Here is a 57,671-nt window from a genome sequence, read left to right as displayed (position 1 = left end):
AAGAATACTTCAACATGATTAAACCAGAAGACAAATTGCATAAACAAATGCAAGAATATGCAGAAACTCCGGCTTATTTTGTATGTTTTAACGAGGAATATGCACTTTTGGGGGTAAGTAAAGCCTCCATTTCTTACTGATATAGCTTTGGTTTCTCACCGATGAACCTTCTGTTTCTCACCGACAAACCTTTGGTTTCTCGGTGAGAAAGCTGCGAAGGCATAAAAAGGGACTTTTTTTGAGCTGGTTGGTCTTCGCCGGGTGATAAAAGGAAAATGGCAAAAAGACCGTATACCGATGATTTGTCTTTCTAAAAGAGTCATATAGTGATAAATTACTTTTGTGTTGAAAGAAAAACGTTCTAAAATGTAAAATATAGGATTCCGCTGAAGGAAAATGCTACGCATTTAGTTAATCTTCCGCACGGTGATCCAATCTATTGCATTCTCGTGTGTTTTAATATTCCTTTTTTAAGGAAGTATGCACAGTGGTCATTCTTGCATTTTGCCCAGACTTTTCACTGTATTGGCGAACTCATCTTTTGGTACAATGGCTTTGTTGCGTGTCTTCAGTCGGTTGTTGTAGACCGTCTGCGGAGAGCAATGTAAGAATTCGGCTATCTTCACGCTATCGTTAATTCCCAGACGTACCAGCGCATATATGCGTAGTTCGGTATTCAGTAATTCTCCATCTTTTAGTAAAATCTGCTCGTCGGGATGCAGCAGGGCGTTGAAGTCTTCGACAAAATTGGGATAGACATGTAGAAAGATGGCGTCGAAGTTATGGTAAAGCTCTTTCAACTCATTCTGTGCCATAATCGGAGAGTCTGTCAATTCTTTTATGTCATCAAATTGTTTGGCTTTCATTTTCCTGTTAATACTTTTACGGAATTCGTCCAACTTGCTGATATAGTTGGAACAGATGGAAAATACGTAACCTATATATTCTTCCTTTACATAATTGGATTCGCGAAGTTGGGCGTTTGTTTCTTTCAACTGTTCATTTAACGACTGTAACTGGCCGTTTGCTTTTTCCAACAGTTGATGGGTTTCCGACAGTTCGTCCACATGTTTGTTCAGCAACTGATTGCTTTCATTCAGTTGGGAGCGTGAATATGCCAGTCGCTTCATTTGCATATAGATATAGAGAATGGCAATCAATAAAATGATTGAAAGAATACTGACCAGAAACAAGAATGTATGCAAACGGGCTTCCTGTCGGATATTTCTTTCCTGATAGGCCCGATGAATGGCGTCTTGTGTTTCCGAAATGCCGATAACACGTACCCGGTTGCGATAAAGTTGGGCGTTTTGGAGGCAGTAATTAATATAGGTATAGGCACGGTCTATATCATTCAGTTCATACAATGTTTTTGACAGCTCTTCCAGCGAAGCAATGTCCTTGTTTGCTGTTTTCACATCCGCCATTGCCGAATAAATCATATATTTCAAATACTCGTTTTGTTGATTGCTATCCTGATAAAGGCAGGCTAGGATATAGGCATTCATTGCATCACGTCGAGTTTCCAGGGATGACCTCTCTACTTCATTCAAGAGTTCTTTCTTTATGGACTCCGTTTCAGTGGTTCCCAGAAATTTCCACCCTTTGTACCATAAATAGAAAGGGTCTTGAGGAGTGATGTAGGCATAGATAGAGTCTTTATACGCTTTTTCTTTCTCATAATATCCTTCACGGATATTTGTATTGTTATCTCCTGAATACTGTCTGAAATGAGAGTACAGATACATCAACTGTCCGTAATATTCCACTTTCAGTTCAGGGGTGAGTAATTGGCTCGAAACATTGCGTAATTCATCTAATGCCTCCTTCAACAAACCGGTAGCAGCCAGAAGAAAAGACTTCTTGATTTTCCATTCCGCTTTCCATTCTTTTTTATTTAGCTTGTCGGCGATGTCCAGATTCTGGTCTACATAAATCATGGCGGAATCGGAATTGTAAACGGAATATTCATCGTAATACATCTTGTTCAGCCAATAGCGTTCTTCTGATGTACGGATATTCCGTCCCTGGTTATGGAGTTGGTTTATTTTGGCCTCTTTAGCAGCGACGAAATCATCCTTTCGCGCGATTAAAGAATCTAATTTTGATAGAAGAGACTCAATTTCCATACTATGGGAGTCAGCAGACAAAAAGGTAGAAGTAAATAAAAGTAATAAGGTAAGCAGATGTTTCATTGTACTATATTTGGTTAGACGTACAAATATAAGTCAATCCTTTTAAATATGGCGGATGTTCTTTAGGAAAAAGTTAGGTTATATAATCGTTTGATGATGAATACCTCTTCCCGTTTTATTTATTAAAGTTTACTTTTTGCTCTCTTCTTTTTATAGTAATATGTTAATAATTAGATTTTTATCAAAAACGGTGGTTTACTTTTGCGCTTTACCTGCTCATACAGGCTATATGCACTTGTTTTATCTTTGCGTTGACAAAAGTCATAAGAAATTTGAGTGTTAACTTTAATATTTTGTGTTATGAGAAATGATTTAAAAAAGACGCAAGCGTTCAGATATATGTTATCTGTCGGATGCTTGCTGTTTTTCTTTTCTATCGGTATGTTTGCCCAGCAGCAGACTGTGAAAGGAGTAGTAAAAGATGTAACCGGTGAGCCCATTATCGGTGCGAGTGTATTGGTAAAAGGTACTAATAACGGTACTATTACTAATCTTGATGGTGCTTTTTCTCTCTCCAATGTAGAAGAGGGGGTAGAGATTGAAATAACCTACGTAGGTTATCTTCCGCAAATTGTGAAAGCTACTATCGCTCCGCTCAACATTATTTTACGGGAAGATACGAAAACTTTGGATGAAATAGTAGTGATTGGTTATGGTACTCAGAAGAAGAGTGTGGTAACGGCCTCTATTGCCAAGGTCTCTTCCGAAGATTTGAGCAGAACATCTCCCACACGTGTGGACAATGCGTTGAAAGGTCTGGCAGCCGGTGTTCAGGTTACTACCCTCAATGGTCAGCCGGGAGCGAGCTCAAGAGTACGTGTGCGTGGTATTGGTACTATCAACAACTCCGACCCGCTTTACATTATTGATGGTATGCCGGTAGACGGTGGTATTGATAATATCAATCCCGCTGATATTGCCAGTATCGAAGTATTGAAAGATGCAGCTTCCGGAGCCGTTTATGGGGCTCGTGCGGCAAATGGTGTTGTTCTCGTTACTACAAAGAAAGGTAGTATCGGCAAAACTAAAGTGAGTTATGACTTCTCTTATGGATGGCAAAGTGCATGGAAGAAGCGGGATATGCTGAATGCTACCCAATATGCTACATTGATGAATGAGGCTGCCGATTATGCAGGCGAGGCTCCCCGTTACGAACAGGTTGCTTCTTTAGGTTCGGGTACCAATTGGCAGGACGCCTTGTTCTATGATAATGCTCCGGTCCAGAATCACCAGTTAAGTATCAGCGGTGCTTCTGAGAAGGTAAATTACTATTTTTCATTAGGATATTATGATCAGGACGGTATCATTGGGGGAAACTACGATGCTTCCAACTACCAACGTCTGTCACTGCGTAGCAACACAATGTATACGCTGTTTGACGAATCGGAACAACGTAATTGGCTGAAAAAGATGACATTCTCTATGAACATAGCTTATTCTCGTGTGAATAGTGTGGGTGTCACTGCCGGCAGTCTGACCGGATCTCCGCTCGGCGACGCTTTGTTCATGGATCCTACCATGTCCGTTTACGCTAAAGATGAAAGCGAACTTCAGAATTATGACCGGAATACTTATGGTGACCCTATCTACGACAAACGTAGCGGACAGTTGCTTTCCATGCCGAGCAGTGATTTCAATGAACTTGCTAATCCGCTTGCAAGACTTTCCTTACCCTATGAAAAGAATAATTCTGATAAGATTATCGCTACTTTGGCTGCCGAACTAAGTGTTTGGGATCATTTGAAATATAAATTCTCTTGGGGTTCCGACCTCGCATTCTGGGGAAAAGACGGATGGAATCATCCTCACTATCTGAATAAAAATGCTACGAATGACAAATCGAAAGTGTGGTCTGAAATGAATCGTGGCTATACGTGGCAGATTGAGAATGTGTTGACGTATGACAAAACGTTTGGTGTTCATTCGTTTGCGGTTGTGTTGGGGCAGTCGGCCAAGAAGTATACAGGACGCGGATTAAAGGGCGATGCAATGGATATGATTGAATATATTGGGGACAAGGCAAACTTGGATTTCACAACCGGTTTGCAGTCTGCAGGTAAACGTAATGCCACCGGTGGGGCATTTGACCCGACAACGTTGGCTTCCTACTTCGGTCGTTTGAGCTATAACTATGATGAACGCTATATGTTACAGGTTACTGTGCGTCGTGACGGTTCGTCTAACTTCGGTCCTAATAACAAATGGGCTACCTTCCCTTCCGTATCTTTAGGATGGAACATAACAAATGAAAAGTGGATGGATCAACGTCCATCTTGGTTGACTAATACAAAACTGCGCCTCTCTTGGGGTAAGAACGGTAACGAAAATATCGGAGCTTTCCGTTATATGGCCAATGTAGCTATCGGCAACAACTATGTGTTCGGCACTCCGGGATACCAGAGCATCGTCATGGGTAGTAAGCCGTCCGGTACTCCCAATAAGGACTTGAAATGGGAAGAATCGGAACAATATGATGCCGGTCTGGATTTCGGCTTCTTCAACAATGCTTTGACTTTCACGGTGGATTATTTCTACAAGAAGACGAATGGCATGCTGAAGGAAATGAGTATTCCTTCTTACTTGGGTGAGTCCAAGCCTTGGGGTAACGTTGGTTCGATGAAGAATGAGGGAGTTGAATTGGAGCTGGGGTATAAGTTCAATAAAGGTGACTGGAACTTCGGAATATCCGCTAATGCCAGCTATCTGAAAAATGAATTGATTAATCTGGGGAATGCCGATGGCTTTGAGATGTATGACAATGTGCACCAGATTGGTAACGTATCCCGTGCGGAAAACGGAATGCCATATCCTTATTTCTATGGTTATAAAACAAACGGTATCTTCCAGAACAAGGAGCAGATTGATGCTTATGTGAATGATAAAGGGCAGAAGCTGCAGCCCAACGCAGTGCCGGGTGACGTAATCTTTGTAGACTTTGACAAGAACGGAGAGATCAATGATAAGGATAAGACAATGATTGGTAAGGGAACTCCTGATTGGACATTCGGTTTGAACCTCAATGCTTCCTGGAAAAATATCGACTTCAGCATGTTGCTGTCAGGTGCTATGGGGCAGGAAATCATGGACGTAACCCGTCGTCTGGACTGCCGCTATGTGAATCTTCCCGCAGAGTTTATGAATCGTTGGCATGGTGAAGGAACTTCCAATACAATGCCTCGTTTTTCTTGGGCAAACAACAATGATAACTGGCGTGTTTCTGATCTTTATGTCCATAATGGTTCTTACGCACGTATCAAGAACATTCAGTTGGGTTATACATTGCCGTCCTACCTGACTCAGAAGATCTTTATTCAGAAGCTTCGTTTCTATGTGGCTGCCGAGAACCTGCTGACAATGACTTCTTATAAAGGTCTTGATCCGGAACTCAATGGTGACGAACGTTCCAATGGTATCGACCGTGGTTACTATCCTCAGGCGCGTACCTTTACCGTAGGTGTTAATCTTAATTTTTAATGAATATAAAGCATACAGATATGAAAAAGTTTACATTATATAGCTTCGCCGCTCTGGCTTTGATGCTGGGTACAGCATCTTGCGGCGACGACTTCCTGTCAGTTGAGCCTTCAAGCAGCTTGCCCATTGACGGATATTATACTACAGAATCCCGAATGATGGAGTCAGCAGTGGCTGCTTACGATCCGATGCAATGGTATGACTACTTTGGTGGATGGGCACCCTTGAGCTTGGTATGGGACGCTATGGCTGATGATATGTATGTCGGTGGCGGCAACACATCCGACCAGTCACAGATTCACCTGATTTCCCAGTACAAGTCCGATCCCCGTAATAATATCGATGGAGCGTGGACAACAAGTTATTCAGGTATCAATCGGTCTATCCGGTTGATTGATAATGCGAAGGATTCAGATCTATCCGATGATAAAAAGGCTCTTTTTATAGCCGAAGGCCGTGCGATGCGTGCCTGGTATTATCTTGTTCTCTGGAAAACATGGGGCAATATTCCTTTTTATGAAGAGAACTTGACCAGCCTTCCTTATCTGGCAGATCAATTAACTGTAGATCAGGTTTATGAAAAGGTGGTTGTCGATTTGGAAAGCGTGCTGGACAGTGAAGTACTTCCGATGAAACAACCCGACGAATGGGCCGGACGTATGACGCAAGCTGCTGCTTCCATGATTTACGCTGATTATGTGATGTACCAGAAAGACCAGTCCCGTTACGGAAAGGCTTTGGGATATATGAAAGCAATCATCAATTCGCACAAGTATGACTTGGTTAAAAATTATAATGATCTTTATGCGCTTGATAAGGAATGGAACGAGGAAATCATATTCGATGTAAATTATATAGCTAAAGGAGGTAAACGTACTTGGGGGGATGCCAATTTTACAGGTGGTACTGTATATCCTGAAATGATTGGTATTGATGGCTTGACTATCAAATGTGCAGAGGGGCATACTCCTGAATTTACAAGCGGATGGGGGTTCGGCTCTGTTTCTAAAGAAGTGTATGATGCCTTTGAAGACAATGACCGTCGTCGCGATGTTGCCATTCTTAATCTGGATAAATATGCAAGGGCGAAATTCGTTGAAGGGGATACTGTCACTTATGGTGGCCGTTATCAGAACACCGGTTACTTCCTGCGCAAATATCTGCCCCGTCCGGGTGATACGGAAGGTAGTGTAGGTGATGCCGGTTTGAACCATGATGAAAATCTTCATCTTTACCGTTATGCCGAGACATTGCTCAATGCGGCTGAACTGGCTTTGGCTACGGGTGACGGTCTTGCGCAAGATTATTTCGATCTTGTCCGTGAGCGTGCCGGTGTAGCTTCTATCCCTGTTACCATGGATAATATCATTAATGAACGTCGACTTGAATTTGTGGGTGAGGGAAAACGTTATTTCGACCTTGTCCGCTCCGGGAAGGCTGCTACCGTACTCAAAGCCGGAGCCGGTGTGCTTCTACGGACTAAGCGTACCTATAATTTTGACAAGAATCAGTGGGAAGGTGAAAATACTTGGGGTGGACAGGCTATCCCGGAACGTGTTGACTGGACAGAAAACAAGAAATACATTCCTATTCCTCAGAGTGAAATAGAAGCTGCACAAGGCTCGATTACGCAGAATCCATACTAATTTAATAAGTATATTTCCTTAGAATGCCTTGCTTGTGCCACGCCTTTGACGCGATATGAGCAAGGCATAATCAAATTAGAAGAATAACATATGATGAAACATTTCAAACTGTCTTCTACCTGTTTGCTTATGCTTTCTTTCTTTGCCTGCACACCGCAAGCAGGTAGTGAGAAGGATAGGGACATAGATAATAAGGTCGAGGAACTGCTGGGTAAGATGACTTTGCAGGAAAAAATAGGGCAGATGAATCAGTTGAGTCCGAATGGAAGCATTGATCAGATAGCCGGGGTGATAAAAGAAGGGAAAGTGGGTTCTCTGTTGAATCTGACTGACCCTGAATTGGTGAATAAAGTGCAGGAAATAGCTGTGAAGGAATCCCGGTTGGGGATTCCTGTCCTGATGTCGCGTGATGTGATTCATGGATACAAAACTATATTTCCTATTCCATTGGGACAAGCGGCAACCTTTAATCCCCGAATTGCAGAGGATGGAGCCCGCATAGCCGCTGTTGAGGCATCTGCCGATGGTATTCGCTGGACTTTTGCTCCGATGATTGATATTTCCCGTGATCCGCGATGGGGACGTATGGCGGAAAGTTGTGGCGAAGATCCTTATCTGTCTGCTGTGATGGGAGCGGCGATGGTTAAGGGGTTTCAGGGGGATTCTTTGGACGATCCGACAGCCATAGCGGCATGTGCCAAGCATTTTGTGGGTTATGGTGCCGCTGAAGGTGGCAAGGATTATAATTCGACATTCATACCGGAACGTGAATTGCGCAATGTCTATTTCCCTCCTTTCGAGGCGGCTGCCAAGGCAGGGTGTGCCACGTTCATGACTTCTTTTAATGATAATGACGGAGTGCCTTCTACCGGTAATTCCTTTATATTAAAAGAGGTGCTGCGTGGAGAATGGAATTATGACGGCGTAGTTGTGACGGATTGGGCGTCGGCTACCGAGATGATTGCGCACGGTTTCTGCAAAGATGCGAAGGAAGCGGCTGAAAAGTCGGTCAATGCAGGTATAGATATGGAGATGGTAAGCGGTTCCTTTATGGAAAATCTGGAGACTTTGGTAAAAGAAAAAAAGGTTTCGGTAGCTACTATTGATAATGCAGTTCGTAATATCTTACGTTTAAAGTTCCGCTTAGGGTTGTTCGATAATCCTTATGTGGTATCAGATCAAACAGTAAAATATGCGGAAAGTCATTTGGCGAAAGCGAAAGAAGCAGTAGAGCAGTCGGTCATCTTATTGAAGAATGATAACGAGGTTCTTCCTTTGGGAGAGATGGTGCGTACGGTTGCTGTAGTCGGTCCGATGGCGGATGCCCCTCATGATCAGATGGGTACGTGGGTGTTTGATGGTGAAAAGGAACATACACAGACTCCGCTGAAGGCATTGCGGGAAATGTATGGAGACAAGGTTCAGATTATTTATGAACCGGGATTGGCCTATAGCCGCGACAAACAGACTTCGGGTATAGCAAAGGCGGTGGCAGCAGCCCGGCGGGCGGATGTGGTACTGGCTTTTGTCGGTGAAGAATCTATTCTGTCGGGCGAAGCTCACTCCTTGGCTGATTTGAACTTGCGTGGAGCGCAATCGGAATTGATTGAAGCGTTGGCAAAAGCCGGTAAACCGTTAGTGACGGTGGTTATGGCAGGTCGTCCGCTCACTATTGGTAAAGAAGTGGATGAATCGGCTGCCGTGCTTTATTCCTTTCATCCGGGAACGATGGGTGGTCCGGCTATTGCAGATTTACTGTTCGGCAAGGTTGTTCCGAGTGGGAAGACTCCGGTTACTTTTCCGAAGATGGTGGGACAGGTCCCTGTTTATTATGCGCATCATCACACGGGACGTGCTCCCAGCGGCAAGGAAACATTGATTGATGATATTCCATTGGAAGCCGGGCAGACCTCGTTGGGTTGCACTTCTTTTTATATGGATGCAGGTTTTGGTCCTTTGTTCCCCTTTGGTTACGGATTGTCGTATACTACTTTTGCCTATTATGTGTTGGAATTATCGGCTGATAAGTTGGCGGCAAATGCTACATTGACGGCGAGAGTGAATGTGACGAATACCGGAAAGTATGCCGGAACAGAAGTTGTCCAGCTCTATGTGCAGGATAAGGTGGCTTCTGTAGCCCGTCCGGTGAAGGAGTTAAAAGGTTTCCAGCGTGTCACTTTACAGCCGGGAGAGACCAAGACTGTAACTTTCTCATTGCCCGTCAGTGAATTGGCTTTCTGGAACATTGATATGAAGAAGGTGGTGGAGCCCGGAGAATTTAAGTTGTGGTTGGGTACAAACAGTGAGGAAGGACTTTCCGCTGATTTTGAAGTAATAAATTAATCGTTAGAAATAGGTATGAAATATATAATTTATGTATTATTGTTTGTGGGGGGATTTGCTTCATGTCAGCAAAAACAGGCGCAGCAACAGGAAATTGCGCCTGCTCCTGAAGCATTCGTGCGTGTGTCCGGACAGGACTTGATTCAGCCGGACGGCAGCAAACTATTTATTAAAGGTACGAATCTGGGTAACTGGTTGAATCCCGAAGGATATATGTTCGGCTTCAATAAAACTAATTCCGGACGTTTCATCAATGAGATGTTTTGTCAGATGGTAGGTCCGGACTTTGTGGCAGAATTTTGGAAACAGTTTAAAGACAACTATATCACCCGCAAGGATGTGGAATTTATCGCTTCTACGGGGGCAAATACCATTCGTCTTCCTTTCCATTATAAACTCTTCACTGATGAGGACTATATGGGGCTGACAGGGGGGCAGGACGGATTTGCCCGTGTGGACAGTGTCGTGAACTGGTGTCGTGATAATAATCTTTACCTGATTCTGGATATGCACGATGCTCCGGGCGGACAGACAGGTGATAATATTGATGACAGTTACGGTTATCCCTGGCTGTTTGAAAGCGAGGTAAGTCAACAGTTGTTCTGTGATATTTGGAAGGAGATTGCCGATTATTATAAGAATGAGCCTGTAATATTGGGATATGAGTTAATCAACGAGCCTATCGCTCCCTATTTTGAAAATATGGAAGAACTGAACGCAAAGCTGGAACCTCTGCACAAGCGTGCGTTGAAAGCTATTCGTGAGGTGGATAACAATCATATTGTCCTGATCGGAGGAGCACAGTGGAATGGTAACTTCAAGCCGTTCAAGGATGCTGCTTATGACGATAAACTGATGTACACTTGCCATCGTTACGGAGGTGATCCTACAAAGGAAGCTATCCGGACTCTTATCAATTTCCGTGACAGTGTGAACCTGCCGATGTATATGGGTGAAATCGGTCACAATACTGATGAATGGCAGGCGGCTTTTTGTAAGGTGATGGAAGAAAACAACATCGGGTACACTTTCTGGCCGTATAAAAAGATAGATGGCTCTTCGTTTATGGGTATCAAGGTGCCGGAAGGTTGGGAGCAAGTAGTTGCTTTCTCGGAAGCACCTCGCGCTACTTACAAAGAGATACGGGATGCACGCCCTGATCAGGAGGTGGCAAAGAAAGCGATGTCGGCGTTTATAGAGAATAGTAAATGTGAAAATTGTATGCCGCAAACGGGTTATATCCGTTCGCTGGGCTTGTGGGTTAATAAATAAAAAATGGATGACCATGAAAAGTATGATTATTTCGGGCATGTTGGCCCTATTGTTGGGTAGTGCGGTTCAGGCACAAACGATTCCCGTTTATTTGGATAATACAAAACCTGTAGAGGAAAGAATAGAAGATGCGCTCAACCGTATGACTTTGGAAGAGAAAGTGGCGATGACACATGCCCAGTCCAAGTTTTGCTCACCGGGTGTGGCACGTTTGGGAATTCCCGAATTCTGGATGACAGACGGTCCTCATGGTATTCGTCCCGAAGTGCTTTGGGATGAGTGGGAACAGGCCGGATGGTCTAATGATTCTTGTGTGGCTTTTCCTGCACTGACTTGTCTGGCGGCAACATGGAACCCCGAAATGTCTATGCTTTATGGAAAGAGTATCGGTGAAGAGGCGCGTTATCGTAATAAGTCCGTGTTGTTAGGTCCCGGAGTGAATATTTACCGTACTCCGCTGAACGGGCGTAATTTCGAATATATGGGTGAAGACCCTTATCTGGCCGGACAAATGGTAGTTCCTTATATACAGGGTGTACAACAGAATGGCGTTGCCGCTTGCGTAAAACACTATGCGCTGAATAATCAGGAAGTGAACCGCCATACCACCAATGTTATTGTGGATGACCGTGCTTTGTATGAAATTTATCTGCCTGCTTTCAAGGCTGCTGTCCGGCAGGGGAAGGCTTGGGCCATCATGGGATCTTACAACTTGTATAAAGGTCAGCACGGTTGTCATAACCAATATTTGCTGAATGATATCCTGAAAGGTGAATGGGGATTTGACGGAGTAGTTGTTTCCGACTGGGGAGGTACCCACGACACGGAAGAAGCTATTCATAATGGCTTGGATATGGAGTTCGGTAGTTGGACAAACGGACTTTCCAATGGGGCAAGCAATGCTTATGATAACTACTATCTGGCACATCCGTATCTTACATTGATAAAGGAAGGCAAAGTAGGAACAAAAGAGTTGGATGATAAAGTGAGGCGCATTCTTCGTCTGGCTTATCGTACAACAATGGATAGGGAACGTCCTTGGGGTGCTTTGTGCTCGGAAGCTCATTTTGCTGCCGCCCGTCATATCGGTGAGGAGGGTATTGTGTTGCTGCAGAACAATAACAATGTATTGCCTATTGATTTGGATAAGGTGAAAAAGATTGCTGTGATTGGTGAGAATGCTGTGAAGATGATGACAGTGGGCGGTGGTAGTTCTTCACTGAAAGTGAAACATGAGCTTTCTCCGTTGGATGGGATCAGAACTAGATTCGGAAATAGGGCGGAAGTTGTTTATGCCCGTGGATATGTGGGTGATCCTACAGGTGAGTATAACGGTGTGAAGTCTGGTCAGGACTTGAAAGACGACCGTTTGCCGGAAGAACTTATTGCTGAAGCTGTGGAAGTTGCCAAAGAGGCTGATTATGTGATCTTTGTCGGTGGGTTGAACAAGAGTGCGCATCAGGATTGCGAGGATGCAGACCGCAAGGAACTCGGTTTGCCTTATGGACAAGACGAGGTGATAAAAGCTTTGGCACAGGCTAACAAAAATCTGGTTGTCGTCAATATCTCGGGTAATGCAGTATCTATGCCGTGGATCAAGGATGTTCCGGCTGTGCTTCAGGCATGGTATTTAGGTTCGGAAGCCGGCAGTGCGATAGCGGCAATTTTGGCAGGTGATGTGAACCCGTCGGGGAAATTGCCGTTTACTTTCCCTGCTGCTCTGGAGGATGTAGGTGCTCATAAATTAGGCGATTATCCGGGTGTTCTTAGAGCGGATGGCAGTAATATTGTGGATGAGAAATATAATGAAGGAATTTTCGTAGGCTATCGTTGGGCGGATAAACAGAAAACAAAACCTTTGTTTCCTTTCGGACATGGTTTGAGTTATACTACTTTTAAATATGGAAAGGCTGTAGCTGATAAGAAGGTAATGGGAGCGGATGAAACGCTTACTATTACTGTACCGGTAACAAATACAGGTAGTCGTGAGGGTAGCGAAGTAGTACAATTGTATATCAGTGACTTGAAATCATCTTTGCCTCGTCCTGTAAAGGAGCTGAAAGGATTCAGTAAAGTGAGGCTGGCTCCGGGTGAGACAAAGGAGATTACTTTTACTGTCAATGAAGATGCTTTGAAATTCTTTGATGACACCCGTCATCAGTGGGTGTCAGAGGCGGGTAAGTTCGAGGCAGTCATAGCATCTTCCGCTACAGATGTCAAGTCCAGAGTTCCTTTTGAGCTAAAATAGAGTTGTAATTCTTGTTTCTTTATGGTTCTTCGTCAAGTTTCGTGTTGGCAAATCTCATTGAAAGACCGATGTGTAAGGGTCTTTAGCCTAAATTAAGTAACACGGAATTTGACTAAGAACCTTATTTCTCCTTTGCCAACGTAAATACAAATTCCAATCCGCCACCCTGATTGTTTTTGGCGGAGATGTTGCCGCCGTGGATGATGACGGCGTTCTTCACGATAGCCAGTCCCAACCCTGTTCCGCCCAGTTTGCGTGAGCGGCCTTTGTCTACCCGGTAGAAGCGTTCGAAGAGGCGGTTCAGATGTTCGGGAGATACTCCTATACCTGTGTCGGCAAAGCTGAAATAGTAGAATTTCTCATCTTCGCGGAAACAGTTGATATTTATTTGAATATTGGTTCCGGCGTATGCAATGGCATTGTCCATCAGGTTGCGGAAGATGGAATAGAGCAGTGAGTAATTACCTTTGATTTGTATGCTCTTTTTCAGGGAGTTGATTACTGTTATATGCTTTTCGTCCAGTTCCAGTGACACTTCATTGATAATGTTTCCTACCAGTACACTGATGTCCACCCGTTCCATATCGATCATGTTGGCGGCTTCATCCATGCGGGTGAGTACGGAGATGTCGCGTAATAGTCGGCTTAACCGGTTGCTTTGTGCATAACAACGTTCGAGGAATACGTTGATCTTCTCACGTGGAATATTTTCATTGCTGACAATGGTTTCCAAATACCCCTGAATACTGCTGACGGGAGTTTTCAACTCGTGGGCGATATTTTGGGTCAGTTGGCGTTTGAGTCTTACTTGCTCTTCTTCCTGGGTGACGTCATTGATGGAGATTTCAAAGCTGGCATCCTGGAAGATGATACATTCTACGATAAATGTCCGTCCGTTCTTGTTGATGGTGACTGACATTCGTTTCTCACCTTTTCCTCTTGAACGTTCTTGCTGGTTCTTGTTGATAAAATGAATAATTTCTTTCAGTTCATTGATGGCAAAGACTTCTTCTGTTGTTTCCAGGTTTGAATCCGAGATCAGGTTACTGTATTGGGTAAAGAGGTTGTTGACTAGAATTTCTTTCTTGTCTTTTGTGAATATACCCAGTCCTTCGTGTGAAATCTGAAGATGGGTAATCAGTTTTTCGCGCTCAATGTAGAGAGCCTCTTTGGTTTCGTGCAGTCGTTTGTAGATTTGAATGATATGTTGGGAGATTTCTCCCAGTTCATTGTGCGGGAAAGCCGATTGCATAGCCATTTCGATAGGCTCGTTCCGGTCGGCGCGCATGGCAAATTCACGGAGCTGGTTGATGGAAGTCCCCAGTTTATTGGTGAATTTGTAGAAGATAACCATTAATAATAAGGTTACGATTACGGTAAACCATAAATAGTGCGGGTCTGCTTGCAGGTTGTTGATGAGGCTGACATTATAAGGCAAAGCCGAGCGCACGATATAATCTTTATAGCGGGTGGCTGAATAGAAATAGGGAAGTCCGGTTGTTTCGGAAGTACGGCGTACGTCATACCCGTTGCCATGCTTTATTGCCTTTTGTACTTCCGGACGGTTCTGATGGTTCTCTATCTGGCTGTTATGGCTCGGATAACTGTCGTAAACCACATTTCCTTCCATATCGATAAGGGTTACGCGTAAATCCTCCAGAATATGGTTGTTGACATATCCATTGATTATTTCACTGTCAATGGCTTGTTCGTCCAACTGTTCGTAGAGTCTGCTGTTGTAATCTTGCAATTTTGTATTCAGCAGTTCTATTTTGTATTCCCGTTCTCGTTGATACTGGTAAGCAATGAAACAAATGGCAAATACCAGAAACAGTGAGATAACCGAAAGGAAAAGCTTCCGGCTGAAAGAAAGAAAATGCTTTTGAGTTACAGGCAGGTTCATAATAACTATTTAATTCGGCATAATTATTTATTCAGCTTCAAAACAGTATCCGTATCCGAGACGGGTGACAATGCATTTGCCGTATACACCAATCTTTTTACGCAGACGGGTGATGTTTACGTCGATGGTACGGTCGAGCACGTACACTTCGTCACTCCAGATGCGGGCCAGGATGTCTTCACGCGAAAATACACGTCCCTTATTCTGTACCAGCAGAAGCAATATCTCAAATTCTTTTTTGGTCAATGGCACTTCTTCATCGTCGATACTTACTTTCTTCTTGGTGATGTCAATGACGAGCGATTGATAAGTAAGACGTTCGGGAGCTCTTTCCGTTTCCGTTGTTGCCGTGCGTCTTAGTACAGCCTTCACACGGGCAATGACCTCACGCAGAGAGAAAGGTTTCGAAATATAATCGTCCGCTCCCAGATTGAATCCGGTCACGGTATCGTTTTCAGTATCTTTTGCCGTGATAAAGATGATAGGCACTTTCGCTGTTTTCTTGTCTTTCTTCAAGATATTCGCCATTTTGAATCCGGAGATTTCTCCCATCATTACATCGAGGAGAATTAAATGATAGCTGCTGATGTCCATCTTCATTGCTTCTTCGGCAGAGTTTGCAGTGTCAACCTCATAGCCTTCGTTTTCAAGATTGAATTTCAGTATCTCACAGAGGTCTTCTTCATCGTCGACAACTAGAATACGGTAATCGTTCATAAGATATATGTATTAATGTGATATGACAAAGTTACGTTTTTATTTTATCCTTTGCAAAGATGGGGAGACTTTGTTACGGGCAGATGAAACAGACGTTACAATCATGTTACATTCCGGGAATCGAGAGGGCTGATATAAAATATAAAAGTTTTTGCTGATTGTAAGAGGAAAAAACGAACGCTATTTGTTATCTTTGTTAGCGAGATACAATAGAAATGTTTGACCATAGAAACTACAAATAATGATAAAAATTGACCTGAAAAGACATCGGCGGGAAATAATAGGCTCTGTTGTGGTGCTGTTAATTCTCCTTGGCGGTATGTCTGTGTTTAAATATACTTCATTCAATTCCGGTTTTGAGATTGTAGACGACTTGGGAGGGAATATATTCCCTTCGGCGATTCTGTCTGTTGCCACCACTGATGCGCAGGTGATTGTTCCGTCAGATTCAACGTATTTGGGGAATCCGAAATCGTGTATTGCTATTCGGGTGAAGTCGAAGGCAGCCTATAGCCGGGTACGGATTGAAGTGGCCGAAACACCTTTTTTCTCCCGTTCGGTGTCGGAATTTGTACTAAACAAGCCCAGAACGGAATATACGATTTATCCTGATATCATCTGGAACTATGAAGCCTTGAAAAATGAGGCGCAGGCAGAACCGGTAAGTGTGGCTATTACTGTTGAGATGAATGGAAAGGATCTGGGGCAACGGGTGCGCACATTCTCTGTGCGTAGTATCAATGAATGTCTGTTGGGGTATGTATCGAATGGAACCAAATTCCATGATACAAGTATTTTCTTTGCTGCCTATGTCAATGAAGAGAATCCGATGATCGACCAGTTGCTTCGCGAGGCATTGAATACCCGTATTGTGAATCGTTTCCTTGGCTATCAGAGCAAAGCTAAAGGGGCGGTGGACAAGCAAGTGTACGCCCTTTGGAACATATTGCAGAAACGCAAATTCCGTTACAGTTCTGTTTCCAACACCAGCCTTTCGAGCAATGTTGTTTTCTCGCAGCGTGTCCGTACGTTTGATGATGCGCTGGAATCTTCACAGATTAATTGTGTGGACGGTAGTGTACTGTTCGCTTCATTGCTCCGTGCCATCAATATCGATCCGATCTTGGTACGTACACCGGGGCATATGTTTGTGGGGTATTATACGGATAATTCACATACGGACAAGAACTTTCTGGAAACAACCATGATTGGTGACGTCGATCTGGATGATTTCTTTCCGGATGAACAGCTGGACTCTACGATGGTAGGCAAATCGCAGAATGAAATGTCATTGCTGACTTTCGAGAAATCAAAGCAATATGCTAATAAAAAGTATAAGGAGAATGAGGAAGGAATCCACTCCGGAAAGTTGAACTATATGTTTCTGGAGATTTCAAAAGATGTGCGTAGGAAAATACAGCCTATAGGGAAATGATGTTTTTCAGGCACGGATTACACGGATTACGCTGTTGCTTTATGTTATCATCTTTCCGAAAACTGTGAAAACCGTGTAATCCGTGCCTGAAATTCGTATTTAATTCGTACTTTTGCCAAGTAATCATTTTAAAGTAAAAGGATGCAAGGCAAGAAATTTATCTCTCCCGGAGCATGGTTTTCTATGAGCTATCCGTCAGACTGGAACGAGTTTGAAGATGGCGAAGGCTCTTTTCTTTTCTATAATCCCGATGTATGGACGGGAAATTTTCGTATATCCGCATTTAAAGGAAAAGCCGGTTATGGTAAAGATGCTATCCGGCAGGAACTGAAAGAGAACGATTCGGCTTCGTTGGTGCAAGTCGGAGCGTGGGAATGTGCGTATAGCAAAGAAATGTTTCAGGAGGAGGGAACTTATTATACTTCCCATTTGTGGATTACAGGTGTTGATGATATAGCTTTCGAATGTTCCTTTACCGTACCTAAAGGCGGAGTTGTGAAGGAGGCGGAAGAAGTGATCGCTACTTTGGAGATACGCAAAGAAGGACAGAAGTATCCTGCTGAACTGATTCCTGTCCGTCTTTCTGAAATCTATTTGATTAATGAAGGGTACGAATGGGTGGTATCTACCGTGAAGCAGGAACTGAAGAAAGATTTTCAGGGAATAGAAGAGGACTTGGAGAAACTTCAGCAAGTGATTGACAGCGGTAAGATAGGTGCGAAGAAAAAAGAGGAATGGCTGGCTATCGGTATTACTGTCTGTGCGATTCTGACGAATGAAGTGGAAGGTATGGAATGGAAGACGTTGATTGACGGTAACCGGGAAGCTCCTGTTGTTCAATATAATGACCGGATCATTGACCCGATGAAAATTGCATGGAGTAAAGTAAAGGCAGGTGAACCTTGCAATGTCATTGAAGAGTATAAATCGGTGATTATTAATCACTAACCAACTAATCATTATTTACGTGGCAGTACCTTATTTACAGATAGATAACCTGACCAAGTCTTTCGGTGACTTGGTTCTTTTTGAAAATATATCTTTGGGCATTGCCGAAGGTCAGCGTGTAGGATTGATCGCAAAGAACGGTAGCGGAAAAACGACCTTACTGAATATCATTGCCGGAAAGGAAGGTTATGATAGCGGTAATATTGTCTTCCGTCGTGACCTTCGGGTGGATTATCTGGAACAAGACCCGCAATATCCCGAAGAACTGACAGTGCTGGAAGCTTGTTTTCATCATGGCAACAGCACAGTGGAGTTGATAAAGGAGTACGAACGTTGTATGGAAACCGAAGGGCATCCGGGACTGGCAGACCTTTTGGTACGTATGGATCAGGAGAAAGCCTGGGAATATGAACAGAAAGCCAAACAAATTCTTTCGCAACTCAAAATCCGTAACTTCGACCAGAAAGTGAAACAACTGTCCGGCGGACAGTTGAAGCGCGTCGCTTTGGCAAACGCCTTGATTACCGAACCGGATTTATTGATTCTCGATGAGCCTACCAATCATCTTGACTTGGACATGACTGAATGGCTGGAAGATTATCTGCGTCGTACCAACCTTAGCCTGCTGATGGTGACGCACGACCGTTATTTCCTAGACCGTGTTTGTTCGGAGATTATCGAAATAGACAATCAGCAAGTTTATCAATATAAGGGAAATTACAGTTATTACCTCGAAAAACGTCAGGAACGTATCGAAGCTAAAAGTGTAGAAATTGAACGGGCTAATAATCTTTATCGTACGGAACTCGACTGGATGCGCCGGATGCCGCAGGCACGCGGACATAAAGCCCGTTATCGGGAAGATGCTTTCTATGAATTGGAAAAGGTGGCGAAGCAACGTTTTAATAACGATAACGTCAAACTGGAAGTAAAAGCATCCTATATCGGCAGCAAGATATTCGAAGCCGACCATTTGTACAAGAGCTTCGGTGACCTGAAGATTCTGGAAGACTTTTCTTATATCTTTGCCCGTTATGAGAAGATGGGAATTGTAGGAAACAACGGAACCGGAAAATCTACTTTCATCAAGATATTAATGGGGCAAGTACAGCCCGATAGCGGTATGGTAGATATTGGCGAAACGGTGCGTTTCGGCTATTACTCGCAGGATGGTCTTCAGTTTGATGAACAAATGAAGGTCATTGATGTAGTGCAGGATATTGCCGAAGTAATTGAATTGGGTAATGGAAAGAAACTGACAGCTTCACAATTCTTGCAGCATTTCTTGTTTACTCCCGAAACGCAGCATAGTTATGTCTATAAGTTGAGTGGGGGAGAGCGCCGTCGTCTTTACTTGTGCACTATCCTGATGCGTAACCCTAACTTCCTCGTGCTGGATGAGCCTACCAACGACCTCGATATTATCACATTGAATGTGCTTGAGGAATATCTTCAGAATTTCAAAGGTTGTGTGATTGTCGTTTCCCACGACCGTTACTTTATGGATAAGGTAGTAGATCACCTGATGGTATTCAACGGACAGGGTGACATCCGAGACTTCCCCGGCAATTATAGTGATTATCGCGACTGGAAGGAGGCGAAAGCGCAAAAGGAGAAAGAAGCAGAGAAGCCGCAGGAAGAAAAGACTGCCCGCGTCCGCCTGAACGACAAGCGGAAAATGAGTTTCAAGGAAAAGCGTGAATTCGAACAACTGGAAAAGGAAATTGCCGACCTGGAAACCGAAAAGGCACAGATTGAAGAACTTCTTTGCAGCGGTACACTCTCCGTTGACGAACTGACCGAGAAATCGAAACGCTTGCCTGAAGTCAATGACTTGATTGATGAAAAGACGATGCGCTGGTTGGAACTCAGCGAAATAGAAGGTTGAACTGTGCCGCTGTATTGGCACACCTGTGCCAATGCGGTGGCATTGCAGTGCCAACATAGTGGCACAGTTGTGCCACTATGTTGGCACAAGTATAGTTCAGCCTATTGCTGTGATGACCTGATGATGATAATAACCCTGATAACGTAACCTTGTATGACAAACCTTACCAATTATCATAGCCACTGCCTTTATTGTGACGGGCGTGCCAATATGGAAGATTTTATCCGTTTTGCTATTAGTGAAGGCTTTACTTCCTATGGCATCTCTTCTCATGCCCCGTTGCCGTTTTCTACCGCATGGACTATGGAATGGGACAGAATGGAAGATTACCTTTCCGAATTTGCCCGTCTCAAAGAAAAGTTTGCAGATAAAATAGAACTTGCTGTCGGTCTTGAGATTGATTACCTGAACGAAGATAGCAATCCCGCTTTCTTCCGATTTCAAGAATTGCCGCTTGATTATCGGATAGGTTCTGTGCATATGCTCTATTCTCCGGAAGGGAAAATCGTGGATATTGATACTCCGGCAGATACTTTCCGTCAATTAGTGGACAAGCATTTTGGCGGTGATTTGGATTATGTAGTCCACCTTTATTATAAGAATCTGCTTCGCATGGTAGAACTGGGAGGATTTGATATTGTCGGTCATGCGGACAAGATGCATTATAATGCTTCTTGCTACCGTCCGGGATTGCTAGATGAACCGTGGTATGATACATTCGTTCGCAGCTATTTCACGGCAATTGCCGAACGTGGATACATTGTTGAAGTCAATACCAAATCTTATTATGAATTAGGAACATTCTATCCCAATGAACGGTATTTTTCTTTCTTGAAAGAGCTGGGTGTCCGGGTACAGGTGAACAGTGATGCACATTATCCGGAGCGGATCAATAATGGGCGTGCCGAAGCATTGGCAGCCTTGAAGAAAGCAGGCTTTGAGACAGTCGTGGAGTGGCATCATGGAAGGTGGGAAGATATGAGAATCGGTTCTGTTTCATTTGTATGAGAAAACGTGCTTTCCGTTGAGCGTCATTAGCTTACTGGGAAAACACGTTCTGGAATCTGTGAGATACTTGAAATTCTCTGTATATATATGTTATTTCAGGTTAGCTCCTTTTCCGGCAAGTTCAGGGATTGGTGTGAAGTTTCCACTATCAAATCCTCCGGGAATTGCAAACGGGTTCTTTGAATAACGGGTGATAATACCATTTGTTTCCCCTTCTTGGTTTACTTTGGTTGAGGCATTCGTTTTCCATCCATAGGTATTCCATTTCCATTTATTGGTCAGGTCGGGATTCAGTCCGTAAACAATGTTGTCAGCTATTGATATGGATGGCATGGGGTCGATGTTTGCGATGATATAGAAGCTTGAACCACTATTGCTGAATCCATCCGTCACATTATCGTCAGAATAACCAATGTTGTTTTTTATACTTACATTTTCTACATTAGTCATAACCAAATAGGCGGCAGCAAGGGAATTACTGCTGTTACCGGCATAATTGATAATCGTATTGTTGGAGAAAGAAATGTTTTTGGTAGTTCCTTTGGCATTGGAAGTATAGATACTTCCTTGCAGCAGAGTTCCTTTCTTGTACCAGATATTGTTTTCTATAGAGACATTAGTGACATCTGTGGTTATCAATGAACCAATGTTGAATATTGAACTTTTATCCGGAAATTTACTCATGTCGATATAGTTGTTTTTAAAGTATAGGCTGTTGATACCACCCAATGGTGCGTTAGTACCTGTCAGTGCGAGAATTGATTTGGCCGGTGCGTTGATGTTGCAGTCTCCGATCCAGACATTATGGGCGTTGCCTGTACTGCTGTAGTTGCCCATAGACAAGTTTTCTATAGTGACATTCTTGAATACGATGGAACTGTTTTGTTGTAAACGTATGCCACCGGTACCGCTAAAATTAAGATTCGGTTTTTCTGTTGCCGACTTACTGATGAATACCACCTTTTTACCATTCATAGCTTGATCTCCATCCATGGTAATATTAAGAATGTGCTCTCCCGATAAGAAATAAATCGTTGGTTGAGACGGGGCGAGTATTGTTTTTTCCAGTGTCTGGTCCGTTTCGCTCAAATCTATTTCTTGTGATACAGGGAAATTCGTACTGTTAATTTCAATAGCACCGGCTCCGTCTCCGATAGTGAAGAGAGTTTCTCCTTTCTGATAGATACTTAGATAGTCAATAGCCGGTTCAACCGGTTCTTCGGCAATAACTTCCACCTGCAACTTCAGGATTGTGCTGAATTTACCGGAATTAGCCAGAATTGAAATATCCGTGCTGTTAGATGCCGTGGCACGTGTCAATGTTGTCAAAGCTTCGGGTGCGGTTACGGTTAAGATAGCTTCATTGTCAAGAGGTTCGGATAATGTTGCATTCCAGCCGGCAGGACACGCCATTAATGCAATGTCATCTACACCGTTCAGCAATATTTTAAAGTTCTTACTTTCTTTAGAAGTGAATTTTTGAATTCCTGTCACTGACTCCTCAAATGTACATGAGAATGAACCAACGATGGGTACCGTTATTTCCGTATCATCTTTCAAGATCAGGTGGAACGATTTCCCGTCATCACTGATATTGACTGATTTAAAGAAACCCGTGTCTGTTGTTCCCTCTGCTTTTACCGGATGACCGTTGGAGTCTTCAACCGGCTTAAATTGTTCGCTGGTTTTATAACGTATTTCCCAATACCCTGTTTCTTCGTTGATACGGAATTCCGGAGTAAGTCCGTCTTCGCCTGTTGCTTTTACCGGACTGTTGCCAACGAGTATGCGTTCAGGTGTTTCATTTCCATAACGTACGGTCCAATAACCTTCGCTGTCAATTCCCACCATGGGATAGATTGTTTCCTCCATCTTCTGAACAACTCTCAATATTTTACCATTGCTAAGAGTGATGGTATAGGCACCGTTTTCTTCATTCACCGTGGTAATGGTAGCCCCATTTCTATAAAGCTCTTGGAGAGCCGTAATATTTCCGTTCAGATTATTGGCCTGAATTTCCAATTTGGTCAGACGTTTTTGTAAATCGTGTACTTCATCCCAAAGATCATCAGTCTTGTTGCATCCTGCGAACACTACGGTCAGCATGATTAGAAGATTCCATAATTTCTTCATAATAATTCTATTTAAAGTTGTTTTTATTTTAATGAGTTAATCCAAGCGGGTACATATCCCAAACGTTTACGAAGCTGTGCCTCATAGAGTGAATAAGGTTCTACGGCAGTGTTGTAAGATTCGTTTAATTTGACTTCGTTATCTGAGAAAGTTAACTGACTGGCAGCGGGACCGTGGAATCCTACGATTGTAGGAGGTAGGAAACAAGTCCAGTTTCCGTCCCACCATGTGAAAGAACCTTGAGACACACTGTTTGTATTAGTTGCGTTGAAATTCCATAAGGTAAGATCGTCCAGATGATTGGGTAGCTCACTTTTGGCACCGCCCTGATGTAATTTGATAAATGCTCCATTGCAGCAATCGAATAAAGTAGCCCGTGGTTGTGTGGCATGCGCTTCGAAGCACGCGTCTTCCCCCCAAGTGACATTCCAGATAACGGTACCCATACTTTGCTTGGATACCCCGCAACCATGAAACTGTCCGGCATTATCAAGATAAGTACCGGTTGTGTTCTCATCAATGGCGATGTATCCGTTGCTATGGTCGTGAACTTTTCCGATGAATATTCTGGATGATCCTCCCGAGCGAATGGCAGAGTGACCACGATGGCCGTTTATCTCAATGTCATATGCTGAAATATTAGCAGATGATGATATGCTAAGTGCTTCACTTATATTAGTGAAGTCGACACGGCGTATCCAGGAGTTTACCAGACGCATCATGCCAATCGGCTTATAGTCATTGTCATCTCCTCCATTATTACCATGGTGAAGAAATCCGGGTTGTGTGTTTCCTGCAAACGTAAGGTCTTCTATGCCTATATTCTCGTAATAATTGAATTTGCATAGCTCCCATTTCCATTGAGGGTCTACCTCATGCATCAATGGTTCTGCAAATGTAATTTCATTTCCTTTTTTATTGACTATCTGATGATAGTCATATACCTGTACACCGGAATTAGTAAGGTTAGTCCATTGTGAGTTGGCTGTTTTGTTCCACACATTCCCGTCGGCTGTAATAGACGTCAGTTCCTTGTTGATAAGAGATGGGCTGGTATCAATCAATCTTAAGCATACCCATTGTCCTGCACTAAAAGAACTGGCATCTGCCACATTGATGACAAATGTTCCTTTGGGAGCAACATCACCGGTCAGTCTGACCGGATTCTGAAGATCTACCGTATGTTTGATATTAATCATGGCAGGAGGAGTGGAATTAGCTACGTTTACATTGCGGTCAGCCATTCTGATAATGGTTTTATCACGTCCGGCTCCTTTGAGTACAAATCCTCCGAAATTTATCTCAATTGGCTTTGAAACTCCGTTTTCATCATCGGCAGCGGTGTGCAGCACATAATCTCCTTCCGGGAAGTAAATGATGGCTTTTGCATTGGCCTGATACTTGAATAATTGGGTGATACTTAACAACGCTTCCCGGTCTGACGTTTTGCCGTCGCCTTTGGCACCATAGTCCTTTACGTTATAAACGGTGTAGTCATTACTTTTTAAATGAACGGCGGGAGGAGCTTCTGTACCGTGTTTGTAACCTGCATATGAAAAATCGAGCAGAATATTTTCCGGAGAGTTGGTGGCAAAACGATTCCATGCCAAGGTGGCGTTCGCATCAAAACCGGTGGTCAGCAATTTTACGGAAATAGTCGTCATACGAAGATAACCTTGTATGGAAGTATATATAATTTTAATATTCTCTTCTTTCTCGACTGATGTGTTTGACGGAGCAATAATTGTAAGTTGCTGTTCTTCGAGATCTGCCTGCCAGTCATCCGGTGCAAGGATAGTGACGGCGGACACCTCGTTTTGTTCTACTTCATATACGCGTTTTTCACCCAATGGGAATACTTGTTGTTTACTTGTCCCCGGTATTCTTAGATAGAAACTTTCCGTACAAGGTATTTTATATACTTGACCGTCTGTCAGGGTGACGGTTAGTATTTCCTTTTCAGAGTCGTAAACAACTTCTTTGAATACTCCGTCTTCACTTACACCGTTTTTTCCTATGGCTGTACATTCCTTACCACCCAAGAGGCTATATGTGGCGCCCCCATTCGTGCTGATTTCCCAGAATCCATCTAAGTTGACTCTTAATAGTGGAGTAACAGCGGTTTTGTCTGCGCTTTCTGCCGTAGCCGGAATTTTGTTTCCCTTTTCGTCAGTCAAAGAATTGAATGTAACTCCGTTGTCTGTACTGAAAACCCAGAATCCTTCTTTACTGATAGAGAGTAGGGGAATGGATAGATTTACTTTAGAAGCTTGTACCACTTCAATAGTAGAACCATCATTTAGTTCAATCCGGTACTTGTCGCCTACATAAGTGACTCCTACGATTATATCAGCTTTCAGTAAAGCCTGTAGGCTTTCGAGAGAAGTGTTAAGACTCTTTGTCGCAGTCTCCAAAGCGACTGCACGGTCTTTTAGCAGGTTGATTTCTTTGCTCAATTCGTCAGTGTCTTGACACGAGAACAGGAAGAACAAGCAGAAGAAACCTCCCCAAAGGTACTTAATGCTTTTGTTGTTTTTCATACGTTTTTATTTTTGTGGGTAATTTTGCTGGGGGCAAATGTATTTGATCTGGGTAAAAAACAGGTGCGTGCAGCGTACTTAAGAACATACGTTAGAGTACAAAATAAGATCAATGTACGTTGACCGCATAAAAACGGAACATTGGGAACTCGTTATGAACGGAATGGAAACCGGATAAAAAAAGCGACATAGAGTTTTTATCTACATCGCAAATTTACTGCATGGCTTCAAGTGCTAAGTTACATCTCTTTTCAGATCTGTTGACTGTATCGAAAGGGGGGAGTCTTTATTTTATCGGGATAACCATGTTCCATGATTGGGTTGCATTGTCAAATCCGCCGGCACCATTCATTGTTGCAAAGAAAGCATGAGTCGCTTTCCCATTTTCGAATAACAGGAACGGGCGTTCCAGTTGTCCTTGCATTTCCACTTTTCCATCTTCCCATTCTACAGTACGTGAGTAGGCTTTGGGATCTTTGTCTATCGTCCACTGAATACCATTTGGGGAGTGAGCCATTACACCTCCGCCTTTTTCTCCGGTAAATTTAGCAACATGGTCTTTAAAGATTGCATGGTATCCTCTGCTGTCTTTCCAAAGGAACGGGTCTTCCGCTTCTCCTTGTCCGTCCACTTGAAAGATGGGCTGGCCATTGTTGAGTACTGTGTAAGGTCCTTCGATGGACGGAGCATATGCCATGCCAAGCGCCATGTCCGAGAACTTATCGTCTCCGACATACGTTCTTCCTTTGAAGATCATCATTACCGAACCGTCTTCCTGTATGATAGGAGAAGGGTTGGATACAAGAAAACTATAGAAAGTATTGGGTTTTGTTTTTAATATAGGTTCGTCGAAACGTTTCCAAGGACCATATGGGCTGTCGGCAATAGCCAGTCCGATGCGTTTATTGGAGCGTCCGACAGTACACCATGGGCTGTCCAGTGTCAACTGGTCATAGGTAGGATTGGCGAAAGGATGTGTAGATCCCATATATATCAGGTAATATTTATTCTGGTATTCCAGAATACGCGGATTATGTGTCGAGCGTCCGTCCCAATACTGTGCTCCACGGGCGGGTAGTGCGATGTCACTGAATTTGTAAGGTCCTTCGGGGGTATCGGATATTGCGTGAACTATTTCTGAAGCTACCATCCAGCCGGGATGAAAAGGAAGAGATTTCGGAAAACGGGAAACAAACATATGGTATTTTCCGTCATTTCCTTTTATAACAGAACTTCCCCATACCCAATATCCTTCGGATTCAAACGCCGGTGTGCGTGGAGCCTGTCCCAGATGATGGAATAGCTCATTCTCCGATTGCCGTTTCAACTTTGTCAGGTTTTCTATTTTCTGCGCAAATACAGTGCTTCCCAATACAGTGAAGCATAATAAGACATATAAATGTTGCTTTCTCATGTTTTTTTACTTAAATTATAGACTATCTTTATTATTGCAAATAAAGTCTGTTTTAATGAGAATCAAGTGTGTCATCTGTACATGAATAGTGTTGTCTGCGTACAGGCTATCCGTTTTCGCTTTCCTGTTCTTCTTTATTATCCCCTTTCCGGTATGCTTGAGGTATCATGTGATATTTTTCCTTAAAACATTTGCTGAATTGTCTGGGAGAAGAGAATCCTAAACGGTCGGAGATTTCGGAGATGTTGAATTCAGGGTTTTCCTTGAGCATGATGGCCGCCCGCTTTAGCCGTACGGTCAGGATAAAATCGTATGGGGTCTGTCCTGTAATAGCTTTTAGCTTGGTAAACAATTTGGTACGCGCTATACCTGTCTCACGGGCTAGGATATCTACATTAAACTCAACATCATCTATATGTTTCTCAATGACTTGCATGGCCTGATCAACCAATTCCTTATCTAATGGGTTGGTTGCCAATATTTGTGGAACCGTTTGCGGGTGTTTGCTGAATTTTTCTTGCAGCATAAGGCGGTTATTCACGAGATTGTTGCATCGTGAAAGCAGGATATTAATGTTGAATGGTTTAGTAATATAATCATCTGCTCCCAAACGTAACCCTTCCAGATTGTGCTCGATGGCTGTACGTGCCGTGAGCAATACTACTGGAATGTGACATGTGTCTATGTTATTCTTTACTAGTTTACAAAGCTCCGTACCGGACATTTCAGGCATAACAATGTCACTAAGTATGATATTGGGCTGTCCTGCCTGCACCTTTTCCCAGCCTTCCTGTCCATTAGCCGCTGTATCGACCGTATAGAATACCTCGAATATTTTAACAAGCATTTCTCGCAGCGATTCATTGTCTTCTACAATCAGAATTTTAACCTCTCTGCTTTGTGCGATAGACTCTTTATTCATGACTTCCTGATCCGATAAAAGTTGTTGTACGGTTTCCGGAGAGTGAGGTCCCTCTTCAACTGCTTGTTGCGGTTCTTCCTGATGTTTGCTGATTTGTTCAGGACTGAAATGCTCGTTACCACTTTTGAGATGCACGCAGAAGGTAGTTCCTTCTCCTTGTTCGCTGTATACTTCGATACTGCCGTGATGCAATTCTATAATACCTTTGGTAAGAGCCAGACCAATACCTGTTCCGGCATGGATGGGAGAATCCATTTGTTCCGTTTGATAGAAGCGGTTGAATATCTTGTCAATATCCTGTGGAGAAATACCTGCTCCATTATCGGTAACTTCAATGATGACTTCCCGGTTGCCCTTCCGTACCGATACGGAAATCTCTCCTTCCTCTTTCGTATACTTAAAGGCATTGGACAGAAGATTATTCATGACCTTCTGCAACTGTTTAGCATCGTACCATACGTTTATTATATCGTTTGTTTTCTGGAATCTGAACGTTATTTTTCTTTGTACGGCATATTCCTGGAAGAGTAGATAATTCTCATAAATAAAATCGACAATGTTATGTTCGCTTACTTTGATAGTCATATATCCTTGCTCCTGTTTTCGGAAGTCAAGAAGCTCTGTTATCAGCTCACGCAGTTGCAGGCTGCTTTTATATACTCCGAGAATTTTAGTATAGATGGTCGGTGCAAACGAACGGACTTGCAGTAACATTTCCATTTGCCCGATAATTAGCGTGAGCGGTGTACGGAATTCATGCGAGATATTAGTGAAAAACCGCAGCTTGGCCTGATTGAGCTGTTCGATGTCTTCAGTACGTTTTTGTTCATACTTTAATGATTCCTGCAATTTGATCCGGTTATTGTAAGTGCGTATAAGGAAATAAAGAATTGCGCCAATAATCAGAATATATGATAAATAGGCCCAAACAGTCTTATAGAACGGCGGAAGAATAACGATCTTCAATTGATGTGCCGGTATATGCGCATGGTTGTTTTTAAGGCGTACGTATAGTGTGTATTCACCGGGATTCAGGTTTGTATATGTAATTGTATGTTGTCCGCGTGTACTGGTCCATGTATTTGAGAATCCATCCAGAAAATATTCCAGTTGGTCTTTATTGGCCGGAATATAATTGGATATGGCATATTCGATACTAAACATGGACTGGTTGGCTTTGAGTATGAGCTTTCGGGTGGAACCTAAATCTTCTTTCAGTATATGGCTTTGGTCTCCCGCATTAATTTCCTGTCCGTTTACTAAAAGACGGAATGGAGATATCGTGTAATCTCCGGGAGCATAATCAATGTCTTTTTCCTCAAAAGAGATCATTCCGTCAATGCCTCCTATGAAGATTTCTCCTTGGCGGGTTCTGTATAAAGAACGTTCGTTAGGGGCGGATAGGGGTACACCATTCTCTTGATTGTAATTCGTGAATTTTTGGGTAGGGTAGTCCAGAATTGAAAAACCTAAATCTGTGGTGAACAGTAATTTATCCGGAGACAACTCACATACGTCATACACACAGTTGCTTGCTAACTCATTATTTTCTTCATCAAAGTTAATGAAATCATCCGTTTCATACCGGTAGAGATCAATGCCATTATCATTACTGCATATCCATATACGGTGGCGGCTGTCTTCATAGATCCGGTTGATACTATTACTGCTGATACTATGTTCCAAAGCATGGTTATGCTTATAGTTTGTCATTTTATGACTATCTGGCTGGTAGGTAAATATCCCGTCACCTCCTCCGTATATCCATAGTGTCTTGCGGTGATCAATGAAGAGACCTCCGGCATATGTTATCTTGTCTGGTTCTTCTTGAAACAGGCGTTCCACTTTTTCCGATTCGGGATGGAATAGGCAAACCCCTATATTGGTTGCAATGAGCAGCTGGTCTTTATAAGGAACAATATCCCTGATAATATTAGAAGGAAGTGAATTTTTGTCACCCTCTTTAGATTTGTATCGGGTGAACCGTTTGGTCTTTAAATCCATTTTGTTCAGTCCTCCCATGTGCGTACCTATCCATAACACTTCGCGATGAGCGTCATAATAGAGTGATTTTATATTATTGTGCGAAAGGCTGTTGGCATTATTGTCGTGTTTATACCATTCGAATTGATGGCTTGTCAAATTGTACTTGTTCAGTCCTCCGCCTTCAGTTCCTATCCATAAGTTATTCTGGCCGTCCTCTATGATACATCCTACGATAGGAGAACTCAATCCTTCATTTGCTACGTCCGATGTCCGATATTGATGGTAAATCTGACTTTCCGGATTGAAATAATTGACTCCGCCAAAATAGGTCCCTGCCCAGATACTACCCTGATGGTCACACAAAAGGCTCCAGATGGAGGAATGGCTAAGCCCTTTTTCGTGTTTCAAATAATAAGTGAATGTTTGAGTAGCCGGATGAAACATGTTTAATCCGTCGAAAGTGCCTATCCATATATTCCCCTGTTTGTCTTCGATACAGCAACGGATAAAATTAGAACTGATAGTTGAGAGGTCATTTTCCTGATGACGGAAGTTTTTGATTGTAGTTCCGTTCATTGTGAAAAGTCCATGTTCCCAGCTTCCTATCCAGTATTGTCCGGATGAATCCTGAAAGATTGTAGAGATATTCCCTTTGGGAATGAGGTGTGACAGGTTGCCTTTTTCTAAACTGAACAGCCCTTGGGTTTCGGTACCAATGAGTACACGTTCTTCACTTATATGAAGGGAAGTAATTTGAGTCCGCTTTTCTGGTAATTCATAATATGTATTAAATTGTTTCCCATCGTATTTATAGACACAGTTGTTGTAAGCAATATATAATTGTTTATGGAAAAACATGGCCCGTATTTCTTTTTGTATCAGTGTGGTGAATTTATTAAGCCTGATATTGAAAGCAGATACCCCTTTGGGAGTCATGAAATAAATCTCCCCGTTGCCATTACCTGTTATCTGTCTGATGTTGTTGTAGATCAGACTGTTTGGATTGTTTTTCTGGGATTTGTATATTTTGAATTCATGCCCGTTATATAAATTAGCCCCGTTTCGTGTACCTATCCAAATGAATCCTCGTTCGTCCTGATACATCGTCATGACTGCATTATGAGAGAGTCCGTCACTATTTGTGAGATGTCTGAAAGAGATATCCTGTGCTTGTCCTTTGATAATATGGATAAGCAGGAAACAAATGAGACATAGATGTTTCTTGATAGTCATAGGTATTAGAATTCTAGAATTTGCTATGCAAATATACGTTCTTTTTGCAGATATGCAACTGTTGTATGAGTACATAAAATGTGTAATATAAGTACATTTGCAGTTTGCAGGGATGATGTACGTACAGAGTATGATTCTTGTATGCATAGCTAACGGCCTCTTTTTTATGAATACCTACATTTGCGATATCATTCATTTAAATCTTTACAGCATATGAACAGCATAGTCTTGACTTTGGCGGGAATTTCCATCTTTATGATGGCCGGATGTAACTTGAAAAAGGCTGCAACGGAAGATATGGTAACAGAAAATATATCAAACGCCGTTTCCCAATATTCTTTGATGACCAACCGGATAGAAGCAAGTGACTGCATAATGAATCCGAAGACTTTGGACGAAAAGCAACAAGTGGTTTATGCTTCTTATGATGATTGGACCAGTGGGTTCTTCCCTGGCAGTATGTGGTATTTGTATCAGCTTACAGGAGATGAAAAGTGGGAGAAACTGGCTGTGAAATATACGGAATCACTCGATTCCGTGCAGTATCTTACATGGCATCATGATGTGGGTTTTATGGTAGGATGCAGTTATCTTAATGGAATGCGTTTGGGACAGAAAGATTATAAGTCGGTTGTGTTGCAAACAGCGCGTTCGCTTTCTACACGTTTCCGGTCCGGAGCTGGAATTATACAGTCTTGGGATGCGGATAAGGGCTGGCAGGCACAACGAGGATGGAAATGTCCCGTTATTATAGACAATATGATGAATCTCGAACTTCTTTTCGAGGCGACCCGCTTGTCGGGTGATTCCACCTATTATAATATGGCAGTCAGTCATGCCGACCGGACACTTAAAGAACATTTCCGCTCTGATGGCAGCTGTTATCATGTAGTAGACTATGATCCGGAAACTAGTACTGTACGCAGTAGGCAGACAGCCCAGGGATATGCTGATGAGTCTGCCTGGGCAAGAGGGCAGGCATGGGCTATTTATGGTTATACGGTTTGTTACCGTTATACACATAAACCGGAGTATTGGGAGCAGGCTTGTAGAATATATGATTTCATATTTACGAATAAGCATTTGGCTTCCGACTTGATACCATATTGGGACTATGATGCATTGAATATTCCTAATGAGCCACGGGATGTCTCAGCAGCGGCTATCACTGCTGCAGCTCTTTATGAGCTGAGCATGTATTTGCCTAATCCGCGTTATAAAAAGACAGCCGACAAAATACTGGCCTCATTAAGCACTCCTGCCTACCGTGCTAAAGTAGGAGAAAACGGGAATTTTATTTTAATGCATTCGGTAGGCAGCATACCTCATAATGCGGAGGTAGATGTTCCATTGAATTATGCGGATTATTATTTTCTGGAAGCCTTGAGTCGTAAGCGGGAGATGGAAAAACAAGTAGTTTGCAAGAAAGTACTGTAATTTTCCGTTTGCTTTCTTGAGAAACCGGCATATTAAATCGATAGAATACTAAGAATGAAAAATAGATTAATAACCAATTTGAATTATATTATGGAGAATCGACAAATCACAAGACGCGTCTGTCTGTTGCTGATGACGCTTTGTTCTTTCACCGTTGTCTTTGCACAGATTGCAATCAGTGGAAGGGTGATGGATGAATCGAAAGAGCCCATTATAGGGGCGAATATTAAAGTGAAAGGAGGAACGACCGGTACCATCTCCGATATGGATGGACGGTTCAAACTTTCTGTTCCTAAATCATCTTCAGTATTAGTCATCTCGTTTATAGGCTATGCGACTAAAGAAGTGACGGTAGGAAATCAAAAGGTACTGAATGTGACATTGAAAGAAGATGGTGTTGCCTTGGATGAAGTTGTTGCTGTAGGGTACGCAACAGTGAAAAAAAGTGATTTAACCGGATCGGTGGCAAAGGTGGATATGAATGATTTAACGAAAGCGCAGGTACTTTCCATCGACCAGGCATTGGGTGGACGTGTTGCCGGTGTGCAAGTTGTTTCCTCTGACGGGCAACCCGGAGCCGAGGCTAATATTGTGATTCGTGGTAGTAATACAATTTCGGACTCCAGTGATGGCGCACCTTTATATGTGATTGACGGTTTTGCTACGGAAGATGGAAATCTGGCTTCACTGAATTCAAATGACATTGAATCGATTGATGTATTGAAGGATGCTTCTGCTACGGCTATTTATGGAGCACGTGGGGCAAACGGAGTCATTATTATTACAACGAAACGTGGTTCGGAAAGTGCTCCGAAAGTAACGTATGATGGATATGTGACTTACCAATTGAAACCGCAGGGCATGGAGCTGCTTCAGGGGAGAGACTATGTTGCCATGCAGGAGGAGGTATTGACTGTTTCTGAAATGAATAGAACATATTATAGTTATGATGAAGCGTTGGGACGTAACCGTATTTTGAGCGATTATGATAAAGTGCCTTCGTACAACTGGCAAGATCAGGTTTTCCGTAATGCGCCCATGACCAGTCATCATATCTCATTGACGGGCGGTACTAAAAATACGAAATATAGTTCCAGTTTGTCTTATTATAACCAGCAGGGGATTATCATTAACTCTTCTTATGAGAGCTTGAAAGCACGTCTGACACTAGACCAGCAGATTACCAGGAAAGTGAAATTCGGCGGTAGCTTGAATTTTGCTAATAATATTTCAAAAGGTACGGCGCCTTCACAGGGTTCTGACGCAGGTGGTACGCAGTATTTTCTATATCAGGTACTGGCTTATCGTCCAGTGTTTTATGCCGATTCGGAAGAATCGGAGGACGCTTTGTTAGCTGAAAATCCGAACTATCCGTATAATCCTTTGAAAACAATAGAAAATATGTATCAGAAAGTGCGCAGCCGTCAGTTGAATCTGAATGCCTATTTATCATGGGATATTCTAAAGGATCTGGCATTCAAAGCTACTTTTGCTTATACTTGGCGTCAGGACCGGAATGAGGCATTTAATAATGCGGATACCTATTGGGGAGATCCGCGTTATTCTGCCAAACATTCAAATGGTAATTTTAGTTTTAGGGAGTGGGATGGATGGTCTAATGAATATACGTTGACTTATAAAAAGAGAGTCAAGAGTCATAATATCACTGCCATGCTCGGAGCCTCGATGAATAGCAAAACAATCTCTACATTAGGTGCCAGTTCGACGATGGTGCCGTGGGATGGACTCGGCTTTTGGGGAATTTCGAATGGAACACCTGACAAGGTTACTTCGACTAATTTTGAAGACCGTATGATGTCTTATTTCGCCCGTTTCAACTATGACTGGAAATCCCGTTATCTGATGACGGCAACGATGCGTGCGGATGGAAGTTCCCGTTTTCCTTATCATAAGTGGGGATATTTCCCCTCGGCTTCTTTCGGATGGCGTGTTTCAGAAGAAGCGTTCATGCAGGGAAGTCGCAAGTGGCTGTCGAATTTAAAGTTCAGAGTGGGTTGGGGAACTACCGGTAATAACAATACGAAGAATTATTATCCTTCCCAGTTGCTTTATTTAGGCGATCAGAATTATGCTTTTAATAACTCTATAGATAATCCGGCAATTTATATTTCTCAAATGCCGAACAAAGACCTGAAGTGGGAAACCACTTATCAGACAAACATAGGATTGGACTTTGGATTATTTAATAACCGTATTAACGGTGTAGTAGATATTTACGATAAACAAACAAAGGACTTGTTGTTGTATGCGGAAGTCCCGTTGTCTATCGGCTTTGATAAAATACAGCAGAATATAGGTAGTGTGCGCAATCGTGGATTGGAAATATCAATCAATACGGTCAACTTAGTAGGTGGCAGGGGGCGTTTCAAGTGGACAACAAATTTTAATATCTCCTTCAATAGAAATGAGATTACCGGACTGTCGGGCGATCAGGATTATCAGGTTTCAGGGCTGGATTCTCCCAAGTTGTCTAATCTTTATATTGCCCGTATAGGGCATCCTCTTTCGGAGATGTTCGGATATGTATATGATGGTGTTTATCAATATGAGGATTTTAATGAAGTTTCTCCCAATGTATTTGTGCTGAAAGATGGAATACCCAACAATACAAAGGAACGTAATACCATTCAACCGGGGGATATGAAACTGAAAGATATTAATGGAGACGGAAAGGTGACGCCTGAAGATATGACAGTGATTGGTCACGGGCTGCCGGTTCATACGGGTGGTTTTACTAATAATTTCGAATACAAAGGCTTTGACTTGAGTGTATTCTTTCAATGGTCTTATGGTAATGATGTGATCAATTATAATCGTGCCAAACTGGAGAATATGAATGGTGTCCGCCATACCAATATGCTTGCTTCTGCAAAAGATCATTGGACACCTCGTATAGACAATGGTGACGGAACTTATGCAGCTGGAAATTATACGAATTATTTATGGAGGGTAGATGGCGGACTGTCCGACATCAATACAAGTCGTGTCGTAGAAGATGCATCCTTCTTGCGATTGAAAAATGTGCAGTTAGGTTATAATTTCCCTGTAAAGCTGATTCGCAAGTTTAAATTGAGTTCCTTGCGGTTGTATCTTAGCGGACAGAATTTGTGGACATGGACCAAATATACCGGATATGATCCGGAAGTGTCAACCAGGAATTCGGCAATGACTCGTGGATTTGACTATTCGGCTTATCCGAGAACGACTTCTTTTACATTCGGTGTGAAGTTAGGATTATAGTTTAACAGGTATAAAAACAGAATATGATGAAAAAAATAGTATATATTATAGGAGTAACCTTAGTATTTTCCTCTTGTAGTTTTTTGGATACGGAGGTATATGGCAATCTGGATGAAAAGAACCTGTATCATGATGAGAATAGTTGCATGGCAGGTTTGGCCGGGATTTATGACCGTTTGGGAGCAGAAGGTGTTTATGGACTGAATATCTGGGGAGAGTTGGACGCCGGAACAGATCTTACTGTATATCGCGCCGATTATAATAAAAGCAAGGCATTGCCTTCACTCAATAATTATAATAATACGGATCCCTATTTACAGCTTACCTGGCAACATTTGTATGAGGGTATTAATCGTGCGAATGATTATATTGCTTCTATTACCGGACGCACGGATTCGGATTGTGGCGGTGCACGAAAGAAAACAATGTTTCTGGCAGAAGCAAAAGCATTAAGAGCATTATTCTATATGAATCTGGTTGCTTATTGGGGAGAGGTTCCTTTGCGACTGGAAGTTGTTCGTGATTTGGCACAACAACAACTGAAGAAATCTTCCCAGCCGGAAATTTATAGGCAGATTATAAAGGACTTGGAAGAAGCGGAACCGGGTTGCCTTCCGGCTGATGAACTGAATGCACCGGGACGCATTGCGAAAACTACCGTGCAGGCATTGTTGGCACGTGCATATATGTGGCAGGCGGGATATCCAGTTGAGGCTGATACTTGGGAGGACGCACTTATCTGGGCGCGTAAAGTGAGAGACAGCGGTTTGCATACTCTATATAAGACGACCGAGGACGGGGTGAATGGTTATCGTGCTTTATTTATTAATATGTGTTCCAATAAGTATGACCTGACTTACCGTGAAAGTATGTTCGAGGTCGAATTTTATGGTAACGGTTTGGATAAGACCAATGAAAGCGGTAAAGTGGGACTTTATATGGGCATTAGCCAGCAAACGACTACTGATCCCGATGTACCGAGAGCATATGCCTGGTATCATGGCACCAAATTGTTTTTTAAGATGTTCGAAGATGCAGATGCCCGTAAATGGTGGAACTTTGCGGATTATAAATATGTGACGACGGATGGTAAAGTTAAAAAAGTGATGTTGTCAGACAGTGATAAAGCCAGTTATGTAGATGGTGATCCCGGAAAATGGAGAGCTGAATATGATCCGGTTCGTCCGTGGTCTTTGAATAGTTCCTCTATCAACTTTCCTGTAATGCGCTACTCGGATGTGTTATTGATGATTGCCGAGTGTGCTAATGAGGTGGCTGGTTCGCCGACAAAAGAAGCTGTGGATGCGATAAACGAAGTACGTAAAAGAGCGGGAATATCGGAGATCGGATTGACAGACTGTACTCAAAGTTCTTTCCGCGATTCCATCAAAGTAGAACGTACAAGGGAGCTATGCTTTGAAGTGCCTCGTCATATGGAGCTTCGCCGTTGGGGAAAACAATATTTCTTTGACCGTATCAATTTGTTGAAGGATCAGTCTATGGATAGTCAGAATAAAAAAATCGGATATGATCTGACCACTGTGAAAGCATTGCCTGCTATTAACCTGGCAGAAAAACATATCTATTATCCTATACCCCAGGCAGAACTGAATACTAATCCGACCTGTGGACAAAATGTGAATTGGTGATCTTAACTTTTAATGTAACGAAATTATGAAAAAGATATATTTTTATTCTTTCCTGATAATGACAGGCGTATGGCTTTCTTCTTGTGATGCTGACGAAGTGGATTGTGTTGATTTTGGCGTGACTTTATCCAATGATATACAGGAAATATTTGCAGGTGAGCCTGTTACCTTTGATTTTAGTGGAAATCCGGATTATATTGTTTTTTATTCCGGTGAGGATGGGAGTAAATATGCAAATAAAGACCGTTTGCGGGTGGAGATAGAATCGGCTGAATTGTCATATGAAATATTGCAGCAGTATACACGGGTACCTTATCGTAATAAAGAGACAATGTCTATTTTCATCTCAGAGAGTTTTAATGGAGATTATTCCACAATAAAAGAGGAGGACTGGCAATGTTTATCCGGAGCAAACGGACAGCTGCATCTGAAAGTTCCGCTTTGTGCAGATGCCAGTGGCAGGGAAACGGTTGCTGACGGAATGGATCTTACTGCTTATAAAGATAAGAAATTTTATCTGGCTTTCCATTATAATGCTGTTGCTGCGTCAGATGCGGATACATATCCTCGTGTGGATGTCACCTCTTTAGTTGTGTCGAAGAAACTGAAAGATGGTTCTACCTCAACAATGAATGATCCGAAATCGCAATTCGGTTTTAATTATGCTTTTGAAGCAATTACGAAAAAGACTAATTTTAGTGCTAGCAATACTACGTTGTTGTTTCAGCCTACAACAGACAATTTGAAGTCGGATGTCGATGTCTGGGCGATTAGTCAGGCTATAGATCTGACTGCGGTATCACCGGATATGGGAACTCCTATCAAGTCTTTAAATATGAAAACACAGTCTTATACCTATACGTATAACGAACCGGGTGAATATACTGCTACATTCGTAGGCTCTAATTCGAATGCTTGGAACTCAAAGAGCATGGTAAAGGAGATTAAGATATTAGTGAAAGAAAATCCCGTGAATTGATCAGTAAATAGAGGATTAGTTATGAAAAAGAATTGTATATATGCGATTGTCCTTCTTTGGATAGGAGCTCTGGCTGTTCAGGCTCAGAATGAGGAGCGTCGGTTATCGTTTGATAATTTGTATCGGTATTCCAAGGATGCGCAACAAGTGAAAGATGATAAAAAAGAAAAGGCAATCAAGACATTTCGGAATCAGTATGCTACAGTTCCTTATCGTGCATATGATTTAACAAAGATAAAAATATCAGTACCTGAAATTCTTGCATTCCTGAACGATGATGGTACATTTACAGATTGGACAGGCAGGGAAAAAAAGGTGATTGAAGGGAAAGATGCACAAGAGATGGGATTGTTTATTACAGATGCAATGAATCGTCTATGGAAACTTTCGGAAGAGTTCCGCAACGACCGGATGGGAGTTTCATTGGATAAAGATGTGTTTCGTAAACTTCAGAAGTCTATACTTTATTATGGTAATCTTGAGGTGAGCCGCAGTAATAAGGTGAACCGCTTTCATGCTTCCTGTTTTGCTATTCCTACAGCTGCGGTGAATATATACTATTGTTTCCTGAAACAGATGGATGCGGTGGAAAACGGGAAAACAAAAGATCAACAGTTGGTTGATATGTGTGAAATGCTGAAAGCACTGGCACTTCAGTCGTGGACACAGCCCCTGCGGAATGACGAGACGGATAAAAATGTAGTACAGATAGAACGTTTTCGTAACCATGTATGGTGGGTAGGCGGTAATGCGCTGGCATATCGTCCGTTATTGCCGGTAGCTATGATGTATAGATCTATCCCGATGGTCGATCTGCTGGTTCAGGTAGCCCAGGGAGGGATAAGTTATACTTCACAGAATACATATAATACCGCTTTCTGGACAGAAGGTTGTACGGCGGATGGCGCAGGTTGGGGACACGGGATGCAGTGTCTTGTCTGGGGATATCCTATTGATGGAGGAATTAATGCGTTAAATATTTTGGGTGCGTTAAAGAACTCCCCGTGGGATAAGAAGTTGACCGATGAGAATATAGAAACCTTGCTTAATTTTATCCGGGGAAGTAACTGGTATTACTACAAAGGAAATATAACTCCTTATATTGACCGATTTACGGCCCGTTACACTCCGGCTAAAGTTGATATTCGTACACTGGCCATTGTTGATAAGTTGCTTAAAGATTGGTCGGATTCTTTCACGCCAGTGCAGAAAAATGAACTTCGTTGTTTTCTGCATGATGCCCGCAAACGGTTAATCAGTATGAATGGCTATTCCGACGGGATGTATAATGGTACGCGTTGGTTTTTCAATAATGATGACCTGATAAAGAAGAATGATCGTTATCATATGATTGTCAATATGGCATCTGTTCGTTGTGACGGACTGGAAAGCGCAGTGGCGGCCGCTGATGAGTATAATTTTTACCCTGCGGATGGCATGACTTTATTTCAGAAAAGTGGAAATGAATATCGTAAAGCTATTGGAGCGTGGGATATAACTATGACTCCGGGAGTAACCGCCCGTGAGGGAGCGGAAAAATTAATTCCGGTTACTAACTGGAGAGGATATTGCAGTAAACATAATTATGCGGCTGCTTCGACAAATGGCGGAGAGAATGCTGTTGCCGGATATATCTTTGAGAAAATGGATGCCACGGATAAGATTGAATCTGAAAGAAAGAAAAATATTCCGCTTAAGAATGAGATACTTTATGGAGTGAAAGCATACAAGTCTTATTTTATGTTGAAGGACTATATGGTAGCCTTGGGTGCCGGAATAACGAATCTGACTCCTCAGATGCAGGGAACTATCCGGACTACCATTGACCAGCCTGAAAAGGAATCGGAAGTTGTTGTTTGGAGCAATGGTAAAATATTGCCGGTGGGTGCCGGCATGCAAAGTTTTCCTAAAGACGGTACATCTTTCTGGGTGGTGCAGAAAGGTAAGTTTGCATATAGCATATTGCCTCAGTATACCAAGAATGCATCTTTTATATGCGAGACTCTGAAAACGGACTGGGTAAAACGTAATTCAGCCAATAAAAGCATAAAAGATCTTCCATCGCAAGTTGACATACTTCGTTTATGGATTGACCATACACAAAATCCGGTGAATGATACTTATGGGTATGTTGTATATGCGGGTGATGGAATGCCGGAAGCGGAATTACCCTTTGAAGTATTGCGTAATGATACATTAGTGCAGGCTGTAAAGTCTAAAGACGGCAAAGTGATCGAAGCTGTCTTCTATCAATCGGGGGAGGTATTAGATAAGGGTGATGTAAGATTGGAAGTTTCGGCCCCTTGTACGGTACTGATTGAGGATATTAACGGGAAAATTACCATTTCCGTGACAGATGCTGCCATGAATGCAGGGCTGAAAGAGATTGTGCTTCAGTGGAACGGCAGACATATTCCGGTGGCAATGCCGCAGGGTGCATTCTGTGGTAAGCCTGCAAATATTACGTTATGAGAAGATTTATAATGATTAATAATAAAATAAGATACAATATGAAAAACAATCTGTTTTATTCGATTCTAGTGATATTGTCGGCTGGCATCTTTTCGGGGTGTAGCGATGATGAGAAAGTGGAAGCGATCATAACTCCCGCAGTCATACAGGGCACAGTGTATACATTTGATGTGGATGAGTCGGGTGTACAATGGGAAAATAATCAGATGATCGGTGTTTCTATGCTGAAAGCCAATTCAACGGAGATCATCATGCCCTATCATAATATAAAGCATAAAGCCACTGTTTATCCTGTTGGATATTTTTCTCCTGTTTCCACAGATGAAGTACTGTATTATCCTGAAGATGGAAGTAAAGTCGATATAGTGGCTTACTACCCGTATAAAGATAATCTAAAGGATGACTTATACCCTTTGAATATTGCGGATCAGACAGTAGCGGATAATTTCAGCTTTGTGTATGCCAATAATAGTAAAGGATTGAATAGGGATAATAAGAAAACAATGATGGAACTTCGTCCGGTAGTTGCAGAGTTGAATGTAGAGTTGGAAGCCGGAGATGGAGTAAAGGATGAGTATTTGGTAAATGCTACCATTAAGTTGACGGGGCTGCCTACCAAAGCGAATTTTTATCTGTTGACAGGAAGTATTCAGGATATAACAAATGTGCAGGACATTCTGCTTCCTGCGTATGAGGAAAGTGAGGGAAATGGAGCGTCCGGACGTATCTTACCGTCGACAGCCACTAATGGATATTACGTCGAAATTGTTCTTCCCGGAATGGGGGGACGAACAGAAAAGATCAGTTTGGCGAGCTGGTTATCGGAGATTAAGAGTGGAATTCGTTATAGTGGAGTGGTTAAAGTCAGCTTGGATAAGATTGAATTTATCAGTATGGATGAAGAGCCTATTAAGGACTGGGAAGAAGATGATAATGTGATTCAAGGAAATGGCTCTAGTTTTTTGGTGAGACCTATCTCCAGTCTGTTATTGGGTGATTTGAAAGCCTCTGCTGGGAATAATCCGTTTGCTGCTAATAGTGGCATTCCTATGGATAGTTGGTTCAAAACGGTAAATGCTACATCTGTATGGTGGAATTCGACGATACAATTAGATGAGCAATTGAATCATAATGTGTTATATCTGTCTCACACCGGAGGTACAGCCGGATGGTATCAGTCTTTTGTTGGGTATCGAATGAGTAAGGCAGAGCTAGGCGAATATATTCTGAAGTTCAGAGTAAAGGGAACCGGAAAAATTAATTGCTTTGTGAGAACGTCAACAAGCAAATGTCCATTATTGACTGTACTTGTAGGCGGTAAATATCCGACTTACAAGGAAGTAACTGCAACATCAGAGTACGTGGAATATTCCGTCACTTATAATTTTGCGAGAATGGGAGTAAGCGGAAGAGCTTCTTATGCGGATGCTGACGCCACGGATGCTTCTGTAGCCGATTATGATGATTTCTACATTGGTTTCTATCCAACGGCTACCAATTCGAATTTCTATTTGGATCATGTATCTTTGACAAAGGTAAAAGAGAATTAAACAGTGAATAATATGAAAAGATTTAATATACTATTGGTAATGTCTGCATTTATAGGGAGTTTTACTTCTTGTAGTCAGGATGCAGAGAATGAATTGGTTCCATCTGCTAAGGTAGTCAACTTCGATGTGAATATATCAAAGACGCGAACCGTTACAGAGGGAAAAGTCACTTCTTTCGTTGAGGATGACCAGATAGGAGTTTTTGGTGTAAAACGCGGAGCATCAGAGGTGTTGAACCAGAATGTTATGTATGCTTACACTGGCAACGGAAAGTGGCTCGCGGATAAATCAATCACTTATCCATTGGATAATTCGCCTATCAATTTTTATGCTTATTATCCTTATGGGGATCATCCGACCACAAATTTTGATTTTACAGTTTTGTCTGATCAGTCAAAGGATAATGGTTACGCACAGAGTGATTTGTTAGTAGCTAAGAATGAAAAGGCTCTTCCGGGAGAGGGAGCTGTCAGTTTACAGTTTGGGCATATGATGGCGCAGATTGAAGTAAAACCGGCTTTGCCGGATGGTGTTACGTTGACTTCGGTTGCTCTGCTTAATGTGCTAACTGGTTCATCTGTAGATTTAATCAACCAGACTGCAACAACTAAAACCGACGCATCTGCTTCATTATCTACTATCACATTAATGAAAGCGGGAGATGTATATAGGGGAGTTCTTCCTAAACAGACTTTGGCTGGTAGAATCTTTGAATTTGTGGGAATAAATGAGGCCGGACAAAAGGTGATGTTTGATTATACATTGGAGAATGCTACTGCTCTGACTGCAAATAAGATAACTCTATTTGAAATTAACTTGCAATATTAGTTTTCGGAGTAGATAAAAGATAATACGGAATGAATCCTAAAAGCTGATTGTCCAGCTTTTAGGATTCATTTTTATCAGTATGTCAGCAGGATGATACATTTATTTTTGTTGAACGATATTATCAATGATATTCCCAAGCTTTATTTTCGCATCCTTATCTACTTTATCTAATAAATAAGAATAGAAAACTTTAGATTGGATCATTGTGTTGACATATTCAATATTAATCTCGGAGAGCTCTGACTCATCATTGGGACTTTCAACGAATGATTTCAACTGATTGATAGTTTCCGGTACAGTAACTTCTGACAGTATTTTCCAATCACACATACTCATCGTTTGTTTTATATCTTTTTCGAGAGCATTAACTGTCTTTTTGAGTTGCTTGATATTTTCTTCATCGCGGTTTATAGGTCGATTAAATTCTGCAATGAGTGCATTGATTTGATCGGTTAAAGGAATGTCGTATTGGTCTTTAAATTCTTTCACAAAGAAAATAGCATTATACAATGAATTGACTTTTTCTTTTAATGAAACATCGTCCATTACGCGGTATAATATATACTTATAAATATCATGGTCTATTTGTTTTATTTTCTCGAATAAGGAAAGTATATATGTCCGGTGCTTATCCATGGGAAGTTTGTCAATGGAGCATTTTTCTCCGAGATAAGAAATACTCTCTATTTCCAATTCTTTGTTGTAGACACTGCATAGTGTATTCCAATCGTCTGTGGCTATTGAGTATTCTTTTATTATCTCACTATTGGATAGAGAAAATGGATTTTCTGTTTCTTCGATGGTAACCAGACTTCTGTCAAATGTAGCTATATCCCTTTGCAGAAAGGTCTGATATTCTTCGGGGATTGTGTTTTTGCGATAATACTCCTTATACCATTGCGTAAAGTCTTCGTTGGAGATAATTTTCATTTCATCTTCCGGGGTTTGTGTGTTTTCTGCAATTTGTGCTTCTATGATTTGGGATATTTCTTCTTTATACTTGTCAGGTAATAAAGTCCAGGAAGATGATAAGTCATTTTCGGATATTTCTCCGCTCTGTATCGGTAAATGTGATATTCTGCTGCTTAATGATGGGTGGGTATCCCATACATTTTCAACAACAATCCTCGATTCCGGATATTGTGATGGAATATCTTTGTTCATTAAGCTTTGAGAGCGGAGGGGTATTTGATTTTTATAAGTAATGAAATCTGTGATAATCTGGTGCGATTCAAAAATGTTGCTGACTTTCTTTTTCTCTTCGGAAAGGTCAGTCAGTCCGTTTCGGGTGATTTCAAAAGTAGTTCCCAAAACCTCGATTTTTCGTAATGCGGATGCAAAAACCTGGTTGCCTACATAGCTGCATGCGATGGCATCTGCGTCATATTCCATCTGCCGGGACAAACGGAAATAGGAACGGTTGACCACTTTGTACATATTCTGTAGAATCTTTCTCACCAGATTAGTGAACCGTCTGGTTAACATTCCGAAAACGGCAAGAAGCTGAACCGGTAGCATACACCATTTATCTACCCATTGATCCCACTTGTCTTCTTGAAAAGCAAGATTGTATAAAACAGTATTCGTAATATAAACGCTGGAACCTATTTTCATACTTTTCTGTGAGAAATGTCCGAATTCATGAGCCAGAATGCCTTTCAGTTCCGAAGTATTGGTGGAAGTGAATAATCCCAAGCCAATTTCCAGATTCTTTTTTACAGGGAAAAAGATACTCCAGAAACTTGTGTCATAAAAGACACATGCATTGACGTCCGGTGATAAATACACCTTTTTAGGCATCGGACATTGGGTTGCAGAAGCCACCTCACGAATAGCATTGAACAATGCAGGGCACTCTGCTTCGGTAACGAGTCTTCTATTTGCATTGATATTCTGGGTTTTGGAGAATATGAACTTAACCAGATAAATACCGAACATGACAGAAAAACCGATTCCGCCTATCATTGCTCCTATCAATATCAAAATCAGCCTGAAACTGGAGATGGCTGTAAAATGCAGAAATCCCCAGACGGCAAACCGGTATGCTATCCATAACAGGAACACTCCCAATGCAATGAGTCCGATGTATACTAAGATAAATAAAGCTATTCTGAAAAGAACACTAATAGAATGTTTGCGGATGACGTCTTCAGATTCCATGATATTAGATATGAGATTGTTTTGATATACAAAAGTATCATTTAGTTTTCATATCTTCTATTATAAATGGTGGTTTTATTTGGTAAATTTTATTTTGTATGGATATACCTGTATAAAAAGCACTTTCTTAATAAGCGGATGAATTGTTTTGCTTATCAGTAAAGTGCCTTCTTTGAGAAATTAATAGAGAGTGCTATTCTGTCCGCTTACAAGCATTCGCCTGGAAAAACTCATTCAACGTATCTTCATAATTTCCATGAACCATAATATGATGATTTCCCAACGGATTTTTCAGGAAATACTCTGTTGGAGTATTCATGCGGATGCGTATTTGTGTACGGCACATATTAATATAATTGGTATTTTCAGTTAATGTTCCTGTAGATAAGTAATATTCATCCAGACATTCACCGCCGCATTTTATGATCGTTACATCCCCCGTCGGAAGTAACCCTTGTATGGCAATTCCTTTTTCTGTTTCAAAATGATTTCGGATAATATATCTCTCCGTTTGTTTGAGACCTACGGTGCAGTGTGCCAATATCAGTTCATTAGTACGGGTATTGATCATGGAAGGATTTGCCATAAATCCGTCTTTACCCGTAAGTGCTTTAACTGCTAATAGCGTAAAAACAGACTGGAGATCTCCTTCACAACCTGCTATTATCCCGTCATCATTCAATAAAGATAATGCCACGCATCCGGTAGTGTCGATTTGTTCAATCAGTTTAAAACAGCTTAATGTCAGTGCTTCCAGATTTTCTTCCTGACATACCTTTTTTATCGCCCGGTATAGTCGCATTGATTTGATTAAATCTTCGGGAGTCCCTTCGCGACAGGCAAGAGCTTGAGATGCTACAGCCGCGCATGACGCTCCTACCTGGTCATCTGTGATTTGTTGAAAATGATCATAAATCCGTTCCAATGGAATATCTACATATTCAATTCCCCAACGGCGCTTAGCCAGCAAGTAGTCCACGTTACTGGCCACTAACCAGGAAGAAGGACTTCCGATGACTCCGATACGTTTGCCGAATAAGGAACGTTGTGCCCGGAAATTATTATAAAGTGTATGGATACGCAGGATAATGGCTGGTAGTTCACCGTGTAGAATCTCACTTTTCATTCCGCGTCCCCGCAGCCAGGTAGAGATTTCCAATGCAGCTGCAAGGGAGTTCTGCATGCCGTCCGCCAGTAAAATGGCAGGGCGGGGAAGGTTTTCGAAATGCTGTATGACCAGTCTTTCCACCCCGCCGGTAGCGATGAAAATGATTCTGAAATCATCACTATTAAGCTTGTCCATATCTTGATAGTCGACCAGCTTTACAGTATAATATTTTTCAATCTCGCTTAAAATAGCTTCGTGCGAGCCTCTTAGCGAGGATTGTTTGTGAAGGATTGAGGCGAATGAGATAAGGTGTATGGTCATTATGATATTGTTTTAAGTTTTCTGTATGACAAATGTATAGCTTTCTTTTCAAATTACCATAACGATTTTAACCTTGCTAAGGTTTTTAAAGTTTTTATGTCTCTGTATTCAAATTATTGCGTACATTTGCAGCTCCAAGTTAAATAGTAAATAGTAAATTGTAAAATAGTCAATAAAATTATGCCAACCATATCCATTCGCGGAAACGAGATGCCTGCATCTCCTATCAGAAAGCTGGCTCCTTTGGCAGATGCTGCCAAGCAACGCGGAGTCCATGTGTTTCACCTGAACATCGGACAGCCTGATCTGCCCACTCCTCAGGCCGCGATTGACGCGATACGCAATATTGATCGTAAAGTACTGGAATATAGTCCCAGTGCCGGTTATCGTAGCTATCGCGAGAAATTAGTGGGATATTATGCAAAGTTTAATATCAATCTGACTGCAGACGATATAATCATTACATCGGGAGGTTCGGAAGCCGTACTTTTTTCCTTTCTTTCTTGTCTGAATCCGGGAGATGAAATTATCGTTCCGGAACCTGCATACGCTAACTATATGGCATTTGCCATCTCTGCCGGAGCAAAGATTCGCACTATTGCTACGACCATTGAAGAAGGCTTTTCCCTTCCGAAAGTAGAGAAGTTTGAAGAACTGATTAATGAACGTACCAAAGCAATCCTGATTTGTAATCCGAATAATCCGACCGGTTATTTGTATACTCGTCGTGAAATGAATCAGATTCGTGACTTGGTGAAGAAGTATGATTTGTTTCTTTTCTCCGATGAAGTATATCGTGAGTTTATATATACAGGATCTCCTTATATCTCTGCCTGCCATCTGGAAGGAATTGAGAATAATGTCGTACTGATTGACTCCGTATCCAAACGTTATTCAGAATGTGGTATCCGCATCGGTGCGTTGATTACCAAAAACAAAGAAATACGTGATGCTGTCATGAAGTTCTGCCAGGCACGCCTAAGTCCTCCATTGATTGGACAGATTGCCGCAGAGGCTTCTTTAGACGCTCCGGAAGAATATTATCGTGAGACGTATGATGAATACGTTGAGCGTCGTAAATGCCTGATTGACGGTTTAAACCGTATTCCCGGTGTTTATTCACCCATTCCGATGGGAGCTTTCTATACAGTGGCCAAACTTCCGGTAGATGACTCTGATAAGTTCTGTGCGTGGTGTCTTTCTGATTTTGAGTATGAAGGTCAGACTGTATTCATGGCTCCGGCTTCCGGTTTTTATACCACCCCGGGTTCCGGAATCAATCAGGTTCGTATTGCTTACGTATTGAAGAAAGAAGATTTAACCCGTGCACTTTTTGTCTTGCAGAAGGCTTTGGAAGTGTATCCGGGAAGAACGGAATAAATTTAAGTATTAAGTATCAGGTATTAAGTATTTATACAAATTGTCTCTATCACTTTTCATAGCCCGGCGTATCTATCGTGAAAGCGATGGCGGAAAGCAGGTGTCACGTCCTGCGGTCCTCATTGCTATGGCGGGTATTGCTATTGGTTTGGCTGTAATGATTATTGCAGTGGCGGTAGTCATCGGGTTTAAAAGTGAAGTGAGAAATAAAGTTATAGGGTTCGGATCGCATATCCAGATTACCAATCTGGATGCGGTCAGTTCTTACGAAACTCATCCGATTGTGGTAGGAGACAGTATGATGACTGCTCTTGCTGATTATCCGGAAATAAGTCATGTACAGCGTTTTTCTACTAAACCGGGAATGATTAAGACGGATGATGCTTTTCAGGGAATGGTATTAAAAGGCGTAGGTCCGGAATTTGACCCTCATTTTATAAAGGAATATTTGGTGGAAGGCGAGATACCTGTTTTCAGTGATTCTGTTTCTTCCAATCAGGTGCTTATTTCCAAGGCGTTGGCCACTAAGATGAAGTTGAAACTGGGAGACAAGATATACACCTATTATATACAGGACGATATCCGTGCCCGGCGTCTGACAATTGCCGGAATTTATCAAACGAACTTTTCCGAATACGACAATCTCTTTTTATTGACGGATCTTAATCTGGTGAATCGGTTGAACGGCTGGCAACCGGAGCAGGTGACCGGTGTAGAGTTACAGGTGAAAGATTACGATAAACTGGAGGACATAACGTATGAAATCGCAACTGATATAGATAACCGGATGGATAAACTGGGCGGTGTGTATTATGTGCGTAATATCGAACAGTTGAATCCGCAGATATTTGCTTGGCTCGACTTATTGGATTTGAATGTATGGGTCATCCTGTTTCTGATGATAGGGGTGGCCGGTTTTACTATGATTTCCGGCCTGTTGATAATCATCATCGAACGTACCAATATGATTGGTATTTTAAAAGCATTGGGAGCCAACAATTTCACGATTCGTAGAACCTTTCTTTGGTTTGCAGTCTTTTTGATTGGTAAAGGCATGCTTTGGGGCAATGCCATTGGTTTGGCTTTCTGTATTCTTCAGTCACAGTTCGGACTGTTTAAACTTGATCCGGAGACTTACTATGTGGATACTGTTCCGGTTTCCTTTAATGTATTACTTTTCGTTTTGATTAATCTCGGCACTTTGTTTGCATCTGTATTGATGCTGATTGGTCCTTCATTTCTGATCACTAAGATCAATCCGGCAAGCTCCATGAGATACGAATAATCCTCTTTTTTCCTATCTGATTTTTACTGCAAAAATAATTTGGTCCATTGCGTGATGTGGAGTGAATAATATGTCTATATTTGCGCCCAATTTACTTAATATCCTCTTGTAGGTTTAATTTTTAACCATTATGAATAATGTGTTAATTCTGTTGGATAATCTGGATGACTGGAAACCGTATTATGAGACAAGTAGTGTCCTGACTGTTTCCGACTATCTGAAAAACAAGCCGGTGGAGAAAGACCGGAAGTTAGTTATTAATCTTAGCAATGATTACAGTTATAACTCTGAAGGGTATTACTGTTCGCTGCTAGCCCAAACGAGAGGACAGAAAGTCATTCCGGATGTTGATATCATCAACAAAATGGAGGCCGGAACGGGGGTGCGGATGGATCGTAGTCTGCAAGCCCTTTGCTATCAATGGATACAGAAGAATGACATCAAGGATGATATCTGGTATCTGAATATCTACTTTGGCAAATGCCGGGAAAAAGGTCTGGAACGGATTGCACGTTTTATTTTCGAGAATTACCCTTGTCCATTGTTGAGAGTGGCTTTGAATACTCATCCCAAAAATCAGATTGAGGGTATTCATTTTCTTTCCCTGAATCAGCTCAATGATGAAGAGCAGGATTTTTTTGCCAATACGCTGGATAACTTTAACAAGAAAATATGGCGTGCACCGAAGTCGGCAAAGGCTTCCCGCTATAGTCTGGCTGTATTGGTCGATCCACAGGAGAAATTTCCTCCCAGCAATAAAGGCGCTCTGCACAAATTGACGGAGGTAGCTAGGAAAATGAATATCCATGTGGAGATGATTACCGAAGATGACGCTATTCGTTTGCTCGAATTTGATGCCTTGTTTATTCGTACTACAACGTCGCTCAATCATTATACATTCCATTTGTCACAGTTGGCTGCACAAAACGGAATGGCTGTCATTGACGATCCGCTGTCTATCATCCGGTGCACGAATAAAGTGTATCTGAAAGAACTTTTTGAGAAAGAAAAGATACCTGCTCCCAAGTCTACATTGATTTTTCAATCCAACCATCATTCGTTCGAACAGATAAGCGAACAGGTAGGCGCTCCTTTTATCCTGAAGATACCGGATGGCTCTTATTCCATTGGTATGAAAAAAGTGTCGAACGAAGAAGAGTTGCAAGCCAGTCTGAAGATACTGTTTGAAAAATCGGCTATCTTGCTGGCACAGGCATTTACTCCAACGGAGTTTGACTGGCGTGTCGGTTTATTGAACGGTGTACCGCTCTATGCTTGCAAATATTATATGGCAAAAGGACACTGGCAGATTTACTGTCATTATGATTCGGGCAGAAGCCGTTGTGGATTGGTAGATACGATTCCTATTTATCAGGTGCCTCGTGTGGTATTGGATACAGCTGTTAAGGCTGCCAATCTGATAGGAAAAGGGTTGTATGGAGTCGATCTGAAAATGGTGGATGATAAGGCTTATGTAATTGAAATCAATGATAATCCGAGCATTGATCATGGACTGGAAGATGCCATTATCGGTGATGAAATGTATTACCGTTTGTTGAATCACTTTGAACAAGCGTTAGAAACGAAACATTATTGATTATGGAGCCGATAGTCGTCCGTAAAGCACAGCAGGCAGACATTCCCGCTATTTTGGAAATAGAGTGGGAGTGTTTTCGGGAAGACAGTTTCTCAAAGGAGCAGTTTGCCTATCTGATAAGTCGTTCGAAAGGAACTTTCTATGTGATGATGGAGGGAGATAGGGTGATTGCTTATGTTTCCCTGTTATTTCATGGGGGAACTCGCTATTTAAGAATCTATTCGATAGCTGTTCATCCGGATTATAGAGGAAGAGGACTGGGGCAGGTATTGATGGATCAGACGATTCAGACGGCCGGCGAATGTAAGGCTGCAAAGATTACGCTTGAAGTGAAAGTGACCAATACTTCCGCTATCGGACTATATATGAAAAATGGCTTTATTCCTGCAGGAATAAAGCCATGCTATTATCACGATGGTTCGGATGCTATTTATATGCAGCGATTGATTCAATAATAAGTCTGCCTTCTCACGAAATCCGGTTTATCTTCTCATGAAATCCCCTTTTCCCCGGAAGAAACGGCAGAGTTTGAACTTCAATGACTGTACAGGTTGGATAAGGTCGAAAACAAGTAACGAGAAATAGTATTTCCGTCCTCCACCCATTTCTTTGGCCGTGCGGTTGATAACGACAGCTTGTATTGTAAAGCGCAGTAACCAGATCAGGAATGCGATGCCTGCTACCAGCCAGTGGAAATTAAGAATCCCGAATACGATACCTGCTATACAGGTAATATAGAATAACAAACGGGAGAGTGTCTCAAATCCCAGAAGGTAACGCTGTATTCCATGGTAGAATCTGGCAGTAGCCATATAACTAACCTTTTCTTCTTTCCAATCTTTGTAGCGATATACGGGCTGTATTCGTGTGGTAGCGTTGAAGTCTGTTTCAACACGGGTGTTGGAGGAGGTAGCTAGCTCATTAATGAATAAATCATCTTCTCCACGTTGAAGATTCAGGTATTTGGAGAAACCTTTCTGTTGAAAGAATAGTTCTTTTCGGTAAGCCAGGTTGCGTCCGATACCGATATAAGGTTTTCCGGCTAGCGCGAATCCCAGATAGCGCAAGGACTGGAATAAAGCGTCGAATGCAGTACGTTTGTGCAACCATCCTTTTGTGCGGTCATATCCGCTATATCCCAACACAATTTGAGTCTGTGGAGTGAAATTACGTGCCATCAGTTTTAGCCATTGGTTGCTGGCGGGCATACAGTTTGTTTCCGTAAATACCAGCCAGTCATGTTTGCTGGCTTTGATGCCTAACGTCAGAGCCAGTTTCTTATGACTGATATAGCGTGCACTTTCGGGTGTAAAACTATGGTAAAGATGAGGATATTTTTCTTCCATCACTCCCAATATATCCTCGGTATCATCTGTGGAAGCATCATTGATGACAATCACTTCAAATTGTGGATAGTCCTGTTCCAGAATGGCAGGTAGAATTTTACGAAGATTTTCAGCCTCATTGCGTGCGCAGAGAATCACGGAAAGTGGAGGCTGTTCTCGTGTGAAATGCGCCTCTTCTTTGTCCACAGCCTTATTATGGACATGTATTCGATTGTACAGGCCGAAATAATAAATGAGCTGAATGATAAAAAGAATACCTGCCGCCGATAAAAGAATCAGTTCGACAGTATTGAATGTAAATGTTTCCATCAAATTTTAGTGTCGTTTTTACAGCCGCAAAAGTACACAATTTTTCGGTAGTTCCGTCATCTCGATGGGAGGTTATTTCGCAAGTCGAGATATTCTTTCTTGAACATATCCACAAAAAGAAAGAATAATGAAAGAAGCAATGGACCGAAGATGACTCCCATAAACCCGAATATCGGCAGGCCGATGACTACTCCGAAAATAGTGATAAGCGGATGCGTATCCGCCATCTTCTTTTGGAGGATGAACCGGATAAGGTTGTCCGATTGCGATACGACGATAGCCCCATAGCCAAAAAGCCCGATGGCGTTGAACCAGTCTCCGCTGATGGCAAGATAAGCGGCTACAGGAAACCATACCAATGCCGTACCTACCATCGGAATGATGGTTGCAAAGCAGGTCAGGAATCCCAGCATCAGTATGTTGGGTGCTCCGAAAAGCAGATAGCCTATCATAGCCACGCCTCCTTGGATGATAGCCAGTAAGGGAATACCGATAGCATTGGAACGGACAATCATATTGATTTCGTGAATGACTTCCTGCGTATTGGTTTCATTAAATGGCAGAATGTCATTGACATAAGCTTCCATCTTTTTTCCTCCAATCAGCATGAAATAAAGCACAAAGATCATGACGAACAGGTTGATGGCAAGGCTGCTGATGCTTTCCATTATAATTTGTCCGATACGGGGAAGTATGGACATGATGAATGACAGCGTATCTTTTCCCAATACATCGTATCCTGTTTTCTCTTTGATGAATTCTGCTACCTGTTGAATAGGTGCAATATAGGTCTGTGGATCCAGATTGATATCTTGTAACTTGTTTGCCACCATCCAGACAGTCAACCCCAAAGGGATAAGAAAGACGAAAATCGTTTCTGCGGTAATCAACAGTGCGCTGATGCTTCGTTTCAGCTTTCGTTTTTCTACCAGATGATTCATCTGTCCGCGTACAAGAATGTAGATGGTGAGTGCTCCCAGCAATCCCCCCAGAAAAGGAGTGATTTGGCGGAAGATGATGACTCCCATAAACAGGATGATGACAATGAGGGAATATTTCCAGTATTGTTCTTTGGTGCTCATATCGTGTAAAATTCGTTTATATGATAATAAACACTCGAAGACCGTGAAAGGTTTGTTTTACAGTGAAATGTCGATATGAAAAACTGTTTTACCGGGACGGCTTTCCAAAATAGACAGATGACCGTTGTGGTTACGGATGATTTGTCGGCAGAGACTTAACCCGATACCGGTTCCTTCAGATTTGATGGTGAAGAACGGAATGAATACTTTTTCCTGCAGGATAGGTTTCAGCTGGTCGTATTGGGCTAATTGCTGGCATCCAAACAAGGTCAGTGCGGCACTGCGATCTCAAAGCATGGTTCTTTATAGTACCTGTATTGCTGATGCTGTTTATCTCATTTGTGACAGTGGCTTTCCAGACAATGAAAATAATAATGAGCAAACCTGCTCGTTCATTACGATATGAGTAATCTCTGAATCTACTCCATCGGATATTCGTTAATATCCGATGGATTTATGTTAAATGTTAACGAAACTGTTACTTCTATTAAACCATGTTATAAGATACGCTGCTTGAGCCTGAAAATTTGGAGATATGCAGAAAGTCCGTATCTTTGCAATGTGTTTTTCATAGTATTAGATTTAAGGTTAACAAAAGATTGGCTGTCTGGGATAGATAGCCTTTTTTTATGCTCTTTTCCAAGCAGAAAGATAGCGTCACTATCCGGTCGGGATGGTTACCCTATCCCATGAATATACCGTCACTATCATAAGTGGATACCGTCACCATGTTTAAAATGAGTTTTTTCTGTCTTTTCTATTATTCTATCATTCTCATCCTATCGTGAGTTGTCAATAAAATTCCAATATGCTTATTGGTTGGAATGGTAATTTGGTAAAGTGTTGATATTTAACGGCATTTATTGTTTGGATCTTATATGCTATGTTTTTGTACTTATAAGTATTCGTTGGCTATTCATTTGCTACCTTAAATGTACTTTACTGTTATAAAAGAATAATAATCAGAAGTTTATCGTATTACCGGAAATTAATACCGTAACTTGCAGAAAAGGAAATCCCGTCTATTTTATCCCCGAATATAAACTATCCTAAAAAAGAAATGAATTATGAAAGGTCAAGAGAAAAAAAGAGAAGCAAAGAAAGAAAAGTCGGACAAGAAGATTAAAGTACTGACTGATTATCAGAGAGAGAAGCAGAGTAAGAGTGACAAAGGAATGAGTATAATACCAAGGACATAATGGTACATGTAAAAAGGGAAGGTGTTATATTGGAAAGAACTTCGCTTGAGTTTGAGAACGAAGGTGTGATGAATCCGGCAGTGATTGTCGAAGGAAATACGGTGCATATGTTTTATCGTGCAGTCAAAAAAGGAAACTATTCATCCATCGGTTATTGCCGGCTTGAAGGTCCTTTGACGGTGGTAGAGAGGGATGTGGCTCCATTGCTGTTTTCCGAGTTTGAGTATGAGTGCCAAGGAGTGGAAGATCCCCGGATCGTAAAGATAGAGGATCTCTATTATCTCACTTATACAGCCTATGACGGATACAGTGCTGTCGGTGCTCTCGCCGTTTCTTCGGATTTGAGACATTTTGAGAAGAAAGGCATCATTACTTCCCAGATAACCTATCCGCAATTCCGGGAACAGCTTCGTACCCAGCAGGCCATTATCAGTAAATATTTCCGCTCCGGCAATAAACGTGAGGCAACTAACGAGAAAGGGCATCCGCTTTATATGATGGATAAGAACGTAGTATTCTTTCCCCGGAAAATCAACGGGAAGTTTTATTTTATGCATCGTATTCGTCCTGACATCCAGTATGTGGCGGTAGAGCGTTTTGATATGCTGACGAAAGAGTTCTGGAAAAGATACTATCAGAATTTCGCCAAACGCATCCTGCTGGCGCCTTATCACGATCATGAATCAAGTTACATCGGAGCCGGATGTCCCCCGATAGAGACAAAGGCCGGTTGGCTGTTGATTTATCATAGTGTATATGATACTCCTTCCGGCTATGTTTATTCCGCCTGTGCGGCTTTGTTGGATATAGACAATCCGGCTATTGAAATAGCCCGTTTGCCTTATCCGTTGTTCACTCCCGAGGCAGAATATGAACTGTCCGGTGTAGTCAATAGAGTTTGTTTTCCAACGGGCACAGCCCTGTTTGGCGACACTCTCTATATCTATTATGGAGCAGCCGACAAATATGTGGCTTGCGTGTCAGTGCAACTGACAGAGTTGTTAGATGAATTAATAAAACAAATCAAATGAGAAAAATAATATGTATTACTACTTATCCTCCTCGTGAATGTGGCATAGCCACTTTTGCCCAGGACTTGATCCGGGCTATCCTTTCAAAGTTTGGAGAATCTTACTCCATAAAGATATGTGCAGTGGAGTCCGATACGGAAAAACAGACTTGTACGGAAGACGTCGAGTATGTTCTTGATACGTCGGATATTTCTGCATATGCTACTTTAACCAGACAGTTGAATGAAAATTCTGAAGTTAAAATGGTGCTGGTGCAGCATGAATTCGGATTATATGCAGCGCAGGAAGAAGCTTTTCTGCAAATGTTGCAACAACTTCTCAAACCCGTGATTCTTGTCTTTCATACAGTACTTGCGCAACCTTCACCCGCCCTTTACCGGAGTGTGGGAAGAATGATGGCTACCTGTGCGAATCTGGTAGTCATGACACAAAACTCCCGGGAGATTCTCCTGCGGGATTATCAGGCAGATGGAGATAAAATTACGGTGATTCCTCACGGTACCCATTTAGTATCGTTCAGAGATAAGAGCAAATTAAAAGATTTTTATCAGCTTTCGGGCAGGCGTGTGCTTTCTACCTTCGGGCTGCTCAGTCCCGGCAAAAGTATCGAAACCACATTGGATGCCTTACCGGCCATTGTGAAGACGAATCCTTCTGTGATATTCCTTATTATCGGCAAAACGCATCCGGGGGTGCTGAAAGTAGAAGGAGAGAAATATCGTAATCTGTTGGAAGCGAAAATAAAGGAGTTGCATCTGGAAGAACATGTGCTCTTTATCAATCAATATCTTGAACTTCCCGTCTTATTGGAATATTTGCAGTTGACAGATGTGTATCTTTTTACTTCAAGTGACCCGAATCAGGCAGTGAGCGGGACATTTGTTTATGCGTTAAGCTGCGGATGCCCGATTATAGCTACCCCTATTCCCCATGCATTGGAATTGTTGAGTGATGATTCCGGTATCATCTTCGACTTTAAGAATTCGGAGCAGTTGTCCGAAGCTGCCAATCATCTGCTTGCTGATGAAAAGTTGCGGACTCAGATGAAACTGGTCGGTCTGCAGAAGACAGCGGCTACAGCTTGGGAAAATGTGGCTATTGCCTATGCGTCTCTTTTCCAGAAAACGGGCAGGGTGGAAGAGGAACTGATTTACTCTCTGCCTCCCATAGACACTTACCATATCCGGCGCATGAGCCGCCAGTGGGGAATTATCCAGTTTTCGAAAGGAAATCGTCCGGACAGTTCCACCGGCTATACATTGGATGATACGGCACGTGCGTTAATGGCGATGTGTCAGGTGGTTGCTACGGGACAGGGAAAAGTGAAAGAGCGGTATGTCAAGACCTACTTGAATTTTATCCGTTACTGTCA

At 42.1% G+C, this 57,671-nt stretch carries 35 protein-coding genes and 1 pseudogene (2 of these 36 only partly in view); 24 read left to right on the top strand and 12 right to left on the bottom strand.

Annotation, left to right across the window (positions count from 1 at the left end):
- Positions 1 to 140, top strand: the 3' end of a protein-coding gene (locus tag AB3G73_RS08410) for a hypothetical protein (RefSeq protein ID WP_367744512.1). Its footprint begins 148 nt before the window's first position; the window shows 140 of its 288 coding nt (coding positions 149-288); its start codon lies beyond the left edge, outside the window; the stop codon is at positions 138 to 140.
- 351 nt (positions 141 to 491) lie between these two features.
- On the opposite strand, the gene AB3G73_RS08405 is transcribed toward AB3G73_RS08410, so the two are convergent.
- The gene (locus tag AB3G73_RS08405; RefSeq protein ID WP_195649443.1) at positions 492 to 2,195 is read right to left on the bottom strand and encodes a DUF6377 domain-containing protein; all 1,704 of its coding nucleotides are present in this window, start codon (positions 2,193 to 2,195) and stop codon (positions 492 to 494) included.
- A 300-nt stretch (positions 2,196 to 2,495) separates the two neighbouring features.
- On the opposite strand from AB3G73_RS08405, the gene AB3G73_RS08400 reads away from it, so the two are divergent.
- From AB3G73_RS08400 to AB3G73_RS08380, 5 genes are all read left to right on the top strand, one after another.
- The gene (locus tag AB3G73_RS08400; protein ID WP_195649444.1) at positions 2,496 to 5,669 is read left to right on the top strand and encodes a TonB-dependent receptor; all 3,174 of its coding nucleotides are present in this window, start codon (positions 2,496 to 2,498) and stop codon (positions 5,667 to 5,669) included.
- A gap of 20 nt (positions 5,670 to 5,689) precedes the next feature.
- Positions 5,690 to 7,315 carry a RagB/SusD family nutrient uptake outer membrane protein gene (locus AB3G73_RS08395; protein WP_367744507.1) on the top strand — a complete coding sequence of 542 codons (1,626 nt, stop codon included), beginning with the start codon at positions 5,690 to 5,692 and terminating at the stop codon, positions 7,313 to 7,315.
- A gap of 93 nt (positions 7,316 to 7,408) precedes the next feature.
- Positions 7,409 to 9,658 (top strand): beta-glucosidase BglX, encoded by a 2,250-nt coding sequence (gene bglX, locus AB3G73_RS08390; RefSeq protein WP_367745424.1) that lies wholly within the window; start codon positions 7,409 to 7,411, stop codon positions 9,656 to 9,658.
- Positions 9,659 to 9,673: 15 nt separating this feature from the next.
- Complete coding sequence (locus tag AB3G73_RS08385; RefSeq protein ID WP_298044834.1) at positions 9,674 to 10,930, top strand: glycoside hydrolase family 5 protein; 1,257 nt, start codon at positions 9,674 to 9,676, stop codon at positions 10,928 to 10,930.
- A gap of 13 nt (positions 10,931 to 10,943) precedes the next feature.
- Entirely contained in the window at positions 10,944 to 13,178 is a 2,235-nt protein-coding gene (locus tag AB3G73_RS08380) for a glycoside hydrolase family 3 C-terminal domain-containing protein (RefSeq protein WP_367744502.1), read from the top strand.
- A gap of 121 nt (positions 13,179 to 13,299) precedes the next feature.
- Here the strand turns inward: AB3G73_RS08380 and AB3G73_RS08375 are convergent, their stop codons facing one another.
- Positions 13,300 to 15,081, bottom strand: a complete 1,782-nt coding sequence (locus AB3G73_RS08375; protein WP_195649448.1) for a cell wall metabolism sensor histidine kinase WalK — start codon at positions 15,079 to 15,081, stop codon at positions 13,300 to 13,302.
- Positions 15,082 to 15,108: 27 nt separating this feature from the next.
- A complete protein-coding gene (locus tag AB3G73_RS08370) occupies positions 15,109 to 15,798 on the bottom strand; it encodes a response regulator transcription factor (protein WP_148364856.1) in 690 nt (229 codons plus the stop codon).
- Between the two features lie 241 nt (positions 15,799 to 16,039).
- Here AB3G73_RS08370 and AB3G73_RS08365 point away from each other — a divergent pair, with 241 nt between their 5' ends.
- The 4 genes from AB3G73_RS08365 to AB3G73_RS08350 all read left to right on the top strand — a co-directional run bounded on the left by AB3G73_RS08365 (position 16,040) and on the right by AB3G73_RS08350 (position 21,077).
- A complete protein-coding gene (locus AB3G73_RS08365) occupies positions 16,040 to 17,233 on the top strand; it encodes a hypothetical protein (RefSeq protein ID WP_367744496.1) in 1,194 nt (397 codons plus the stop codon).
- Positions 17,234 to 17,374: 141 nt separating this feature from the next.
- The gene (locus AB3G73_RS08360) at positions 17,375 to 18,181 is read left to right on the top strand and encodes a DUF3805 domain-containing protein (RefSeq protein ID WP_148364858.1); all 807 of its coding nucleotides are present in this window, start codon (positions 17,375 to 17,377) and stop codon (positions 18,179 to 18,181) included.
- A gap of 19 nt (positions 18,182 to 18,200) precedes the next feature.
- The gene (locus AB3G73_RS08355; RefSeq protein WP_148364859.1) at positions 18,201 to 20,069 is read left to right on the top strand and encodes an ABC-F family ATP-binding cassette domain-containing protein; all 1,869 of its coding nucleotides are present in this window, start codon (positions 18,201 to 18,203) and stop codon (positions 20,067 to 20,069) included.
- Positions 20,070 to 20,222: 153 nt separating this feature from the next.
- Positions 20,223 to 21,077 carry a histidinol-phosphatase gene (locus AB3G73_RS08350; RefSeq protein WP_148364860.1) on the top strand — a complete coding sequence of 285 codons (855 nt, stop codon included), beginning with the start codon at positions 20,223 to 20,225 and terminating at the stop codon, positions 21,075 to 21,077.
- Between the two features lie 90 nt (positions 21,078 to 21,167).
- On the opposite strand, the gene AB3G73_RS08345 is transcribed toward AB3G73_RS08350, so the two are convergent.
- The 4 genes from AB3G73_RS08345 to AB3G73_RS08330 all read right to left on the bottom strand — a co-directional run bounded on the left by AB3G73_RS08345 (position 21,168) and on the right by AB3G73_RS08330 (position 31,305).
- Positions 21,168 to 23,210, bottom strand: a complete 2,043-nt coding sequence (locus AB3G73_RS08345; protein ID WP_195649449.1) for a PL29 family lyase N-terminal domain-containing protein — start codon at positions 23,208 to 23,210, stop codon at positions 21,168 to 21,170.
- Positions 23,211 to 23,233: 23 nt separating this feature from the next.
- Entirely contained in the window at positions 23,234 to 25,750 is a 2,517-nt protein-coding gene (locus tag AB3G73_RS08340; protein WP_298044837.1) for a DUF4955 domain-containing protein, read from the bottom strand.
- A 286-nt stretch (positions 25,751 to 26,036) separates the two neighbouring features.
- Positions 26,037 to 27,164: a glycoside hydrolase family protein gene (locus tag AB3G73_RS08335; RefSeq protein ID WP_148364863.1), complete on the bottom strand. Its 1,128-nt coding sequence runs from the start codon at positions 27,162 to 27,164 to the stop codon at positions 26,037 to 26,039.
- A gap of 106 nt (positions 27,165 to 27,270) precedes the next feature.
- On the bottom strand, positions 27,271 to 31,305 hold the full coding sequence (locus tag AB3G73_RS08330; RefSeq protein ID WP_195649451.1) for a two-component regulator propeller domain-containing protein: 4,035 nt from the start codon (positions 31,303 to 31,305) through the stop codon (positions 27,271 to 27,273).
- A gap of 255 nt (positions 31,306 to 31,560) precedes the next feature.
- On the opposite strand from AB3G73_RS08330, the gene AB3G73_RS08325 reads away from it, so the two are divergent.
- Genes AB3G73_RS08325 through AB3G73_RS08295 form a run of 7 tightly spaced genes read left to right on the top strand, consistent with a single transcriptional unit; the run spans position 31,561 to position 43,481 of the window.
- The gene (locus tag AB3G73_RS08325) at positions 31,561 to 32,742 is read left to right on the top strand and encodes a glycoside hydrolase family 88 protein (protein WP_367745423.1); all 1,182 of its coding nucleotides are present in this window, start codon (positions 31,561 to 31,563) and stop codon (positions 32,740 to 32,742) included.
- Between the two features lie 54 nt (positions 32,743 to 32,796).
- Positions 32,797 to 36,003 carry a TonB-dependent receptor gene (locus AB3G73_RS08320; protein ID WP_229128615.1) on the top strand — a complete coding sequence of 1,069 codons (3,207 nt, stop codon included), beginning with the start codon at positions 32,797 to 32,799 and terminating at the stop codon, positions 36,001 to 36,003.
- Between the two features lie 23 nt (positions 36,004 to 36,026).
- On the top strand, positions 36,027 to 37,652 hold the full coding sequence (locus tag AB3G73_RS08315) for a RagB/SusD family nutrient uptake outer membrane protein (RefSeq protein WP_367744489.1): 1,626 nt from the start codon (positions 36,027 to 36,029) through the stop codon (positions 37,650 to 37,652).
- A gap of 25 nt (positions 37,653 to 37,677) precedes the next feature.
- Positions 37,678 to 38,631 carry a DUF5017 domain-containing protein gene (locus tag AB3G73_RS08310; protein ID WP_195649452.1) on the top strand — a complete coding sequence of 318 codons (954 nt, stop codon included), beginning with the start codon at positions 37,678 to 37,680 and terminating at the stop codon, positions 38,629 to 38,631.
- Between the two features lie 21 nt (positions 38,632 to 38,652).
- Entirely contained in the window at positions 38,653 to 41,103 is a 2,451-nt protein-coding gene (locus AB3G73_RS08305) for a polysaccharide lyase family 8 super-sandwich domain-containing protein (protein ID WP_195649453.1), read from the top strand.
- Between the two features lie 38 nt (positions 41,104 to 41,141).
- Positions 41,142 to 42,653 (top strand): fimbrillin family protein, encoded by a 1,512-nt coding sequence (locus AB3G73_RS08300; protein ID WP_367744474.1) that lies wholly within the window; start codon positions 41,142 to 41,144, stop codon positions 42,651 to 42,653.
- Positions 42,654 to 42,665: 12 nt separating this feature from the next.
- The gene (locus AB3G73_RS08295; protein WP_148364869.1) at positions 42,666 to 43,481 is read left to right on the top strand and encodes a fimbrillin family protein; all 816 of its coding nucleotides are present in this window, start codon (positions 42,666 to 42,668) and stop codon (positions 43,479 to 43,481) included.
- A gap of 99 nt (positions 43,482 to 43,580) precedes the next feature.
- Here the strand turns inward: AB3G73_RS08295 and AB3G73_RS08290 are convergent, their stop codons facing one another.
- Positions 43,581 to 45,641, bottom strand: coding sequence for a M48 family metallopeptidase (locus tag AB3G73_RS08290; RefSeq protein WP_148364870.1), 2,061 nt, complete (start codon positions 45,639 to 45,641; stop codon positions 43,581 to 43,583).
- A gap of 193 nt (positions 45,642 to 45,834) precedes the next feature.
- Positions 45,835 to 47,070 carry a fucose isomerase gene (locus AB3G73_RS08285; protein ID WP_320980417.1) on the bottom strand — a complete coding sequence of 412 codons (1,236 nt, stop codon included), beginning with the start codon at positions 47,068 to 47,070 and terminating at the stop codon, positions 45,835 to 45,837.
- 180 nt (positions 47,071 to 47,250) lie between these two features.
- Between AB3G73_RS08285 and AB3G73_RS08280 the strand changes: the two genes are divergently transcribed.
- The 4 genes from AB3G73_RS08280 to rimI all read left to right on the top strand — a co-directional run bounded on the left by AB3G73_RS08280 (position 47,251) and on the right by rimI (position 51,787).
- Complete coding sequence (locus AB3G73_RS08280) at positions 47,251 to 48,450, top strand: pyridoxal phosphate-dependent aminotransferase (RefSeq protein ID WP_148364872.1); 1,200 nt, start codon at positions 47,251 to 47,253, stop codon at positions 48,448 to 48,450.
- Positions 48,451 to 48,490: 40 nt separating this feature from the next.
- Positions 48,491 to 49,735, top strand: coding sequence for an ABC transporter permease (locus AB3G73_RS08275; protein WP_167511764.1), 1,245 nt, complete (start codon positions 48,491 to 48,493; stop codon positions 49,733 to 49,735).
- Between the two features lie 130 nt (positions 49,736 to 49,865).
- The gene (locus tag AB3G73_RS08270) at positions 49,866 to 51,332 is read left to right on the top strand and encodes a RimK family protein (protein WP_148364873.1); all 1,467 of its coding nucleotides are present in this window, start codon (positions 49,866 to 49,868) and stop codon (positions 51,330 to 51,332) included.
- 2 nt (positions 51,333 to 51,334) lie between these two features.
- Complete coding sequence (gene rimI, locus AB3G73_RS08265; protein ID WP_167511765.1) at positions 51,335 to 51,787, top strand: ribosomal protein S18-alanine N-acetyltransferase; 453 nt, start codon at positions 51,335 to 51,337, stop codon at positions 51,785 to 51,787.
- Between the two features lie 27 nt (positions 51,788 to 51,814).
- Here rimI and AB3G73_RS08260 read toward each other — a convergent pair whose 3' ends face one another.
- From AB3G73_RS08260 to AB3G73_RS08250, 3 genes and pseudogenes are all read right to left on the bottom strand, one after another.
- A complete protein-coding gene (locus tag AB3G73_RS08260; protein ID WP_074638739.1) occupies positions 51,815 to 52,987 on the bottom strand; it encodes a glycosyltransferase in 1,173 nt (390 codons plus the stop codon).
- Between the two features lie 56 nt (positions 52,988 to 53,043).
- A complete protein-coding gene (locus AB3G73_RS08255; protein ID WP_004300618.1) occupies positions 53,044 to 54,069 on the bottom strand; it encodes an AI-2E family transporter in 1,026 nt (341 codons plus the stop codon).
- A 57-nt stretch (positions 54,070 to 54,126) separates the two neighbouring features.
- Positions 54,127 to 54,288: pseudogene (locus AB3G73_RS08250) on the bottom strand (ATP-binding protein); the annotation flags it as partial.
- 848 nt (positions 54,289 to 55,136) lie between these two features.
- Here AB3G73_RS08250 and AB3G73_RS08245 point away from each other — a divergent pair.
- The 3 genes in view from AB3G73_RS08245 to AB3G73_RS08235 are tightly spaced (each overlapping or abutting the next) and all read left to right on the top strand, a layout consistent with a single transcriptional unit that may run on beyond the window.
- On the top strand, positions 55,137 to 55,268 hold the full coding sequence (locus AB3G73_RS08245) for a hypothetical protein (RefSeq protein ID WP_255299422.1): 132 nt from the start codon (positions 55,137 to 55,139) through the stop codon (positions 55,266 to 55,268).
- The gene (locus AB3G73_RS08240; protein WP_367744462.1) at positions 55,268 to 56,299 is read left to right on the top strand and encodes a pesticidal protein Cry7Aa; all 1,032 of its coding nucleotides are present in this window, start codon (positions 55,268 to 55,270) and stop codon (positions 56,297 to 56,299) included. Before AB3G73_RS08245 ends, AB3G73_RS08240 begins: the two co-directional genes overlap by 1 nt.
- Positions 56,296 to 57,671 carry the 5' portion of a glycosyltransferase gene (locus tag AB3G73_RS08235; RefSeq protein WP_367744460.1) on the top strand. Its footprint extends 817 nt past the window's final position, so only the first 1,376 of its 2,193 coding nucleotides appear in the window; its start codon is at positions 56,296 to 56,298; its stop codon lies off the right edge, out of view. Before AB3G73_RS08240 ends, AB3G73_RS08235 begins: the two co-directional genes overlap by 4 nt.

The organism is Bacteroides sp. L008, assembly GCF_040812255.1.
GTDB classification, from domain to species: domain Bacteria; phylum Bacteroidota; class Bacteroidia; order Bacteroidales; family Bacteroidaceae; genus Bacteroides; species Bacteroides vicugnae.
Note: the sequence above shows the minus strand (reverse complement) of the source record. Positions and strands in the feature narration are given on the sequence as shown.

What these genes read in the sequence shown, in the direction of transcription:
- AB3G73_RS08405 (WP_195649443.1), bottom strand. Translation starts at nt 2,195, where the DNA reads ATGAAACATCTGCTTACCTTATTACTTTTATTTACTTCTACCTTTTTG.
- AB3G73_RS08400 (WP_195649444.1), top strand. Translation starts at nt 2,496, where the DNA reads ATGAGAAATGATTTAAAAAAGACGCAAGCGTTCAGATATATGTTATCT.
- AB3G73_RS08395 (WP_367744507.1), top strand. Translation starts at nt 5,690, where the DNA reads ATGAAAAAGTTTACATTATATAGCTTCGCCGCTCTGGCTTTGATGCTG.
- bglX (WP_367745424.1), top strand. Translation starts at nt 7,409, where the DNA reads ATGAAACATTTCAAACTGTCTTCTACCTGTTTGCTTATGCTTTCTTTC.
- AB3G73_RS08385 (WP_298044834.1), top strand. Translation starts at nt 9,674, where the DNA reads ATGAAATATATAATTTATGTATTATTGTTTGTGGGGGGATTTGCTTCA.
- AB3G73_RS08380 (WP_367744502.1), top strand. Translation starts at nt 10,944, where the DNA reads ATGAAAAGTATGATTATTTCGGGCATGTTGGCCCTATTGTTGGGTAGT.
- AB3G73_RS08375 (WP_195649448.1), bottom strand. Translation starts at nt 15,081, where the DNA reads ATGAACCTGCCTGTAACTCAAAAGCATTTTCTTTCTTTCAGCCGGAAG.
- AB3G73_RS08370 (WP_148364856.1), bottom strand. Translation starts at nt 15,798, where the DNA reads ATGAACGATTACCGTATTCTAGTTGTCGACGATGAAGAAGACCTCTGT.
- AB3G73_RS08365 (WP_367744496.1), top strand. Translation starts at nt 16,040, where the DNA reads ATGATAAAAATTGACCTGAAAAGACATCGGCGGGAAATAATAGGCTCT.
- AB3G73_RS08360 (WP_148364858.1), top strand. Translation starts at nt 17,375, where the DNA reads ATGCAAGGCAAGAAATTTATCTCTCCCGGAGCATGGTTTTCTATGAGC.
- AB3G73_RS08350 (WP_148364860.1), top strand. Translation starts at nt 20,223, where the DNA reads ATGACAAACCTTACCAATTATCATAGCCACTGCCTTTATTGTGACGGG.
- AB3G73_RS08345 (WP_195649449.1), bottom strand. Translation starts at nt 23,210, where the DNA reads ATGAAGAAATTATGGAATCTTCTAATCATGCTGACCGTAGTGTTCGCA.
- AB3G73_RS08340 (WP_298044837.1), bottom strand. Translation starts at nt 25,750, where the DNA reads ATGAAAAACAACAAAAGCATTAAGTACCTTTGGGGAGGTTTCTTCTGC.
- AB3G73_RS08335 (WP_148364863.1), bottom strand. Translation starts at nt 27,164, where the DNA reads ATGAGAAAGCAACATTTATATGTCTTATTATGCTTCACTGTATTGGGA.
- AB3G73_RS08330 (WP_195649451.1), bottom strand. Translation starts at nt 31,305, where the DNA reads ATGACTATCAAGAAACATCTATGTCTCATTTGTTTCCTGCTTATCCAT.
- AB3G73_RS08325 (WP_367745423.1), top strand. Translation starts at nt 31,561, where the DNA reads ATGATGGCCGGATGTAACTTGAAAAAGGCTGCAACGGAAGATATGGTA.
- AB3G73_RS08320 (WP_229128615.1), top strand. Translation starts at nt 32,797, where the DNA reads ATGAAAAATAGATTAATAACCAATTTGAATTATATTATGGAGAATCGA.
- AB3G73_RS08315 (WP_367744489.1), top strand. Translation starts at nt 36,027, where the DNA reads ATGATGAAAAAAATAGTATATATTATAGGAGTAACCTTAGTATTTTCC.
- AB3G73_RS08310 (WP_195649452.1), top strand. Translation starts at nt 37,678, where the DNA reads ATGAAAAAGATATATTTTTATTCTTTCCTGATAATGACAGGCGTATGG.
- AB3G73_RS08305 (WP_195649453.1), top strand. Translation starts at nt 38,653, where the DNA reads ATGAAAAAGAATTGTATATATGCGATTGTCCTTCTTTGGATAGGAGCT.
- AB3G73_RS08300 (WP_367744474.1), top strand. Translation starts at nt 41,142, where the DNA reads ATGAAAAACAATCTGTTTTATTCGATTCTAGTGATATTGTCGGCTGGC.
- AB3G73_RS08295 (WP_148364869.1), top strand. Translation starts at nt 42,666, where the DNA reads ATGAAAAGATTTAATATACTATTGGTAATGTCTGCATTTATAGGGAGT.
- AB3G73_RS08290 (WP_148364870.1), bottom strand. Translation starts at nt 45,641, where the DNA reads ATGGAATCTGAAGACGTCATCCGCAAACATTCTATTAGTGTTCTTTTC.
- AB3G73_RS08285 (WP_320980417.1), bottom strand. Translation starts at nt 47,070, where the DNA reads ATGACCATACACCTTATCTCATTCGCCTCAATCCTTCACAAACAATCC.
- AB3G73_RS08280 (WP_148364872.1), top strand. Translation starts at nt 47,251, where the DNA reads ATGCCAACCATATCCATTCGCGGAAACGAGATGCCTGCATCTCCTATC.
- AB3G73_RS08270 (WP_148364873.1), top strand. Translation starts at nt 49,866, where the DNA reads ATGAATAATGTGTTAATTCTGTTGGATAATCTGGATGACTGGAAACCG.
- rimI (WP_167511765.1), top strand. Translation starts at nt 51,335, where the DNA reads ATGGAGCCGATAGTCGTCCGTAAAGCACAGCAGGCAGACATTCCCGCT.
- AB3G73_RS08260 (WP_074638739.1), bottom strand. Translation starts at nt 52,987, where the DNA reads ATGGAAACATTTACATTCAATACTGTCGAACTGATTCTTTTATCGGCG.
- AB3G73_RS08255 (WP_004300618.1), bottom strand. Translation starts at nt 54,069, where the DNA reads ATGAGCACCAAAGAACAATACTGGAAATATTCCCTCATTGTCATCATC.
- AB3G73_RS08245 (WP_255299422.1), top strand. Translation starts at nt 55,137, where the DNA reads ATGAAAGGTCAAGAGAAAAAAAGAGAAGCAAAGAAAGAAAAGTCGGAC.
- AB3G73_RS08240 (WP_367744462.1), top strand. Translation starts at nt 55,268, where the DNA reads ATGGTACATGTAAAAAGGGAAGGTGTTATATTGGAAAGAACTTCGCTT.